The following is a 57,671-nucleotide window of genomic DNA, read 5'->3' as shown; positions in this document are numbered from 1 at the left end:
CTTTAAAATTAAAACCATATTCCTTTTGAATACCTTTATATCCATCTTCTCTCTCATAGAAATCAGGCTCTGCACCAAATTTTAAGCTATCGCTTTTGCTAGCTAAATCAGAATAAGTATTTATGTTTAGCTTGTCTGCAACTGATTTTTTGATTGCAAGAGCATAGGTGTCATTAAAACCATATAAGCCAAGCCATTTTATAGCGTATTTAGTAGAGTACTCTTTTTTCACTTCTTCATATAATTTAACAGGATCCCTAATTAAATCTTTTTTAAGTACAAACAGCCAACCCGTACCTGTATATTCCGGATATATGTCTATTTCGCCCTTAATCATCGCTGGTTGAATATTTGATGTTCCCCCTCCTATACCTAGTTTCTTTTCTACCTTTATATCAGTACTCGCTTCAATTAAAGCCGTTATCATTTCTGCTAATATATATTGCTCTGTCATTGGCTTTGATGCTACCACAACCTTTTTTGTTTTATTTCCACACCCAACTAGTGCTACAACCATAATAAGTGCTAAAGCACTTGCAAGTATTTTTTTATTCATTTATATTCCTCCAATTTTGGCCGTTCCAAAAACTCTTTTTCTTATTTTCTTTTCAAGAATACCTAAGAAAAAATCCGACACTACAGCTAAAGCCGCCACAAGTATGCTTCCTGCTGCTGTCATTTCAGGAAAGTTTGTAGTTATACCTCTCCATATTGCGGTGCCTAGCCCACCTGCTCCTATAAAGGAAGCTATTCCACCAAGGGCAATGGTCATTACCACCATAGTTCTAAATCCTGCAATTATTACTGGTAATGCTAACGGAAGCTGTATCTTAAAAAGTAGCTGACTATTCGTACTCCCCATAGCTACTGCAGATTCTATTATCTGTGAATCCACTTCACTTATCCCCACATAAGTATTTCTTATTATAGGCAAAACACCATAAACCGTAAGTGCAATTAGTGCACTTTTGTTTCCTATGCCAGATATTGCAACTAGAAAACCAAATAAGGCAATGGATGGTATAGTATATAAAAAATTTGCTATCCCAAGCACTATTCCTGCGGCCTTCTTATTTCTTGTTATATATACCCCAAGGAACAACCCAATTATTGTAATAAAAATAATTGCTGTTCCTGAGAGCAAAACGTGCTCTATAAATAATTCAGCAAAAAAATCAAATCTAGAGCTATATAGTTTAAAAATTTCTAAAATAAAATTCATTTTTCACCTGTTGTCCTTTCCTTAAATTACATTACTTGCACTACTTCTAACATATAAATTAGATAGTATTTTGTAATAGCAAGCTTTTCTTATATAAAAATAGAGATCAAAATTCCGAGAAATTTACATTGTTTTTGTTATATTTTCATTATATTTCCACAGACAAGCATTGTCAAGAAAAAGTAATTATTATATCCAGTGTTTTGTGTGTATTTAAATAGTGTCAATTTAGTATATGTTATCTTTCCTCAATTATATCTCTAACTTCTTTAATGACAAAAAAACTACCGAAATATAAATATATTTCGGTAGTTTTGACCTCTTACTTTAATCCATTGGATGGTTATATATCATACGGTCATATACATGATTAAATCCCATCTTGCGATAAAGATTTTTCGCACGTTTATTATCAAGATCTACATGAAGGGATAGATTACCGTCTGTAAGTTCTATTGCACGCCCAATCAGTTCTGATGCCACACCTCGTCCTTTATTTCCAGGCTTAACACCAATATAAGCTAAATGATAAGTAGAAATAAACGTCTCAAATCCCATATTGACAACAATGCAGATACCTTGTTCTTCTCCATTTCGTTTGGCAATTAGCAAAAACCCTTCTTTCATAGCTTTTTCTATAGCATCTACTGTCTCTCCCACTGAATCATTATAAGCTGCTAGCCAAGTTCTTGTCATATTCAGTAACTCATCTTTGTTTTTATCATCAAAACTAGTAATTTCACAAACTTCAACTTCACTTCTTGCATCGTTTAAAATAATTAAATGCTTACCACTTTTAAGTTGTCCCTGCTTCGTTTTTTTGATAAAGGCTGCCATTGCATATGCTTCTTTCCTTGAAACAATAACGCCCTCAGAATCACGTAGCATAGTAACTGCCAGCTTAAGATCCTCTTCTTCAATATCAATCATTTCTGCACCTGTCTCCAAAATAATTTTCTTAACACTTTCAACCATATCTGTATTTCTATCAGGTAAAACAAAAGATGTTTTTTTAGTGCTATTGCTTTCAATTTGGATAATATTCATTTTCCTAACGTATTGATTAAGGTGATCTTCCCATGATGGACCCGCACCACATAACAATTGAGGTATTTCGCTTAATTCTTCATGAACCCAACTTTTTATTAAGCCACTATAAATGCTTGATAGTGTATACCCGAATCCTAATTTTGTGGTTATTGTATCTACTTTAAAATCCATACGTTCCAAACATTCTTTAGTCATGTCTTCGAAGATAAGATGACTTACTATGGTATTTAAATCCCATTCACAGGTTAAGTACATATTGTTTTTCTCTGCTATATCTCTTAACTCCGGGCGTGTAAAGTTCTCTTTTTTATCTCGTAAATCTAATAAAATATCCTTATCTAATCGAGATAATTTCCATTTTTCATTTTTGAATAGTGGAGCTTTAACTTCAAGTTCCTTCAAATTTGCAAATAACATTACTGACTTTATATAACTTTCAGAGCCATCAACTAAAATTTTCTTAAAACCATTAGCAACAGCATCCTTTACTAAAACCTCTGAAATACGGTCATATTTATGCCCCGATGGATTAGCTCCTTCAAGCTTCAAATATATTTCTCCAACGTTTAATAACTTTTCTAATTTCTTCGCTCTCATTAACGGTGTTCTTCCACTTTTTCTCATAATCTCTCCTTCAACATTTAATTATTAATAAATACAAAAGCACTTTAACTTTTTGAGTTAAAGTGCTTAAACTTCAAACTTTGCCTCAAACTTTCCTATCTAACATAGTATGCCCGGTTCATAGTTCAGTTATAAAATATTTTCTCTTAATTATTTCACCTTATTTTAAAAATTCCAATACTCTATTCAATTTCAAACATATCGTCCTTGAATATCTAATTTACTCTAACTGTCTATTTTACTATGCTTTCCTATTATAAGTATAGCATTTTAAGTCGAATTCCGCAAATACAAAGAAATTTATGTTATTATTCCTTAATCATTGTTAGTTGATTTTATTAAATCATGGAATGAGCCTTCTATAATACCTATTAATAAATTTGGATTAATTTCTATTTGAAATCCTATTTTCCCAGCACTTACAATTATGGTTTCTATTTCAAGAGCACTATTATTTATAAATGTTTTATACTGTTTCTTCATACCTATAGGTGAACATCCCCCTCTAATATATCCTGTATATTGTTGAAGTTCACTTAAATCTAGCATTTCTATCGTCTTCTCGTTAGTTACTTTAGCTGCTTTTTTAAAATCTATTTCCTCTCTAACTGGAATCAGGAAAATATAAATATTTTTAGACATTCCCTTGGTAACTAAAGTTTTATAAACATATTTTTCATCTCTACCTATCTTTTTTGACACAGCTATTCCATCTATTTTATTATCTTTAACATCATAAGTTATAACCTCATATCCTAGCTTCATTTTATCTAAAATTCGCATAGCATTTGTTTTTATCATGGTTTTCCCCTTTATTCTTTTGAATTTATTTACGACATGAATTATCTTTAGACTTACTTTATTATACCTTCTTTGTTTACCTAATGCACTATTTTAGTAGTGGATCTTACAAAATATCCTATAAATTCAATTGATAAATTACTATAACTAAGTAATTAGTAACTACATTTAACCTTATTTATTTTAATTATGCAAGTTTTCAATCTATTTCCATTGTTATATTTTCACAAGATTCTATTTATCGACATTTTTCTTTCACATTCGCTAAAAAAGTATTGAACTTTTTATTTTTTTTATATATAATAGTAACAGTAATAGTAACAGTAATAGTAATAGTGAATGAATTTATTCATTTACATTTTAAGGAGGGAAAAAGCATGTCAGAAAAAATAATGAGCAAAAAACATTTAACATTGGTATCATTGGTCTTAATGATTTTTACTTCAGTTTATGGATTTAATAACATCCCACGATCATTTTATAAAATGGGATATGCCGCTATACCATGGTATATCTTATCTGGAATAACATTCTTTATTCCATTTGCTTTCATGATGGCTGAGTTTGGTGCAGCTTTCAAGAACGAAAAGGGTGGAATATACTCATGGATGGAAAAATCCGTAGGAGCAAAATTTGCTTTTATGGGAACCTTCATGTGGTATGCATCTTATGTAATTTGGATGGTTAATGTTGCATCAGGAGTTTGGGTTCCAATATCAAACGCAATATTTGGTTCAGATAAAACACAAACTTGGGTAATATTTGGACTGACTGGACCTAAACTTCTAGGAATACTTGGAATTCTTTGGATAATATTAGTTACATTTGTATCAACTAAGGGATTAGAAAAAATTAAGAAGGTAACTTCACTAGGTGGCAGCGCAGTTGCATTATTAAATATAGTTTTATTACTTGGAGCTATATTAGTACTTATCGGAAATCATGGTAAGCTAGCTCAGCCAATAGTAGGACTTAGTTCATTCACGGCTTCACCTAATCCTGCTTATACTGGTAATATGATTGCATCATTTGCATTTGTGGTATTTGCATTATTTGCTTATGGTGGTATAGAAGTTGTCGGAGGACTTGTTGATGAAACAGAAAATGCTGAAAAAACATTCCCTAAGGGTGTTGTTATTTCAGCAGTGATTATCTCAATTGGATATGCACTTGGAATATTCCTGGTTGGTATATTTACTAACTGGTCATCTGTTATGAATGACAAGACTGTTCACTTAGGTAATGCTGGTTATGTAGTTATGGGTAACCTAGGATATGCTCTAGGTCAAGCATTCGGAGCAAGCGAAGCCACTTCAATAGCTATGTCTCATGGAATAGCTAGATTCGTAGGACTTTCAATGTTCTTAGCTTTAGCAGGCGCTTTCTTCACATTAATGTTCTCTCCATTAAAACAATTAATTGAAGGTACTCCAGCTAAATTATGGCCTGGAAAACTTGCAGAAATGAAAGATGGAATGCCTCAAAGGGCTATGTGGGTTCAAGCAGGTATAGTTTGTGCTATGATTGCTCTTATATCCTTTGGTGGAGATAATATGTCAAAATTCTTCGATGTTTTAGTAGCGATGACTAACGTAGCTATGACCCTTCCCTACATGTTTATAGCTTATGCATTCGCACCATTTAAGAAAAATAGAGATATTATTAAACCTTTTGAAATATTCAAAACAGACAAAAGTGCTTTAATATGGACAGTAATAGTTATGTTCACTGTTGGATTTGCAAATTTCTTCTCAATAATACAACCAGCACTTGAAGGCAATTTGTCAATAACAATTTGGAGTGTAGCTGGCCCTATATTCTTTGCAGCAGTTGCATGGGTAATGTATAACAGCTATGAAAAGAAATATGTAAAATAATCTTTATAATATTTAATTTTGTTTTAAACAATTCATATTTTCACTTAAAAAGTCTACCCTAATGGGTAGGCTTTTCTCATGCATCTACTTTATGAAAGACCTTTTATTTAACTAATAATTTATAGATGTTATGCCAAGTCCTTTTGCATCTGTAAGCATTATTTTAGATTCATTAAATATTGCCCCTCCATTTACTGGGTCTTCACTGCATAGGACGGGACCATCTAGATCGATTTTAGTTATAATGCTCTTTGCACAAGCTAAATGCACAGCAGCAGTTACACTTACCTTTGCTTCAAGCATACATCCTATCATACATTCAACTCCATACATTTCTGCTAAGGAACATATTTTAAGAGCGTTATATATTCCACCTGTTTTCATAAGTTTTATATTTACAAAATCTGCTGCTCTCCTCTGCAGAATATTTAGCGCGTCCATAGGAGAAAATACGCTTTCATCTGCTAAAACAGGTATATATACATTATCTGTTACAAATTTTAGTCCCTCAATATCATGAGCTGACACTGGTTGTTCTACAAACTCAATTTGCAGTCCTGCATCCTCCATTTTTCTTAATATGTTTACAGCTTCCTTTGGCTTCCAACCTTGATTTGCATCAATCCTAAGATTAACATCATAACCTACAGCCTTTCTTATTGCTTTCATTCTTTCCATGTCTCTTGCAGAGTCTTTTCCTACCTTTATTTTTAAAGTACTGTACCCCCTATTTATAGCCTCTAAACTATCCTTTGCCATTTCTTCAGGGTCATTTACACTGATAGTTATGTCAGTTACAATTTCAGTTCTATATCCACCTAACAACTTGTATAGTGGTGCTCCATATAACTGACCATATAAATCATATAGTGCTATATCAATTGCAGCCTTTGCACTAGTGTTCTTTAAAACACTGTTTTGTAATTTTAACATTATATCCTCAAAATTTTCTAATTTCATACCTACTATAGTTTTCTTTATATGATCTTCTATAGCCCCTATTATAGCTCCTGTAGTATCCCCTGTTATGACTCCTGTTGGTGGTGCTTCGCCAAATCCTACATTACCTGTGTCAGTGTGGATTTCAACAATAACATCCTCCACACTATTTACGGTTCTTAACGCAGTTTTAAATGGTGTTCTAAGTGGAACAGATATTCGTCCTATTTTTATATCAGTTATTTTCATGAAAATCCCCCCTTAAATTTCCTCTATAATATACTGAAAACACAGAAAAGTCAATTTATAATGGAGTGTAGTTAGCGCAATACTATAATCCTATCTTTTATGGCATTTCATTTAGAAACTTTGTACAAATTTTAAATAATAGTAACATAAACTGTTTATTATCATAATATTATATTGTAGAAAATTTTTATAAGGAGTAATGTATGGAAAATTTTTCAACAAAGAACAAGAAATCTAAAGATATGAAGGCAATGGATCCAATGATGGGTATGAATCCTATGATGCACATGATGCCTATGAACCAAATGATGGAAATGAACCCTATGATGCATATGATGCATATGATGCATATGATGCATATGTGTATGTGCCAAATGATGCAAATGATGCCAATGATGCCAATGGATCAAATGATGGGTATGAATCCTATGATGCACATGATGCCTATGGATGAAAACATGAGTATGAAACCTATGATGCACATGATGCCAATGGATCAAAACATGGGTATGAACCCCATGATGCACATGATGCCAATGGATCAAAACATGGGTATGAATCCTATGATGCACATGTGTCATATGATGCCTATGGATCAAATGATGGGTATGAATCCTATGATGCCTATGACAGAGAGAGACGATATATAGGAAAATAGTTTATTACTTAGCTGGGACAAAGTTAAATAACCCAATGCTGTGATTAAACTACATTGGGTTATTTTTATATAGAACAGAATACCCCGCTAGCCATATAAGCATCCTTTCAAAGTTATTCCACCCCAAAATATTATTTAAATACATATAACTTATGCCTCTACACTATGATGGTCATTGAAAAAATGTTTAATATGGCATATTATAGTTGTAATAATAATCTAACATAGCACATTATAAAGGGGTGAATGCTAATGAACAGTCACAATGAAAGTTTGTGTATAAAATTAAGACATAACCTTCATGAAAATGCTGAAATTTCTGGAAATGAAAATAAAACCATGAGGATATTAATAGATTTTTTAAGAAACAATACTAGTTTTAATATAGTTATGAAAGATGGATATTTTGTTGCAGAAAAAATAATTTTAAAAAATGCAGTGAATCTTGCATTTAGAGCTGATATGGATGCAATCTCTATGCTAGAAACAACAGATATTCAATACAAATCCAATAATACAACAGCAGCTCATAAATGTGGACATGATGGACATTGTGCAATATTGGCGGGTCTAGCATTAGAAATAGAGGAAAATCCAATAGCTCATAAGAATATATTTTTACTATTTCAACCTTCTGAAGAGGTAGGTCTAGGTGCTAGACAAATAGTCCAGGATGGTTTGCTGCTGGAAAATAAAATAGATGAAATATATTCACTACATAATATTCCTGGATACGATGTAGGAAGTATTCTTTATAAAAGGGGAGTATTTGCTTGCGCTTCAAAAGGAGTTATAATTAACCTGAAGGGAAAGCCCTCTCATGCAGCTTACCCGGAGTATGGGATAAATCCCTCCTATGCCGCTGCTGATATTATTAATTTTTTAAATAGTAGTACTAAATCCAGTATTTATAGCGGAATGGTTCTTTGCACAATTGTAAATATCAATATTGGAGAAAGGTCTTTTGGAACAGCTGCAGCCTCTGGTGAAATTTTGTTGACATTACGTGGAGAGAATGAAGATGATTTAATGAAACTTCAAAACAGCATACTAAAATTTGTGCAGCAGTGTTGCACTGAAAATAAAATTGACTTCAGCATAAGTTTTTCTGATGAGTTCCCTGAGACAAGAAATCATGATACATGTATTAATAATATACTAGAAGCATGTGTAACCAATGATTTCAGCTATGAAGAACTTCAATATCCCTTCAGATGGTCTGAGGATTTCGGATATTATTTGAAAAATATAAAGGGCGCAATGTTCGGCCTGGGTGATGGCAAATTACAGCCCCAGCTTCATACTGCTGATTATGATTTTCCAGATAGTATTATTAAAACAGGTGTAGATATTTTTTATAGCATTGCAAATTTAAAATAAAAGCTTAGATTGTATAAAAATGGGCTTGCTACTTTCAAAAAGTTATTTCTAAAGGCGGTAAATAGTGATAGAATTATAAAGTAAGTTTAAACGAAAATTACTTTATATGGTTATTTTTAATATTTGATAAATTTTATTTTTCTTTGGGAGGAGCCAATATTGAATAATTCAACATTAGATAAAGAAAATTATGAAAAAATGGTAAACTTAACTCCACAAATTTTATGTATGGCTTTTTTTAATGGTAGAATTAAATATGCAAATCCAGCTTTTAATAATGTTTTTGGATATACCAACGATGAAGTAAAAGATCTAAATATATTTTCTATGATACATCCGATGGATAAAGCTAGCCTAGATAATGCATTATCCTTAGCTGGCAAAGAGCGACAAGATATTGTGAATTTGGAATTTAGATATATGTGCAAGAATGGCAATTACAAATGGATTTCATGGAATATAAAATTCGAGTGGGATGAAGGACTTATCTATGGAGCCGGCAGTGATGTAAGTAATAAAAGGGATCTAGAACAAACGGTATATGAGAGCAACAAAAAGTTAAACGCAATTATTGAAAATATATCTGAGGCATTATTCATTTTTGATAAGGATGGTAACTACACTACATTAAATAAATCAGCAAGGGATATCTTCCCTTCTATATCTGATAGCTTTAGTAGGCTAGGAGTAAGTCTTAGTGAAAATAATTATTATGATATTTCCGGAAATTTAATTAATCATGATGATATGCCAGGTTCTAGAATACTAAGAGGTGAGAAAATATCCGGGTATAGAATCATGAAAACTTATAATAATAGTATAGCCTTTTATGATATAAATGGTATTCCCATTTATGATGATAAGGGAAATTTCATTGCAGGAATACAATGTTTGAATAATATTACAGAAACTGTATTGCATGAAGAAATACTTCAAAGTCAATTTGACCTTCTACACAATACTATAGATACCCTTGATTTACCATTTATAAGATTATCATATCCAAATTTTAGTATCACGGACATTAATCAAAAGGCATTAAATATTATAGAAGGATTAAATCCTGAAATGAACTCTTTTGATATTATTAAAGGACAAAATTATACAGATATCATTACAGAGTTTGATAAAACTGATATTTTTTATCATTTTCAAATGATAAAAGAGAAGAAAGAAACATCCTATATTAAGTATAAAGAGTTAATTGTTTTTGGTGAAAAAATATTCGTAAATGTCTTATATCAGCCGATACTTGGCCTAGAGGGCGACATCCAACAAGTAATAGCAATTATAATTGATATTACTAAAGAAACTAGAGCTAAACTTCAACTGGAAAAAAACTTAAAAATGCAGGAAGAATTTTTCATAAACATTTCTCATGAGATTAAAACTCCTTTAAATGTTATCTTTAGTACCACTCAATTATTTGGATTGTATATGAAAAATAATTCCATAATAGAAAATCAAGATAAGCTTGAAAATTATATTAATGTTATAACACAAAACTGCAATAGGCAATCAAAACTAGTTAATAACTTAGTTGACTTATCTAAAATTGAATCTGGTTTTTTCAAGTTACATATGTCCAATGAAAACATAGTTAGTGTGGTGGAGGACATTGTTCAATCCGTATCGGAATATGTTGAGAATAAAGGATTAAAGCTTGTTTTTGATACTGATGTAGAAGAAAAAAATATTGCTTGTGACCCCACTAATATTGAAAGAGTTATGTTAAATCTTATTTCCAATGCAATTAAATTTTCTATGGCAGGAGACGAAATATTCGTAAATATACACGACAAAGTTGATAGTGTTGAAATATCTGTAAAAGATACAGGTATTGGAATTGAAAGTGATTACTTAGATGTTATATTTGAAAGATTCAAGCAGGTTGACAAGTCACTATCTCGAAATGCTGAGGGAAGTGGTATAGGTTTATGTCTTGTTAAATCAATTGTTGAACTACATGGTGGAAATATTAAACTGGAAAGTGAATTAGGTAAAGGTAGTAAATTTACAATAGAATTTCCAAACAGAATATTAGCTGCCTCTTATGACTCAATTGAAGATAAGAACATAAGAAGTGAACTTCAAACAATTAACATTGAGTTTTCAGATATTTATTCATAATATTTTTGCATGGCTTACTCCAACTTAAGATTACAAAAATAAGACCAATATCATTTGATATTGGTCTTATAGTTTTTAATTAAGAAACTTCACTACCTCTTAACCGTATTACTAATCTTTTTTAGTCTTGTCACTTATAGCTCCCCCGACGCTTCCACAGATTTTTGAGCTATAATCACCCCAGTATTCATCCTTAGGTATTTTCACACCCAAAATCCTAGCTTGCTCAGTTTTACTTTTAGCGTTTTCTACTTTCTTATCCATAAAAACACCATCCTTTTATCATCTATATTATAGGATAGCATTTGCCTTTCATTATTAAATTATGTAGATTATATCTCTATAACTGTGCCTATGTGCATTTTTAAAGCACAGTTGTATATATCATATGCAGTTACAACATCCATAACAGCTATACCTACTGTTTTATAAATGGTGATTTGATTATCATTTTTTCTTCCTTCAATCTTCCCTAGCAAAACTTCCCCAATTTCTCCGTCTATTCTGCTTTTATCGATAATACCTTTATCTATTGGTATTATAAGATCTCCTGATTCTGAAAGAACTGCTTCTTTAGAGTCAACAAATACTTTATCCGCATTTTTTATTGTATATTCATCTATTTCTTGCATAACCGGAGTGTATGAACCTACTGCATTTATGTGAGCACCCTTTTTTACATATTGATAATCAATAACAGGTGTTTTTGAAGTTGTTACAGTGGTTATGATATCTGCATTTTCAATAGCTTCCCTTGTTGTTTTTGCAAAACTTATTTCTGTGCCAAATTCAGCAAATTTTTCAGACATCTTTGTGCAAAACTCCTGAGCCCTCTGTAAATTCATATCAAATACTTTTACAGATTTAAGCTTTCGTACTGTTAACATTGCTTCTAATTGGCATTCAGCTTGTCCCCCAGTGCCTATTAGGGCTCCTTTTTCAGCATTTTCAACTGCAAGTATATCAGTGGCAGCACCGGAACCGGCTCCAGTTCTTAATTGAGTAAGATATGTTCCGTCCATTATGCAACAGACGTCACCAGTTTTTCCATCCATTAGTATCATTTTTGCTGGTACTGAGGGTATCCCCTTTTCAACATTCTTTGGGAATACAGAAACTATCTTTATCCCTATACTATCTATGTCCTCAACATAAGCGGGCATAAACAGGCTTTGACCTGAAAATTTTGGAATATCAATGTTTGTTCTAAGTGGCACCACACTTTTATTCTGTGAGAATAGTTTAAAGGCGGTTTTGTCTGAATCAATTGCATTTTTCATATTGAAAATATTTTCTATATCATGTTTTGTAAGTAATAACATTTTGTACCTCCTATGTTCTTTATTTTAACTAATCTTTAAAAATGTTTATTAATAAAAGACCTATATTATATTGGTAGAAGTTTTGGAAACCAGCTATATTTTCTCGAAAATATTTCTGATATTACCAACAGATTTTTTAAGTTCTTCATTATCGGAATTATTGACTGATTTTATAAGTTTAAGACAATAAGCATCATGTTTCACATATTCCTTTGCCATAAAAACCATAGAATAATTTTGTGTCCAAATAACTTCACATATCTTATTATTTTCTATGCAGCCAAATAATACTTCATTTGAATCAGACACTATAGTAACCCATCTTCCAGGAATGTCTTTAAGTTTTTCACTTTCAAATCCATGCTTATACAAAACGTTCAAATCAACATCGTATTTATGCTCAGCACTGTACAAAATCACCAGTGGATCAATTTTGTTTGATTCTAATAATTTTAATCCTTCAAAAACTTCATCTATATCATCCTGCCAAATTTGAATAAAAAGTTCTTTTTTTGTATTTTTTATAATTTCCCTGCACTTATCAAAAATATTATTATAACCTTTAATATGCCAAATAAAATCCATATTTATACTTTTATCATATTCTAAAAGTTCACCTTCTATCTCTTCAAGTAAGGAATTATAGTTATCTTTCTTTTTTGATATGAGTTCCTTTACAGGAATACAGGTGTAGTATTTAGGATTTTCGGATTTTGAGCAAATTAAAAAATTTTTCCGAACCAAGTTTTCAAGAACTGCATATACTTTCGACCGTGCTACCCCTGAGATTTTACTAATTTGATAACCCGTGGAGGGACCATTCTTTAGGAGCTCTACATAAACTTTTGCCTCAGAATCATTTAATTCAAGTGACTTTAAGAGTAAAATTATTTTATCCATAAATTAGTCTCTCCTTTAAATCAGTAGTTACCTATGGTGACTATCATATAATAGTGATGAAAATATGTCAATAAAAAATTGGAGGTTATATTAGCTTGTTTGATAGCAATTCTAGCTACTATAAAAACACTATATCGATGCAATTATAAGTACTTTTTTTACTATTATGAAATTTATTTCATTAGTACATAAAAATATATTATACTAATTAACAAGCATACTATGATATTACAAGAAAAAAATGTATTTTTTTTAAAATAGATAAGATTCTATGAAAATAAGTCACAAATAAACGATTTCATATGATATAATAATAACAAACCAAATAAAAATTAAACAATTAAATTATTTTCTTAATAAAGTACTTAATTTTAATTTTACATAAATGAAATAAATTATTGAAAAGTGAGAGGAATTATTATGAATTTAGACGTTGGTAAAAAAATAAAAGAATTAAGAACTAAAAACCAATTAACCTTAAAGGATTTAAGCGCAAAAACTAGTTTATCCATTGGCTATTTATCACAGCTCGAAAGAGGTTTAACAACTGTAGCCATTGATTCCCTAATGAATATTGCTAAAGCCTTGGAAGTTACCTTATCCTATTTTGTAGCTGAACCGAAACATAAAAAGGATTTTATTATTCGCAGTTATGAAAGAGAAGTGTTTCAAGTTGAAAATAACCAAATAATACAAATTCAATTGACTAATGATATTGAAAACAAGGATTTGCTTCCAAGAATTTTTGAAATACTTCCAACCAACAGTACTGAGGAAGTAACACTATATCCGCACATTGGTGAAGAATTTGTATATGTTCTAGAAGGAATTTTAACACTATTAATTAACAATGAAAGACATGAACTATTTCCTGGTGACAGTGCTCATTACAACTCGAATGTCCAACATAACTGGGCAAACAATACCAATAGAACTGTAAAAATACTAACAGTCCATACTCCAAATCTTTTCAAAAAATAAACGGGAGGCGAATTATTTGACATCATCCACTATTATCAATATCCAAAAGTATTCAATTCATGATGGTCCTGGAATTCGTACTACAGTTTTTTTTAAAGGCTGCCCACTAAATTGCTGGTGGTGCCATAACCCAGAAAGTCAAAATCTAAATCCTGAAATCATGTTCTTTAAGGAAAGATGTACCGGCTGCGGCACATGTGTCAAAAGGTGCCCGGAAAAAGCCATCCAATTCGTAAAAGGATTCCCTGTGTTTAATGAAAGCAAATGTACTCTTTGTGGAAAGTGCAGTGATTTTTGCCTAAGCAACGCCCGCGAACTTGTAGGAAAAGATATAACCGTTAAGAACCTTATGAAAGAAATAATTAAGGATGAGGTGTTTTATGAAGAATCAAATGGTGGAGTAACATTTTCTGGAGGGGAACCATTAATGCATGCAGATTATTTATACAATATCCTTAAAATTTGCAAAGATAAAGGTATCCATACAACAGTTGACACCAGCGGCTATGCATCTTGGAAACAATTTGAAAAAATAGTTGATAACGTAGACCTTTTTCTATTTGATATTAAACATATGAATAATGAAAAACATATTAAATATACGGGTGTGGAAAATGTTATCATTTTAGAAAATCTAAAAAAACTTTCGCAAAGAGGTAGTAACATTTATATACGAATGCCATTAATTGCTGGTATAAATGATGATGATGAAACTATTGATGCAGCAGTTGATTTTCTATCAAAGATAAATTTAATACATGTAGATTTGCTTCCCTATCACAAGATGGGAATGGATAAATATAGAAGACTTAATATTGAATATAAACTATCTGGTTTAGAAAAGCCATCAGATGAAGTTATGAATAAAATATCAGAAAAGTTTAAAAGTGCTGGAATAAAAATTAAGATAGGAGGCTAATATATTATGATAACTGAAAGAGTAAAAAAATTAAGGCAGCAAAGTGTATCTGCTATCCCTCACATTTCTATGGAAAGAGCAATAATAGTTGATGGTGTTTACAAGAAATATGAGGGCACAGTTTCAATTCCTGTTCTTCGCGCATTAGCTTTAAAAGAGATTATGTTAAAAAAGCAACTTTGCATTAATGATGGTGAATTAATTGTTGGTGAAAGAGGAGAAGCACCTGCTTCAACTTGCACCTATCCAGAGTTATGCTGCCATACCTTGCATGATTTTGATGTTATGGATGCTAGGGAGCGAATATCCTTTAAGGTTGACGCGCAAAGCAGAAAGATTCAAGAGGATTTAATCATACCCGCTTGGGAAAAGAAATCCATGAGATACAGAATACTTGAAAATATGACTGAGCAGTGGAAAGACTGCTATGAAGCAGGAATATTTACAGAATTTATGGAGCAAAGAGGACCAGGTCATACAAGTGGCGATGATAAAATATTTAAAAGGGGTTTTTTGGATTTTAAAGTTGATATAGCTGAAGCTATTTCGAAGCTAGACTTTTATGATGATGATGAAGCTCTTGATAAAAAAAACCAATTGGAAGCAATGGATATAGCTTGTGACTCAGTGATTATTTTAGGACAGCGTTACAGCGACTATGCAAGGGAGCTTGCACAAAAGGAAACAGATCAAATAAGAAAAAAAGAACTTTTGGAAATAGCTGAAATTTGCAGCCATGTTCCTGCACATGCACCAAGAAACTTTAGAGAAGCTCTTCAAATGTATTGGTTTGCTCACATCTGTGTTATATCTGAGCTAAACCCTTGGGATGCATACAACCCTGGAAGACTTGACCAACATTTAAACCCTTTTTATGAGGTGGAAATTGAAAATGGAGAATTAACTCGCGAAGAGGCTATAGAATTCTTAGAATGCTTTTGGGTGAAGTTTAACAATCAACCTGCACCCCCTAAAGTTGGTATAACATTAAAGGAAAGTGGAACCTATACTGACTTTGCAAATATAAATATTGGTGGAGTTAAAGCAGACGGCCTAGATGGAGTCAATGCTGTAAGTTACCTTCTACTTCATGTAGTAGATGAAATGCAGCTTTTGCAGCCAAGCTCAAATGTACAAATAAGCAAGAAAAGTCCGCAAAAGTTTGTAAAAGCAGCTTGCGCTATATCCCGAAAAGGCTTAGGTCAGCCCTCAATGTTTAATGCTGATGCAGTTATTCAAGAGCTTGTTAATGCAGGCAAGACCCTTGAGGATGCAAGATGTGGAGGTACTAGTGGATGCGTTGAAGCAGGTGCTTTTGGAAAAGAAGCTTATATTTTAACAGGCTACTTTAACCTACCTAAAGTAATGGAAATTACACTTAACAATGGAACTGATTTAATGACCGGAAAAAGATTAGGTATTGAAACTGGAGAAGCCTCAGAATTTGAAACATATGACGAATTATTTGAGGCGTATAAAAAACAATTGAAGCACTTTATAGATATAAAAATGAGAGGAAATAGAGTTATTGAAAGATTATATGCAACACTTATGCCAGAACCTTTCCTTTCAGTATTAACCAGTGATTGCATTTCAAAAGGAAAAGATTATAATGCAGGAGGTGCAAGATACAATACCAACTACATTCAAGGTGTTGGGATTGGCACAATTACTGATGCCTTTACAGCTATAAAAAAACATGTATTTGAAGATAAAAACATTACTATGAATGAATTAATGGAAGCAATGAAGACTGACTTTAAAGGGCATGAAGATATTTTAAAGCTTTTAAAAGGCAAAACTCCAAAATACGGTAATGATGATGATTATGCTGATGACGTTATGAGAGAAATATTTAATTCCTACTATAACGAAGTAACTGGAAGAAAGAATGGAAAAGGTGGAGAATATAGAATAGATATGCTTCCTACCACCTGTCACGTTTACTTTGGTTCAGTTATTGGAGCTACTCCTAATGGAAGAAAAGCTTTTATGCCTGTATCTGAAGGTATTTCTCCTGACAAAGGTGCTGATGTAAATGGACCAACTGCAGTTCTTAAATCTGCAGCAAAAATGGATCACTTAAAAACTGGAGGAACATTACTCAATCAAAAATTTACGCCAGCTGTTGTAGAAGGTGAAGATGGCTTAAATAATTTATCAAATTTGGTAAGATCATATTTTAGATTAGATGGTCATCATATTCAATTTAATATTGTAAGTAGTGATATTCTACTGGCTGCACAAAAAAATCCTGACGACTATAATGATTTAATAGTAAGAGTTGCAGGATACAGTGATTACTTTAATAACCTAGATAAGGTGCTTCAAGATGAGATAATCGGAAGAACAGATCAATCCTTTGGTGGATGTGACTGTTAAAAAATAGCGGAGGTATAAAATGAATAAAATAATAGGGTTTATTGGGTGCGGCAACATGGGTCTTGCAATGATTGGTGGAATACTAAATTCGAATTTAGTAGCACCTAGCAGTATTATTGTAGGTGACTTAAATGAAAAGAGTTTGGCTGAAACTACTCTAAAATATGGTATAAAGACCACTACAGATAATAATGAAGTAGCTAGAATATCTGACATTATTATATTATCAATAAAACCAAACTTATATCCGCTAGTAATAAAACAAATAAAAGACCAAATTAAAGAAGATGTAATAATTGTTACTATTGCAGCTGGTAAAGCTATTAAAGGCACAGAAGAGATGTTTGGTAGAAAACTTAAGATAGTTAGAGTAATGCCTAACACCCCAGCACTTGTTGGAGAAGGTATGGCTGCAATTTCTCCAAGCGGAATGGTAACAAAAGAAGAACTTTCTGAAATAGTTACCATATTTGAAAGCTTTGGAAAAGCAGAAATAGTTGATGAGAAATTAATGGATGTAGTAACTGCGGTGAGTGGTTCATCTCCAGCTTTTGTATACATGTTCATTGAATCAATGGCAGATGCAGCGGTACTAGATGGAATGCCTAGAGATAAGGCCTACAAGTTTGCAGCTCAAGCCGTTCTTGGTTCTGCCAAAATGGTACTAGAAACAGGAACACACCCTGGGGCTTTAAAGGATATGGTGTGTTCTCCTGGTGGAACTACTATAGAAGGTGTAGCTACTCTTGAAGAAAAAGGCTTTAGAAATGCTGTTATTTCTGCCCTTAGAAAAACAACTCAAAAATCTATTGAATTATCTAAATAAAAAAAATTCTAATATTGGGAGGTATTGTTATGTTTAAAACTAATGAATATTTTGACGGAGATGTAAAATCAATGAGTTTTAACACAGCTGAAGGTCCAGCGACAATCGGACTTATGGCTGTAGGAGAATTTGAATTTGGAACCTCATCAAAAGAAATAATGACAATTACAAGCGGAAACCTACAAGTAAAACTTCCTGAAAGTGATGAATGGAAAGAATATAAACAAAACGAAAGCTTTATAATTGAAGCAAATAAAAAATTTAGCGTAATCGCCAAAGAAGAAGTTTCATATCTTTGTTTGTATAAATAAAAATAAAATATAGACCAGTTGGATAAATTTTATATTTATCCAGCTGGTCTATATTATTTAACATTTTTATCTAAAATATATGCTGCAAAAGTTGTTTCTGTTTTTGGATTATAATACACAGATAACACTATTCCATCATATTTAAAATTACTGTATGCAAAAGTGACATGTTCCTCTACTGGTTTTCCGAATTCATCCTTGAAACTGCTTATTTTATCGCCAAGTTTTATCCCTTTAAAATCCACATCTTTGTTGTCAATGTATACCTGTTCTACTGGTCCATTTCCATAGTCTTTAAACCAAACTCTAATATCTGATTCTGAAAACTGGAGTCCTCCTTCATCAATAGAAGTTGGTTTCTGCCCAAGAGTGCTTATAAGTTCTGATTTGCTAAGTCCTATCAATTTAATATATTTTCTAAAACTGATATTTTTCTCAGGAACCTCTTTAGCACTTTCATCATTTGGTAGTGCATTTTGAACTGTTCCTTTTGTAAGTAAATCATTCCCTTTAGTCATTGCATTTGATGTGTATGCCACTGTGAATAATGTTAATAATACTACTAAGGCTAATGCAGCTACTTTTTTCATGAAAATCTCCCCTTCTAATAAACTTATCTAATAATACTTATTATATACTGCATTATCCAACCCTTTGTATCAAATCAATGTCAAAATTACTACAAATTGGTTACAAAAATAGTATATTGGAGTAAGTTGAATTTTGTGATTTAGATCATATTTAATGTATATTAACTGTGATATATTATATTTAACATTGAGAATCATTTTCATGATTTGATAATAATAAATTATTCTAAAAGTTAATATTGAAAGGAGTCTTTTATATGAAAAAAGATATTATATATATAACTATTGACGCAAGAGGAGAACATGAAACCTTTAAGGATTGTATCACAAAGGCTATTGAAAATTTAAAGCCTGGTGAGGGCATCCATGTTATTAAGGATTTTGAGCCATTTCCTATGTATAAAATGATGGAAAGCAAAGGCTTTGATAAATATGTAGAAAAAATTAATGATGAAGAATATCATGCTTATTTTTTTCCTTTCACAGAATTAAATAATATTGAAATGAACAATCATCTAAATATTGATAATACAAGAATTAAAAGGATGCTTGCTATAAAATTAGACTTTCTTAATAACAATATTTCTTTAAATGAAGCTAAAAAGAGAATGAGCGATTCTTTTGATAAAATCACTGCTCAGGAGTTTGCAATAGGTGAACAACACCTACAATTTTATGGCATTACAGACGATATGTTGGCAGAAAAAATGGAAGATCTTTTAAAAGTCTTCGAAGGTATTCTTGTTTCAACGGAGCTAAATCTACCAAAAGGACATCCCCTAAGAACCTATATAGATGAAACCGTAGAAATTGGTAAAGTTCTTTCTTCTATGGAACTATTATTAGATAAAAAATTCATTCAAAACCAATGGCTTGAACTATACGATAAGTTAAGCGAAATAAATATTCACCTTACTAGAAAACAAAATCAATTATTCCCTGCCCTAGAGAAAAAGGGATTTGATAAACCCTCCAAAGTAATGTGGACACTAGACAATAATATAAAAGATATCATTAGAAAATCTAAAACTCTTTTAAAAGAAGAAAATGATAAGGACTTTTTAGAACTTCAACTTGAAGTGATTGAAATGACACGGGATATGATAATTAAAGAAACTGAAATACTATTCCCTACTTCAATGGAATTATTGACTGCTGAAGACTTTATAGAAATGAGAATTGGTGATGATGAAATTGGATACTGTTTAATAGATAATCCACCCTCCTATAAAGCTGAAAACTCACCGGAAAGTAATGTTATAAATTTAGACCTACTTAAAGACCTTACAGCTGTTCTTCAAAAGCATGGAGTAGCTTCCCCTAAAAAAGAGGATGAGATACTAAATGTAAGTCAAGGTCTCCTTACTTTAAAGCAAATAAACTTAATATTTAAGCATCTACCTATGGATTTATCCTATGTAGATGAGAATGACCTGGTTAAATTCTATAGTGATACGAAACATAGAGTTTTCCCAAGAAGCGCAGGAGTAATCGGTAGAGAAGTCCAGAATTGTCATCCAAGAGAAAGTGTTCATACAGTCGAGGAAATTATCAAAGCCTTCAAAAGTGGGAAGCAGGATGAGGCTGAATTCTGGCTTGAGATGGGTGGTAAATTTATATATATAATTTACAATGCAGTAAGAGATGAAGAGGGTAAATTTAAAGGTGTCCTTGAAATGATGCAAGACGTGACTCATATTAGAAGTTTAACAGGAACTCAAAGGCTTGTAACCTGGAAAAATAAAGATAATGAGGCTTTAGATACTCTGAATAATACTTCTAATAACCAAAAATCTTCACCGATTGACAATAATAAATATAATATTACTAAAGAAACAAAAATCGGAAGCTTGGTTAAAGAACATCCCTTTTTAAAGGATTTTTTACTATCCACAAGTCCAAAATTTGAAAAACTAAAGTCGCCTATACTTTTTAAAACTATGGCTAGTCTCGCTACCATCGAAATGATTAGTGAAAGAGGTGGCTTTGAGCTTTCTGACTTTATTGATAAATTAGTTGCTGAGGTTGATAGAGTAAATAATATTCAATAACATTTTAGATAAGAGTGTGTAAATTACACACTCTTATCTTTTTTTAAAGATTTCTTTGATAAACTAAAACTAATTTTTCTTTCTATATAATACTTTATTTGGATTTATAACTATTAATATAACTGCTACTGCAAAATATAATATTGCATAATACATTATAATATCTATTAAATCTTCGTTTATGATGCCAATAAGAAAATTAAATAGTTGATGGATTATAATAGGAATTAATAAATTCTTGTTTAAGTTATAAAATGCTGTCATTATAATACTAATTGATATAACTGAAATCATAAAAAATACAATATACTTTATTAAATCAATGCCCCTAAACCCTGCGGTAAACCATATTGGCAGATGCCAAATCCCCCACCAAAACCCTACTATTAGAGCTGATATTAAAGGTGTGTATTTCTTTTGAAGTTCATTTAATGCAAACCCTCTCCAACCCAATTCTTCTCCGAGTGGTCCTGCAAATAAGTTTTTAAAGAAGAAATATATCAACATTTCAAATGATGAAATTGCAAAAACGGACTCTACTCCGCTATTTTTAGATGATACTATAGCCATAATCACTACAAATATTAAAACTTGAATACTAATAATTACAGTGATTACTGAAAACTTAAGTTTAGTCTTAAATTTTTCCTTTACATATTCTGTAAAATCCCGTCCTGGATAAATTCTTTTAAATAAAATTACAAATGCAAATGTTGATGACCAGGATGATATACATAGCATAATATCAAATACTACTGAAGGAAGTCCTAGTAGCCTTGTTGCTCCTACAAATAAAAATAGCGGTAAAAAAATTATATTACTTAATATAACAAAGCTTACTATTGGTCTTTTTAAAGTTTTTTCTTTTATCATAATAAACACCCCTTAAAACTAAATATACTAGTAAATATAATACAAATTACATTTACTAGTATCTTCAGTTTAAACCTATGGGTAAGCCACAGGTCAATACATTTTCGTACTATTTTATAGGAGCATAAATTTCTAAAAATATACGTTCAAGTCCTTCTTCATAAGTTGTAAGTAATATATTAATATATACTAATCCCAAAGGCTCATATCCATTTTCTATTGCTATTTTTCTTAAGCTATCTTCTACTTTATAATCAATATTTTCTCCACCAGTTAACCATCTACCATCTTCAATGATAGTGTAAATACACTTAGGATGAGTAAGAACTTCACCTTCTATATCTTTATCAAAATCATCTACTTTTCTTACAACTATAAATTTATCTCCGGTTATACCCGCACCATCAAAACTTACTACACGCCTTAAACTAGTTAATGTAACTGCTTGCTTTAAATTGTCTGTATTCTTTTGTAGAATTTTATATTCGTCATAAGCAGTAACGTCTGTTATTTCACCTTTCACCTCTAAGGGCTTCATATCTTTAATGGTATATTCTCCCAAGTGTTGTTTGATTTTCTTACAATCCTCTTTAACTAATTTAATATGCTTCAAAAGAAGTTTTTTATATTCTATTTCCTCTAGTAACTTTTGTTCTTTTCCCTCTAATACTAACTCTATATCCTCTACACTCTTACTTTTTCTTATCTCTTGAATTTTCTTAATCTCAATATCAATTTCTCTATAAAAATTTATTGTTATAATGGCATATATATCAAAATGATTATATTTTCTATAACCATTTTCATCATCTTGTTTGGGATTTACTAATCCTTTTTCCTCATAAAACTTTAATGTATCCCTAGATACCCCTAAAAACTTAGCTACTTGTCCAATTGTATACACTTACATTGCCCCTTATTTATTATAAATTCTTTAAACAATGCTGTCCTTGAAATAAATTACATACACCTCTAAAATATTACTCATCCTATTACTATAGTACGCTTCATCATACTATATTTTAAACTTAACTCATTGTTTAACTGCTTATCTCTAATTTTCTCGGATGCCCAGTTTAAGAATAGCACTAAACCGCTAGCGCGGTGGTAACCCAAAATAAAATCAAATAAAACTGATAATATAAGTATATCTTTGTTTATTGTATATAACTCCTTTAGATTGGAAAAATTCAACTTTAAAGGAGTTGTTTTATTTATGACAAAAGAACAAGTTTTAGAAAAATTAAAGTTTGATGTAGAACTCAGAGGTTTAAGCAAACATACTCAAGATGAGTACTATACCAAATGCAAAATCTTTCAAAACCACTTTGATAAACCCGCAACTGAACTTTATGAAAAAGATATTAGAGAATTTCTTCACTATCTCACAACAGAAAAAAAACTTACCTCTGGAAGTGTTAATTCCTATAATAGTGGACTTCGTTTTTTGTATGGTGTAACTTTGGATACTAATTTAAATTGTAAACAAATACCTCGCCACCGCAGAAATCGTAAGTTCCCAAATATTCTTACTAAAGATGAAATACAAAACCTCTTCAATGCCTGTGATAATTTAAGAGATAAATCCATCTTAATGACTCTTTACGGTGCAGGGTTAAGGCTTAGTGAAGTCGCCTGTCTAAAAGTTTCAGATATTGATAGTAAAAAAATGCAACTATTTATCCGCAATGGTAAAGGTTCCAAAGATAGATATGCATTACTTTCACAAGATAATCTAGAAATACTCAGAGATTACTGGAAAGAATACCACCCTAAAGAATGGCTTTTTTACAGCAGAAATAATACCGGCACCCATATTCACCCCAGATCAGTACAAAATATGTTTCACAAATACATAAAGAAAGCAAACATTACTAAAACAGTTACTGTACATTGTGTTCGCCATAGCTTTGCCACTCACCTACTTGAATCTGGAACAAGCATATTTCATATTAAACAGCTTCTTGGTCATTCAGATATCAGTTCAACCTGTTTTTATTTACATATGATAAACATTGAATCCTTAAATATAAAAAGTCCTCTCGACATGTTGAAAAAATCAATAAAAAAAATGCATAAGAATAATGATTGAAGTTCAAAATATTTTTCAACAATATGGTACAGAATATCGTGAAAAACATAAGCTTACACTTGCTCAACTAAAAGCTATGTCTGCAATTGAAAAATGTAGAACTTCCCAATTAGGCGGTCATATAGACAAATGTGAAAGCTGTGGCAGTACTCAAATTTCTTACAACTCTTGTCGCAATAGACACTGTCCTAAATGTCAAAATCTTGCTAAAGAACGTTGGGTTGACTCTCAGAAAAGCAATTTACTTAACGTTGGATACTTTCATGTTGTATTTACAATTCCAGACACCATAAATTTAATAGCATACCAAAATCAAAAGGAGCTATATACTCTTTTATTTAAAGCTGTCGCTGAAACTCTTACAGAATTAGCATCTGACAAAAAATATCTAGGTGCAACACTGGGATTTACCTCTATTTTACATACGTGGGGACAAAATCTTATGCACCATCCTCATATTCATTGTATTGTACCCGGTGGAGGATTATCTTCAATAGGAAAATGGGTAAGTAGTAGAAAAAAGTTTTTCATCCCAGTTAAAGTGCTTTCTCGCAAATTCAGAGGCAAATTTCTATATTACCTCAAACAACTATACAATAAAAATAAGCTTAATTTTTATGGTAGTCAGCAATATCTTTACAATGATAATGAATTTGAAAATTTACTTTCCTCTATATATTCAAAAGAGTGGGTCGTTTATTGCAAACCACCTTTTAAAAAAGCTGCATGTGTGGTTGAATATTTAGGTAGATATACTCATAAAGTTGCTATATCTAATAATCGTATCATTAATATTGAAAATGATAATGTTACATTCAGATGGCGTGATTACAAAGAAAGTAGCAAGTGTAAACTAATGACCATTTCTTCTGATGAGTTTATTCGTAGATTTCTGATTCATATACTACCAAGTGGATTTATGAAAATTAGGCACTATGGTTTGTTAGGAAATCGAAACAAAACTACCAAACTTAAACTTTGCAAACACCTTACTAATACACCTATTTTACTTAAAGAAAAAATGTCAACACTCCAATTAATCAAAAATATCACAGGAAGAGATTTATCCAAGTGTCCACACTGTGGTTCAGATAAACTTAGTCGGTGTACATTATTTCCCAGATCTCCTCCTACAACTATACAAACTGCATAATATTAAAATCGTCTACTAACGGGGAGGGGGAAACTATGTCCATATTTCTATAACTAATATTATTTTTGTATGTTTATCACTACGAATTTAAATATTCCTTCAACACATAAATTAAATGCGGGAAAAGTGGGTTATTGAATCCCCATAGATTCTAATTATAGCACCGCGGTTTCGTTCTATTTTAATTATCCAAAGTTAGGCGTAATTATTAATTTTTTTAACACTCAGACTCTTACCTAGGGTTTGAGTTTTTTTCGCGCCTAACTTCGTATAATTCGCTAAGAATAATGGGAAGTTGAAGAATATATAAAAAACTCAGAATTACTCCATTACTTTAGTAATTCTAACAGTTCTTTGTATCGTCCGTTAAGAATGTTGCGTATCGCACAATTACTTCGCTTAATGCTTATTTTGAACGTAGACGCACAATTTCATTTTTAATCTTTTCTATCAATTCTTTTCTCTGCTCCTCATTCGGTCTTGTAGATTCATCAAACAATTCCTCATTTGACAATTGATACACCGAACTAATTATAGGAGTATCACCTTTTACTCTCGGATATAAATGCCAATGAATATGAGGACATCCATTTCCAAGTAGTTCATAGTTCATCTTATCAGGCTTAAATATATTAGAAATAGCCTCCGCTACTATAGACATTTCTTCAAGATGTTTAATTTTAAAAGAATGTTCTAAGTTGTGTAATTCAGGACCATGCTCTTTACAATTGAAAACGGTATAGCCCTTGAACCTCTGAAACCATCCTAAAATTACATATCCTGTTTCAAGTTCCATAATAAAATATGGGTCATCCTTAATACTTTTTTGCTTTTCACACATTTTACAACTCATTCTATAACCTCCTACACATAATATTAATTATCTTCAGTTCTCACTTAAATACAGTTGTGACGTAAAATACGAAACATGCGACATAATTTTTGAAATGTTTTTACTTTTTATGAATTGTCTTTAAAGTATCAATAATTAATAGAAAACTAAAATAAATAATACATATAACACCTATAAGTGCTAATATAGTAAACAAAGAATCGGTAACATATCCTCTAAAACTCCCAAGACCTATAGATAGATTATTTAATAACGTAAGAAATAACCCTCCAATTATACCAAATAAAAGGCTTAATCTTCTTTCCAAAAGAACCCCTCCTCCATATTAATAAACATTTAATATTATACTGAATTTTACCTTCTTACTTACTTTACTTAGTGCATAAAGCCCCCTTATTAGTTTTTATATAACTTGTTAAATGTATTTCGTCATAAATTACTGAGACGCATTAAATTTCTGAGGTGGGCTACTATTCAGCAAATTAATCTCAAGTGTCAAAGATTCCTTAAATAGAAGTTTTTATAAGCATTTCTTTTTTACCTTATCATATTTCTATATTCAATCCATCATACGCAAATTCTATATTGTCATAATTCTTTGCTTTTTTCAAATAATCATCATATGATAATCCCCAGTCCTCGTCTAAATGAGTGATAATAACCTTATTGACATTATACTGTTTTTTTAGTTCAACAATTTCATTCATAACAAACAAATGTTTTCTCATTTCATTATAGTTATCAATAATAAAATTATCTTTTGCTACTTCTGAAGTTATTGTATTTCCAATTATCAATAAATTAGCATTATTAAATAAATCTTCATCTGGAAAAGGTTTTACATTACATGGTGCATAAATAACTTTTTTATCCTTTTGCTCAAATACAAACAACTACATGTTGCTCTAGGTATTGACGTACATCCTCCAGAACCTAATACTTTAAATTTCATGTAACTTCCCTCCAATAATTTCTTTTTTCATCAAGCATAAGCTTTTTCTTTATGTTCTCAATTTTTTTAACTGTTCTCTTTACATTACTAAAATACTTTTTATAGGTATTGGTATATCTTCAAGCGTAGGTTCGTTCTAGATTACAAGTTTGACATAACTCTTTAACTGAAAAATGACTTCAGATATCGCTCATATCCAATACACCTATAAAGTGTTTCACATTTTTTCAGATTCCCATTATTAGCCTAATGAGTATTACAATTATTAAAAATTATAACGTCTGGCTTGCTATTTAGTGAATCATATAAAAAGAATCTTAACTTATTAATAGACCATACAGTTAATGTTTTTTATACAAAAGATTTTTAATATAATGAGATTCCTCAGAAATAAATTCTTGTATATGGGAAAGCGCAACATATTTATTCAAAGATACATCTATAGATTCTCTGTCTAAATATTGACCATATAAAATGTCGTGTTTCATTTTATTAATTTCATCTACTGATACAATGCCTGGAATATCATATCCAATTGAGTCCTCAAGAATTTCCCATATCTCCTTTTGATGAGGGCTTGATAAGTATAGTTCATAATCTATGGCATAAGATTCTTCATGATATTTACTCCCCATCGCTTTTTTAAATTGTTCGATATTTTCCAAAAGAAATGGTGTCCAAATTTTTATATTGTTCTGTATATCTGCAAGTATATGGGAACAATATCCGTATATAAAATCCACGTTCTCTATATGTTTATTATCCTGTAAAAAAGTAAGTACACTTTTTTGCCATTCTTCATTATTTGTTGCTCTACCCCATTTTTCCTCCCCAACGCATAAATGACTTTTCTTTTTCATATCACTATTGTAGTTATCCCTAAGATGAACTGAATCAGGTGCAAGTGCTCCAAGCATAAAGTCACAAGGTTTCTTTATTTGTGGCGTATTAAGTAATATGTTATATGAAATACATAAATGTGTCATTGCAAAAGGCATTTTTTACTCCCCTTTCTTAGTTGAATCAAAACAATATCTGATTGTAATACATTCCCATTGTATATTAATTAACAAATTAATGCGGAACAAAACTTAATTAATATGCTATTTTCACTAACGGTATTTGTGAAACTCTTAAATCAAGCATTCATACTCACTTTTTCAAGTGCCCATTATTAGCCATAACTTGTCCAATTGTATAGATAATGGGAACTTCAATACACATAGTGTTTTTACTTATGATATGCTTCACCTTGCCGTAAATATTTTATATTTAAGCAACAACCTTTTCTTATGGTAAGTACTGTTTTAATTATTCAATTAGATTATTATACCTTCAAAATGATCCATTTCATGTTGAATTATTTGTGCTGTAAATCCAGTAAACACTTGCTTTTGCTTCTTAAAATTTCTATCAAGATACTCCACCTCTATCATTCCATATCTCTTTGTTTTTCTAAAGCCAATTAAAGATAAACAATTCTCTTCTGCTTCATAAAGCTTTTCTTTCTTTAATATAACTGGATTTATCATAGGTACAATAAGGTTGCCTACAGTAAATACCAATATACGCTCTTTTACTCCAATCATGTTCCCAGCCACTCCAACACAATACTCTAAGTTTGATCTTAATGTATCTACTAAATCATCAATTACTACTATATCATTTTTAGTTGCATCTTCTGATTTTTGTCCTAAAAACAATATATCTTTTACAATTGGTTTTATCATAATTTATACCTCTTTTTCAGTTATATTTTTTATATTATAAACATCAGCCATTTCTTTTACTTAATACACATTCTTAGCTCAAAAAAATTATAGTATAAACCAATGACACTTTTAATATCATTGGCTTAATTTTATTATTTCAAACGCTCCTATTTATTTTGGTTCTCCATAGCTACGCTTCAGCATATCATATTCTAAAAATAATAATAACTTAAATACTTTTAGCTAATCATCTCTTAACTTGCCATTTTAGACATAACCTGTCCAGTTTATTTGATTTGTTATGACGAACTTTATGAAGAAGACGAACTAATTAGATTTCTGTTTTCGTTAATTTTTGGAAATATCATTATCGATTTTCTCTGTCAAAAACGCTAAGATGAAATCCATTAAACAAGAATATACTAATAACAATCAATGCTCCTAAAATCAAAAATATAGTTAATCTATATGTTAAATTAGGAAGGAAAATTGTAAACAAGGATATAATAAAAATTAAAGGAAAACTCATGCGAACCCATCTTGTTGATGTTATTCGTATTATATCTCCTTCTTTAACTGCTATTTCATTGCTCTTTATTCCAAATTGTGTGACCTTTATGTGAGCTTTACCATCAGGAAGTTCAACGTCTACACTATTATTTTCCATGACACTGTCTGTCTTTTCTCCGTTTACTTCTATTTGGATTTTTGAGCTTATGCCCTGCCATCCAGTATTTCGTTTAATAGTAATTGACATATTATTATCTCCTTTCTTAGAACCGTTCTGCTCCATAATTGAAATTGGTTACTTCGCATTAAATTACCAATCCGTCATAACACAAAAATATTATTTGAACCAATCTTGAATAATAGTTACTTTTTTATTTGTAGCATCAAGTTCAATTTCACATCCTATTGGCAACGTCATCATTGGCTGTGTATGACAGCAATCAAAATCTGCAATGAATGGTAACTTTTTATCTCCCAATACTTCTATTAATATTTCATATGGCTTTCTGCTCGTCTTTGAGTCATCAAATAATTCATGTTTACCTAGTATTATTCCTGATATCTTATCTAAAATGCCATTTACTTTTAAAAAAGAAAAGCTTCTTTCTATTGTTGCGGAATCTTTTAAAGAATCTTCTATGAAAAGTATATCTCCATCCTTTATTTCAGGCATATAGTTGCTACCCCATATACCTTGCATGGTATTCAAATTCCCTCCTATTACTCTACCTCGAGCAGTACCTTCAAAGACTGTAACCCATTGATTCCCTCTTTTTTCTTTACTCCTGTCTTGTGTTTCCCAATTAATATGTTCATCTGACCAATATTCAGGTGTTTCAAAGACATAAGGAATTTTTGTTTCATCCATAGTGATTTCCTTAAAGTATTTATAAGTAGAATCAACAAAGGGTGGTAATTCGCCAAATGAAGCCACTAATGCAGGTCCATAGTAAGTGCTTATTCCTGTTTGTGCAAATATAGCAAGTAGAATTGCTGTAACATCAGAATATCCTATTATTATCTTAGGATTTCTTTTTAGTGCTTCATAATCTATATAAGGGAGAATTGAATTTGAGTTCATTCCACCAATTGTGGACATAATGCATTTTATTTCTGGATTTCTAATTAAAGCGTTTAGCTCCTCTGCTCTTTCCTTAATACTTCCAGACCTATAGAAGTCATATTTCCCTGTTAGACTTCCCTCTATTATTTTAAAACCCTTATTCTGTAAATATTTTTTAGCTCTTTCAAACCTATTAGGGCATGTATATGTTATAGGCGATGATGGTGAAAAAATACCAATAGAATCCCCAACCTTTAATTTTGTTATATTATTCATAATTTATGTGTCCCCCTTACGAATATCCTTTTACTGTTTAATAAACTATACTTCAAAAGTCATTCCATCATAAGCAAAAACAGTTCCATTGTATTGCTTTTGTAGTTCCAAATAATCATCATAAGATTTACCCCAGTCCTCTTCTAAGAGTAATTAGCTTATTTTTACATCAATGTAAAAACAAACACCCCTGAGGTGTTTGTGAATGCTTGCCTGAGCTTGCTAGTTTTTAAAACTTTGGCAGTTATCCCTTTACAATCTTGAAATCCGTAAGCCCATTTTACTAATGTTTCTAAAGCCTCTGTCATAAGCCTTTTTTCTCTATAATTGGGTGAAATACTGTATCCAACCACCTCCATTTTATCATTCTTTTTTATTGCAAAATATCTTACAAGTCTTAGAATATCCTTGATTACGGAATGAAAACTTTCTTAAGCATATTCTTTCAGCTAACTCAGCATTCACGACACTCATGAATTAAGTATTCATTTTTCAAAGTTCTATTATAGACATTATGAGAATCCCTCTATAAAAAACATCAGTTTCGTATAACTTTTTCAAGAATAATAATTGTATTACCAACCAGCTCTCGTCTATTTTTATTATACTACAAATTTTATCATTTTATCTTCATTTTACCTATAACGTTTCAATATTCACCAAATCTACCAATTGTTTCTACTTATAATATTTGCGCTGCATAGTTACTTATAACCTGAAAAGCAGATGATCCTATGTCTAAAACACTTGCAGTTTTTATTAAACTCCCCCCAACTCAGTTGACGAATCCCTTGCAAGTGGTCCTGCTGTAATAATAGGTATTGTATTGTTGATGGTAGTTATAACTAGAACACTTATAAAATCAAGTGATTTATTTTTTAAAATAAGTATTGACAATTGCCACTATTATGAATATACTAGTCATTAATAACTAAATACAACTTATCCAGAGTGGCAGAGGGACCGGCCCTATGAAGCCCGACAACCAGCATTTTTAACTAAATGCATTGGTGTCAATTCCAGCAGATTGTAAAATCTGAAAGATAAGGATGTTAGCAAATTTTATAAGACAATTTTATTGTTTATTAAAGTTAATCGTGCTACTTTCCTTATAGGAGAGTAGCTTTTTTTATTCTAGTTAAATGAGTCAAATGAGAAATATACTATATGATAATAATCGAATACAACTTATCCAGAGCGGCGGAGGGACTGGCCCCATGATGCCCGACAACCAGCATTTTCAATGAAATGCAATGGTGTCAATTCCATCAGATTGTAAAATCTGAAAGATAAGGACGATAGCAAATTTTATAAGACAATTTTATTGTTTATTAAAGTTATCCTGCTGCTTTCCTTATAGGAAAGCAGTTTTTTTATTCCCTTTCAAATCAAAATGGTTTTTATTATACAAAAATAAGTTTAAAAAGGAGATATTATTATGAGTGAAAGAAAATTGAGTTTTGAAACATTACAGGTACATGCAGGACAGGTTCCAGACCCTACTACAGGAGCAAGAGCCGTTCCAATTTATCAAACATCATCCTATGTTTTTAAGAATGCAGATCATGCAGCAAATCTATTCCAATTAAAGGAACCTGGAAATATCTATTCAAGAATAATGAACCCGACTACAGATGTCTTCGAGAAAAGAGTAGCAGAGCTAGAAGGTGGAGTTGCGGGGCTTGCTACAGCTTCAGGCATAGCTGCAACCTTCTATGCAATACTTAATTTAGCAAATTCAGGTGATGAAATAGTAGCTGCAAGTACCCTTTATGGTGGTACTTATGAATTATTTAATGTGACACTTAGAAAACTTGGAATTAACGTAACCTTCGTTGACCCAGATGATCCAGAAAACTTTAGAAAAGCTATCACAGATAAAACTAAGGCACTTTATGCTGAAACCTTAGGTAATCCAAAAATAAATGTACTGGATATAGAAGCAGTAGCAAATATTGCCCACGAGAATAAAATACCACTTATTATTGACAATACCTTTGCAACCCCTTACCTTTGTCGACCATTTGAGTATGGTGCAGACGTAATTATTCATTCAGCAACAAAGTTCATCGGGGGTCATGGAACTACTATTGGGGGAATTATAGTTGACGGCGGTAAATTTGATTGGGCGGCAAGCGGTAAATTTCCTGATTTTACAACTCCTGATAAAAGCTACAACGGAATAGTATATGCTAATTTAGGTGCTCCTGCCTTCGCACTAAAGGCTAGAGTTCAACTTTTAAGAAATACTGGCGCAACACTTAGCCCTCAGAATGCATTTTTATTCCTTCAGGGCTTAGAATCCTTGTCACTCCGAGTTGAGAGACATGTCTCAAATGCTAAAGCAGTAGTTAACTTCTTGAGTAACCATCCATTGGTTTCATGGGTAAGTTATCCTGAACTTGAAGGAAGTAAATATAAAGAATTAGCTAAAAAATACCTACCAAAGGGAGCAGGATCAATATTCACCTTTGGAATAAAAGGTGGCCTGGAGGCTGGAAAGAAATTTATTAACAGTGTAGAGTTATTCTCACTACTTGCTAATGTTGCAGATGCTAAATCACTAGTAATTCACCCCTCAAGCACGACTCATGCAGAGCTTAATGCAGAGGAGCAGAAAGCTGCTGGTGTTACTCCAGATTTGATAAGACTTTCAATTGGTGTAGAAGGTATTGATGACATTATATATGATTTAAAGCAAGCACTTGATAAAACAATTTAAATAATTTATTAGAAAGGAAACAAATATGAAAAAGGTAAAAATAGCTATTTTAGGTTTTGGAAATGTTGGCACAGGAGTATGGAAGATACTTCAGGAAAATAAAAGTGAAATAATGAAACGTTCAAATTACGAAATAGAGGTATCTAAAATACTTATTAAAGACATAAATAAAAAAAGAGATATTATTATATCTAAGAGCATTTTAACAGATAATATTAATGATATTATTAATGATAAAAGCATAAAAATTGTGGTTGAACTTATTGGTGGATGCCATGAGGCCAAGGACTACATGGCACGTGCAATGAAAGCTAAAAAACATATTGTAACTGCTAATAAATTAGTTGTTGCAAACTGGAGCGAAGAACTATTTAAAATAGCTGAAGAGGAAAATGTATTATTTTATTATGAAGCAAGTGTGGCTGGCGGAATTCCAATAATACGAGAAATCACCGAAAGTCTTACTGCCAATAGAATAAATCAGATAATTGGAATAATAAATGGAACAACTAACTATATATTAAGTAAAATGACCAATGATGAAATTAGTTTTGATGCAGCATTAAAGCAGGCTCAAGAAATGGGTTATGCTGAAGCAGATCCAACCTCAGATGTGGATGGCTATGATGCGGTGTATAAACTTGCCATTATGGCATCATTATCCTTTGGAACTAAAATTAATCATGATGCTATTTATAGAGAAGGAATAAGGAGTATTAGTCCACTCGATATAAAATATGCTAAAAAATTAGGTTATACAATAAAGCTACTAGCAATAGCAAAGGAAGAAAATAATAAATTAGAGCTAAGAGTACATCCAACCCTAGTACCCTCCAGTCACCCAATGGCAAATGTAAATGATGTTTTTAATTCCATTATGATAAAAGGAAATGCTGTGGGAGAATTAATGCTATACGGAAGAGGAGCGGGAGATATGCCAACCGGTAGTGCCGTTGTAGGTGATATAATATCCATACTAAGAAATAATGTAAGGCCCTTAGGCTTTAGTGATACAAGTCAGCAATTTGATTTTAAAAAAATAAAAAAATCAGAAGAAAATGAATCAGAATTCTATATCAGACTTAACATTAATGATAAAGTGGGAGTTTTAGGAGCTATAGCGAAAATATTTGGTGAAAACAATGTTAGCATTATATCTGTTACTGGAGATTTGAGGCAGGATGATTATGCCCCACTAGCATTTATTACCCATAAAAGCTCTGAAAAGAATATACACAATTCATTAGAAAAAATAAAAATTTTAGAAAATGTAAACGAAATAGAAAGTATAATAAGAATAGAATCATTTAATTAAACTGATTGGAGATAAGATGAAAATTGATAAAAGGGAAGTATTAAGGTATTTAGGCTATAAAAATCAAGAAATTGATAAGAGCCTAACTGATTTAATTGAGGCCTGCTGTAAAGAAGTTATTGATATATGTAAAGAGAGTTCTGTATATGAAATCTTTGATATTGAAAGAAAAAATGATGAGATTTTTCTCTTAGGCAGTACTTTAGTCTTAAAGGATAAAGACATACTAAACCATCTTTCAGATTCAAAAAAATGTTTGGTAATGGCAGCAACCTTAGGCATAGAAGTAGATCGTAGAATATCTTACTACTCAAGGACTAATATTACAAAGGGTTTAATTATGGATGCTTGTGCAACTACTGCAATTGAAAATCTCTGTGATGAAATACAAACTCTGATTATGGAAAAAGCATTAGCAGACAATTTGCATATCACGAATAGATATAGCCCAGGGTATGGAGATTTTTCAATTGCTAATCAAGCTAATATTTTAAATGTTTTAGAGGCCTATAAACAAATAGGCCTCTCTGTTACTGAAAGTAATATTATGATACCACGAAAATCCGTAACTGCACTTATAGGTCTTAGTGAAATTGTAAATTTAAAAAGCAATGATAAATGCATGAATTGCAATAATTCAGATTGTGATTTTAGAAAGGATGGTAGATTTTGTGTGTAAAAAAATAGATTTTAATGATTTTTTATTATTTGACGGAGCTATGGGAACAATGCTTCAAAAATATGGACTTAAAAGAGGCGAATTACCAGAAAGCTATAATATATTACATCCAGAAATCATCGAAAAAATACATAGGGAATACTTGAGTTCAGGTTGCGATGTTATAACTACAAATACATTTGGCGCAAATAGTTATAAGCTTAAAAATACGCAATATACTGTGGAAGAACTTGTTTCTAGTGCTGTTAAAATAGCACGAAAAGTGGCTAGTGATAATCTTGTTGCTCTTGATATTGGACCTATTGGTCAGTTAATGGAGCCCTATGGAATATTATCATTTGATAATGCTTACGCGACTTTTGCGGAGCAGATTAAAATTGGTGCTAGAGAAGGTGCCGATATAATACTTATTGAGACAATGACGGATATTTATGAAGCAAAGGCTGCTATTCTTGCCGCTAAAGAAAATAGTACGCTTCCAATAATATGTACAATGTCATATCAAAGTGATGGAAGAACATTAACAGGTACAGATCCAATTACTATGGTCAATGTACTTCAGGGCCTTGGCGTGGATGCAATTGGATTAAATTGCTCTCTAGGACCAAATGAAATGCTACCTATAGTTTCCGAAATTCTTAAATACTCAAGAGTTCCAGTTATCGTTCAGCCCAACGCTGGACTTCCTAGGCTTAAAAACAGGGAAACAGTTTTTGATGTTCATGGACATGAATTTGCGGAATATGCAAAACTTATGGCAAAAATGGGTGTTACAATTTTAGGTGGGTGCTGTGGAACCACCCCCGATCATATAAAAGCTATAAGAGATGAGCTTAAGAGCTTAAAGCCTACACACCGCGATGTTCAAAAAATAACAGCAGTAAGTTCCTCCTCCTTAACAGTAGTCCTTGGAGAAGAAATAAAAATTATTGGCGAGAGAATAAATCCTACGGGCAAAAAAAAGATAAAAGAGGCTTTAAAAAATAACAATATGGACTATATACTTGAAGAAGCTATTAACCAAAGGGATGCTGGTGCAGATATACTAGATGTGAATGTGGGACTCCCTGAAATTGACGAACTAGAAGTCATGAAAAAAACAATAAGAGAACTTCAAAGTGTTGTAAATCTTCCTCTTCAAATTGATAGCGTACGGCGTGACGTAATTGAGGCCGCAGTTAGAATATATAATGGGAAGCCACTAATAAATTCTGTTAATGGTAAAGAAGAAGTGATGGATTCCATATTCCCAATCGTTAAAAAATATGGTGCCTGTGTAATAGGCTTAACTCTTGATGATAGTGGCATTCCATCTAAGGCTGAAGACAGGCTTAAAATAGCAGAAAAAATTGTACAAAGGGCAGAAGAATATGGAATAGATAGAGCAGATATTATAATAGACTGTCTTGTTTTAACTGCCTCCGCTCAGCAAAGTGAGGTTACTCAGACTATTAGGGCAGTTGAACTTGTTAAAGCTACACTTGGTGTTAAAACTACTCTTGGAGTAAGCAATGTATCCTTTGGTTTGCCACAAAGAGAAATATTAAATAGAACGTTTTTGGCTGCTGCACTAACAGCTGGTCTTGATGCACCTATATTAAATCCTCTTTCAAAGGATATGATATCCACAATTAATGCTTTTAATGTTTTATGGAATACTGATAAAAACTCAAAAAAATATATAAATGTTTATTCCTCCTTTGAAGGAAAAACTACGACTAAAGAAATTGCTACAAATAAAGATTTAAATAAAATTATTATAGATGGCTTGAAAGAAGAAGCAACAGATCTAACAGTGGAACTTTTAAAAACCATGTCTGCAATGGAAATTGTTAATAAATATCTAATTCCCTCACTTGATATTGTGGGTAAAAAATATGAAAGTGGAGAAATATTTCTTCCTCAACTATTACAATCTGCAGAAACAGTGAAAAAAGCTTTTGTGGTAATTAAAGAAAGCATACTATCCACCACGGGCACGAAACTTAGTAAAGGTAAAATAGTGCTTGCAACTGTTAGAGGCGACATCCACGATATAGGCAAAAATATAGTGAAAATATTATTAGAAAACTATGGATTTGAAGTAATTGACTTAGGTAAGGATGTACACTCTGATGATGTGGTTAATGCAGTGAAAAGTGGCAACATTAAATTAGTTGGTTTAAGTGCTCTTATGACCACAACAGTAAGGAGCATGGAGGAAACAATAAAAGCACTTAGGGAGAATAATTTGGATTGCACTATTATGGTTGGAGGCGCTGTTTTAAATGAAGAGTATGCAAAAATGATAGGAGCCGATCACTATGCAAAGGATGCAACTCAATCTGTAAAAATCGCAAGAGAATTATTTCAGTGTGAATAAAGTAATTTTTCAATCATTTTGATAATCATTAGCCTCTTTTAATTCAAAACAAATCCCTCTATAGGCTAGCTATAGAGGGAGAATACCCTGTTTATTAGTTATAAACATTTTTACTAAAATATCTATCTCCCCGATCAGGTAGTATTACGACAATGTTTCCGCTTTCAATGGTTTCCGAAAGCTTTATAGCTCCTACTATTGCAGCTCCTGAAGAACTACCTACAATCAATCCCTCTTTTAATGCAATTAGCTTTACCATGTTCACAGCTTCAGAATCAGAAATCTTAATAACACTCTCGACTAAATCCATATCCATGGTGCTTGGCACAAAATTATTCCCTATTCCTTCGATATCATAACAATGCTCTTCACCACCACCAATGGTTGAACCGTAAGGATCCACTAAAACACCTTTTATATTCTCATTCATTTCCTTTAAATATTTCATAACCCCACTAAAAGTACCACCACTTCCTGCCCCTGCCACAAAATAATCAATTTCGCCTTCTAATGCCTCATATATTTCTGGTCCTGTAGTCTCATAATGAGCCCTTGGGTTAGCTTCATTTTCAAACTGCTTTAGTGAAATAGAATTAGGAATTTCATTCAATAGCTCTTTTGCTTTATTAATGGCACCGAGCATTCCCTCTGCCCTAGGTGTACTAATAATAGTTGCACCTAATGCTCTCATCAAGGTTTGCTTTTCTACAGAGAACTTTTCTGGAACCACAAATATTACATTGTATCCTTTATTTATGGCTGCAAGGGCCACTCCTATGCCAGTATTTCCTGCGGTAGCTTCAACGATGGTATATCCTACCTTAAGAATCCCCCTGTCCTCTGCATCTTTTATCATATAAATCCCAACTCTATCTTTTACACTACCCCCAGGGTTCTCCCCCTCTAGTTTTGCGAAAATATTTACACCATCTTTGACGCCTAAATTATTTAGTTTAATAATTGGTGTATTTCCTATAATATCTAATATACTATTTATATATTTCACTGCTTATATAACCTCCTCTAAAATTTTTTAACTGAAAAGTTCTGGTTCATATGGATACTTACCATATTTTATTGCTGCTCCGCGAAGTGCATGTATATTTTCAGGAGGAGTATCAATTGGAAATCCACATCCTAAAGCAAGTACATAACCTTTAGGATTATCATATGCTTTTTTAAGACATTCTTTCGCATCTCTTTCCACGTCAATTGGTTTACCTAAATACATAGTTGCTGTAGGTTTTACATTGCCAATTAGAATTACCCTGTCACCTACAGTTTTTTTTGCATCTTCCAAATCTATTGCATCATCAAGACTTAATGCTCCTGCACCCGTATCAGCCATTAATGTCCAAATTTTTTTCGTATTTCCACAAATGTGAAGGTATGGCGAACCCTTGCCTAAAGCTTTAATAGTATCAACTATTTCTATTAAATATGGGAGCGCAAACGTTTCAAACATACTATGGCTTATTAAGGTACCAGAAGCAGATGGTTCTGCTATACCTATACTTACATCAAGTTTTGCAGCTTCTTTTATAAATGCAATTGTAGTATCAGTTACAAGGCGAAGAATTCTATGAACAAATTCCGGATTTTTTCTTGTATCACGTAGAATTTTCCCTATATTCATAAGGTTCCCAGCAGATGTGAATGGTCCAGGCACTTCTACTGAAACTGGTATTTCACGTCCAAATTCATCTACAAGTTTTTCTGCAGTCTCTAGTACAAAGGCGAACCTACCTGCTTTTACAGGGCCCGGTACACTTAATCTTTCTAAATCTAAAATATCCTTTATTCCATACTCTCTAACATAAGGAGCACCATGATCTGGAAAAACAAGTTTACTGCCTAATGCTTCAGCAATACCCGCAAGTCCTGGGGAAACTCCTGTTGATTCTATACCATATTTTTTATTTGCTGCTACTTGTCCGTAAAGAAACTTTTCTGAAGAAAAGTTTAAATCAGATACTTTTGCACCTATTATCGTTGCAGCATGATCACCTATAAATATATTACATGGCACTCTGTCAAAAGGTCTACCATGAGTCATAGCTTCAATTCTCTCTTTAGGAGTCATATCATCCTTTAACAAAAAATCACTCATCTTTTCATCCCTCCTCCATTTTTAAAAAGATAAACATTTTACAAAAATTTTATCAAAATTCTCACCATTTGATAATTCGACAACTTCAATTTCCTTAACAAGGTTCTCCATTTCTGATCTATATTTTTTATTTAATAATAGTGCATGACCTCCAGATTTGGATGTATTGCCAACAAAATCTATCTTGCCTTCAAACTCTTTTGGTAATAAGCCTATATTTATAAGGCTTTTTGCCCTTAGGTGATAACCAAATGATCCCGCTATTTGTATTTTATCTACTTCATCTGCCTCTACCTTTTTACTATTCATAAGGAATTCGATGCCTGCTCTTACTGCACCTTTTGCCAGTTGGACTTGTCTTATATCCTTTTGAGTGAGAAAGATACCTTCTGCTATTTCAAAGGCATTTCTTCCATCTAATTTTACTAGTCTTTTCCTAAGCACTTCTGGTAGATCAGAATTTTCTATGGATGCAAATCTACCACTTTTACCAATGACTTTATTTGCAATAAGCTCTCCGACAATATCCAAAAGACCACTACCGCAAATTCCGATAGCAACTCCATTCTCAATGGTCTTAATTTCTATAGATCCATCTTCTTCTATATTAAAATATTCTATAGCACCTTTTTCAGCTCTCATACCATACGTAATATTCATGCCTTCAAAAGCAGGCCCTGCTGCAGTTGATGTTGATGATAATTTACCATCTCTTGCTATTACCATCTCCCCATTTGTTCCTATATCAACAAACAACGTAGTGCCTTTTCTATCTTGAAGCCTTGTGGCTAATATACCAGAAGTTATATCTGGACCTACATATGATGAAATAATAGGCGGTAAATATATTAACCCACTACTGGCGATATTTAATTTATGCTCTTTTGCACTTAAATTAGTTCCTCCCCTTAACAATGGTGTATATGGGTATTTCCCTAAAGAATATGGATTTACATTAGCTGCAAGATGAATCATACATGTATTACCACTAAAAATCACTTCATAAATATTTTTTTTATCTATTCCTGTTGCTTCTATATTTTTTTGGATCATACTATTTAATTCCTTGGTGATTTCAGAATACATTGTGTTAAGTCCACTTTCATCAGATGCAAATTTTATTCTGGATAAAACATCTTGAGCATATATACTTTGTGGATTCAATGCGGAAATAGAATTAAGCTCCTGGCCTGTATTAATGTTAACTAAGGTTGCTACTAAGGTTGTAGTTCCAATATCCACAACTATGCCATAATTTAACTCTGTAGTATCGCCTACTTCTTCTCCTATTATTTTTTCTCCAGCATATACATAAGTCTTTCCATCATCTTTATATTTTTTATTAATATAACTATCTAATTCTATATCAAAGCTTTCACCATGATTTAATATTTGTAGAGTCTCATTCAAATGCTTTGATGCTACTTCTATATTTACATCTGCCATTACCTTTGCCCCGCATGCTAGTACAAAACCTTGGGCCCTCTCCCTCTCTGACAAATGATGTTTTCCATTTTGAATTACATCTTCCAAGTTGCCGCTTGTAACTTTTACCTTACACTTACCACATACACCTACTGCATTACAAGGAGATTCTATTATAATTCCTAGCAGCCTTGCAGCCTCTAAAATTGTAGTTCCTTCTTCCACAGTAACTGACTTATCAAATGTACCAAAATTTACTTTTACCATGAATTACAACTCCTTTACTATTTTTGTCATTGATTCTATATTTTTTAATGGAGTTGATGTACTTAGTCCACAAGCTGGTGAAATAATATTAATACCATCATTTACAAGCTTAGCTGTTTGGTCTGCAATTTTATCTGCAACCCCAAACTCTAAAAGGAATGTGCTAACATTTCCCATTGTAATAAGCTGAGGATACTCGGCTTTTAGCATTTTTAAGCTAATAGACGAATCTGTACTTATAGCGTCAGACTTGATTTCTGGAATATATTTTTTTACTGCACTCATTTTTCCACATATATGAACAATCACAGGTGTATTCATAGCATGTATTGCAGTAATAATTTTATTTAAATATCTAACTGCGTATTCATTAAACATCTTTGGGCCTAATATCTCTCCAGTTGCAGTAGGATCAGCAATGGAAATTACATTTGCTCCGTTTTCTATCATTAATTTTGCAAGTTCTATAATATGATTACTTACATAATCTATTACAGCATGAGCATTTCGGGGATTTTTTCTTAATTCCTTCAGAAATGAAATTGGATCTACAAGGGACGCTGCGGTACTAATAGGTCCAGTAAGGCTTCCGATTACAGGCACATCAGGATATTTTTTTGACAATGTATAGGTAGCCTCTATTATTGAATTAACCCTGTGGTTTTTCTCCATTACACCTAATTCTTTAAATATTACATCTGATGCGCAGGTGTATAACTCCTTCTGTATTTTGGGTTCGCAGGCAAGGGTTCCATAATTTATTTCACTTCCTAGCACCTCTGCTTCCACCGTCATGCAAAATGGTATACCGAAATTCTCAAAACCAGTATTTTCATGCACATCTTTTGCAAGCTCCGCCATTATTCTGCTATCATGATGACCCTGCGGAAGTATATGCCCAGTTTTATTCATAACATCTACAATAGCTGCATTCATCATTCCTCCTGGACAAATTATGGATGGCCTGTCTATTGTTTGCCTTTTGAATGTACGAAGTATACGTTCTTTTGGGGTTAAATCATTCATAAAAACATCTCTCCTTCTGTTTTATATATTAGCAATCATTTTTTAATGTATACAAAAGTCTTCTTCAATAAGAATTTCCAAGGTAAACCTATGCTTGAACTAATATTTTTGCAAGTTTTACAGCCTCTGCAGCATTTACAGAATATCCATCAGCTCCAATTTTATTTGCATAGCCTTGAGATATTGGTCCTCCACCTATCATAACTTTAAAGTCATCTCTTATATTTTCCTTAATAAGAATTTCAATAACCTCATTCATACCTTCCATGGTAGTAGTCATTAGTGTAGAAATTACTATTATCTTAGCTTTTTCCTCTTTTGCCTTTTCTACAAAAGTTGACGGAGCAACATCTCGCCCCAGATCAACAATATCAAAACCTGCAGTTTCAAGCATAATTTTTACAAGATTTTTCCCTATGTCATGAGTATCACCTTCAACTACACCAATAATTACCTTTTGTTTTATCTTATTATCTTTAGCTTTTATATGTGGCTTTAAAACATCTAAGCCTGCATACATTGCATCAGAACATAACAAAAGTTCTGGAACAAAATACTCCTCTTCATCAAAGAGTTTTCCTGCTCTATCCATACCTACAGACAACCCATTATCTATGGCCTCATATGCATCAAATTTTTCACTAACGACCTGATTACAAATATTTACCGTTTCCTCCTCATCCATATCCACTATAGTATCGGCTAATTTTTTATACAATTCCTGTTTTTTAATCGACATTTTTTTAACCTCCATTTTTTTATTTATATTTTTTCACTAAATTTTTGACGTCAAAAAAGCCCCGTCTCTTTTATAGAGACGAAGCTATTTAAACTCCGCGGTCCCACCCTAATTAGATATAGAATCCCACTTAAATCCAAGCACAAAATGCTTTATCGCTTTAACGGGCGAACCCGTAGTCCCCTACTATAATTTCGGGTCCATACTCCAAAGGGCACTTCATATATTCTTAGGTAAAAGCTTCTCAGCAGCGCTTCCTCTCTGTACCCCTTCAACATACTACTTTCCTTTTTCATTGTATATATTAGTATTCATATAGGAATGGTTTATATTTTTATTATATGCCTTATTTAATTTTTGTCAACCAAATTAAAAATATTTTTTTAACTTTATAGTAAAAAAAAACCATTGATTTTAATCAATAGCCTTTTGTGCATTCTTTTCATTTTCGCTAAGTACCTCATTCATACTTCCAGTTCTATATCCTAATAAATCAAGGGTTATATATTTAAAACCAATACTTTTTAATTCATTCCCAACCTTATCCATAATTTTGATATCAAAAAATTTATCTCTTTCTTCAGCGTTAACCTCAACCCTTGCTATATCTTCATGATGTCTTACCCTTATCTGCTTGAAGCCTAAATCCAATAAAAACTGTTCTGCTCTTTCAACCATACTTAATTTTTCCACTGTTATCTCATTACCATATGGAAATCTTGAGGATAGACATGCAAAGGCAGGCTTGTTCCAAGTTGGTACGCCCAATTTCTTTGACAATTCTCTTATATCATTTTTTGTAAACCCAGCATCTTTTAGTGGACTAATAACTTTCAATTCCTTAGCCGCCTTCATTCCCGGTCTAAAGTCAGAAATATCATCAGCATTTGAACCATCCAAAACTGCGTTAATATTATTATCATCAGCAACCTTTCTAATCTTTGAGAAAAGCTCCTTTTTACAAAAATAACACCTATTAACAGGATTTTTAGCAAATCCTTCAATCTCTAATTCTTCGGAAATTATTACTATGTGTTTTGCTCCTATGCCTTCAATATATTTAACAGCTTCTTTAAATTCCCTTTCTGGATATGTTGATGACTTTGCAGTAATAGCTATAACACTATTACCCAAAACATCAGCAGCTACCTTTAAAAGAAATGTACTATCAACACCCCCTGAATAAGCTATTGCTACACTGCCTAATTCTCGAAGACTGTCCTTTAACTTTTGAAACTTCAAATCTAATTCCATATTTTATCCTCCTAGTATCGAAGATAATGCTAACACTATCTTTGTTTTACTTTCTGTTTTATTTTATTACATTAAGCACTTATTAGCAAATTAAAAACTACAAGTATCTAGCAGATAAAATATTAACCAATAGCTTCTGAATCGTTAACTAATGTACTTCTGATATTTGAAATATTAGAAAATATTTTTAGAGCTACCTCTGGTTTATTCATAGTGTACAGGTGAATCCCATCTATTCCAAATGAGAATAAATCTATAATTTGTTCAGTTGCATAGATTATACCAGCTTCCTTCAAAGCCTCGGGATTATGTTCATATTTCCCAATGATTCTTTGAAATTTTTGTGTTAGCTTACTCCCGCACATTTGAGTGATTCGTTCAATTTGTTTTTTGTTTATCACAGGCATAATACCAGCTGAAATAGGAATCTTTATTCCTAATATATCTAATCTTTCTAAGAAATCGTACAACATCTCATTATCAAAGAAAATTTGAGTTATTAAAAAATCTAGTCCATTGTCAACTTTAGCCTTTAGATATTTCAAATCATGAATTTTACTTGAGCATTCCATATGACCTTCTGGATAACAAGCTCCAGCTATACAAAAATTATCAATGCTTTTAATGTACTTTACTAGATCACTTGCATGTTTAAATTGTGAATTACTAAAAGTATTGTCATCTGGAATGTCTCCTCTTAGGGCTAAAACATTTTCCACGTTATGTGCTTTTAATTCACCTAAAATATTTTCAATTTCAATACTTGTTGAATTATAACAAGTGAGATGAGCAAGTGTTTCAACCTTATATTTATTTTTTAGGATATTAGCTATTTCCACAGTATGAGCTCTACTACTTCCACCAGCACCATAGGTTACACTAATAAAGTCAGGTTTTAAATCTTTAAGACTCTCTATTGTATTATATATGGTGTCGATTGGAGTTGTTTGCTTTGGTGGGAATATCTCTAAAGATATAACAGGTTTTTTATTATTATACAAATCCTTAATGTGCATATTAATCTCCTTACATTTAACTTTATTAAACTATTGTTATTATTAATATATAAATAAAAAAACTACTTTCTAATAAGAAAGCAGTTTTTTTATGCAATACGCAAAAAAACTAACACTCTTATTTTTCAGAACTAAGTTCTGCAGGAATTAACACCATTACATTCGAATTGGAATGTCGGTTGTCGGGTTTCATAGGGCCAGTCCCTCCACCTCTCTAAATAAGGATTTTATTCAATTATTATTAATTTACTAAAGTTTCAAAAAAAATAAAAAACTCCTTTTCAATAAGAAAAGCAGCTACATTGCATTACAATATAATTAAATACTACCTACTTATCTTTCAGAACAATGTTCTGTTGGAATTAACACCTTTGCATTCAAATTTCAATGCCGGTTGTTGGGTTTCATAGGGCCAGTCCCTCCACCTCTCTTGATAAGGAATTATTAAGTTTTATTTGTATTTAATCTTAACTTATATATGTATAAATGTCAATATAAATATAGGTTTATTTTTTTATATAAAAATATTGACAATTACTTTTATAAGCAATATACTAGTCACTAATAACTAAATACAACTTATCCAGAGTGGCAGAGGGACTGGCCCGTTGAAGCCCGACAACCAGCATTCTTATTAGAATGCATTGGTGTCAATTCCATCAGATTATAAAATCTGAAAGATAAGGATGTTAGCAAATTTTATTATACAATTTTATTGTTTATTAAAGTTAATTATTGCTACTTTCCTTATAGGGAAGTAGTTTTTTTTTTCAAAAATCGAATTTATTTTCTTTAAAATCAAAAGGTCTTTTTTGTTATATAAATTATAAACTTTAAAAAGCAATTCATTACAAGGAGAGATTTAAATGCCAATAAAAATACCAGATAATCTTCCAGCCTTTAAAATTTTGAATGAGGAAAATATTTTTACTATTACAGAGGACCGTGCATTTCATCAGGACATTCGCCCTTTAAAAATAGTAATTTTAAACCTGATGCCCACAAAAATTGAAACTGAAACGCAAATTTTAAGACTTCTTGGGAATTCTCCATTACAAATTGACATAGTACTTCTTCACCCAGAAAGCCATGCCTGTAAAAATATATCCCAGGAACATTTAATTAAGTTTTATAATACTTTTGAAGAAATAAAAGATTGTAAATTTGATGGAATGATAATAACAGGAGCCCCAATTGAAAGTATTCCTTTTGAGGAAGTAGATTATTGGGAAGAACTCAAAAAAATCATGGAATGGAGTGTGCACAATGTATTCTCTACCTTGCATATTTGTTGGGGTGCGCAGGCAGGTCTTTATTTTCATTACGGAGTGAAAAAACATAAGCTGGATAGTAAAATGTTTGGAGTATTCAAACATGAAATAACAAAACAGAATATTAAACTTTTCAATGGATTTGATGATGAATTTTATGTTCCACATTCAAGGTATACTGAAATAAGAAAAGATGATATTGATAATATAGATGAGCTTGAAACCCTATCACAATCTGATAAATCAGGTATCTACATTGTGTCAGCAAAAAATGGACGCCAAATTTTTATAACTGGGCATTCAGAATATGACCCATTAACCTTAAAAAAAGAATATGACAGGGATATAGCAAAGGGTTTAAATATAAATGTTCCGGAAAATTATTATCCAAAAGATGATCCATTAAAATCACCCGTGGTAAGATGGAGAGGCCATTCAAATCTACTTTTTGCGAATTGGTTAAATTATTATGTTTACCAGGAAACACCTTACAATTTGGTATATTTAGAATAGCACGTGTATAAAAGCTACTGACATTAATGTCAGTAGCTTTTATACAGAAGCCTATTAATAAATTTTTTTTTAATTTCCATATTGACACTGCTAACGTTCTAGTGTACTATTAATATAGGTCACTAGTACGTTAATGTATTTTCTTAGAGGAGATGAAATAATGGATACAGCATTTAATGACAAAACACCTATATATCTGCAAATTATGGATTTTATCAAAATGGACATCGTTACAGGAAAGCTAAAATCAATGGATAAATTGCCTTCAGTACGGGAAATGGCAATCAATTTAAGGGTAAATCCAAATACCCTTCAAAGATCCTATCAAGAACTTGAAAGACTTGGAATTGTTTATACACAAAGGGGCACTGGAACATTCGTTGGGGAGGGGGAAAATATGGTGGATGATTTAAAAAAAGAAATGGCAAAGGAAGTTATAGACTCCTTTATACTTAGAATGAAAAGCTTAGGCTTTACTACTAATGAAATAATTGAATCTGTATCAAATGAAACTCTGGAGGCAAAACAAAATGAATAATATATTAAAATCGGAAAATATATGCAAGTCATATTTAAATAAAAAAGCCTTACGTGGATTAACCCTAGATATAATGCCAGGAAAAATCCTAGGACTTCTTGGTCCTAATGGTAGCGGCAAAACTACTTTTTTAAAAATAGCAGCTGGAATACTGCATGCGTCAAGTGGAGAAATTCTGATAGATGGTCAAAAACCTGGTGTTTATACAAAGTCTATTGTTTCCTATTTACCAGATAATGAATACCTTCTAAAGTGGATGAAAGTAAAAGATGCCGTGAGGTATTTCAAAGACTTTTATTCTGATTTTGATGAAAAAAAGGCAAAAGAATTGCTTTTGTTTATGAATCTTGATGAAAATATCCCTGTTAAAAACCTCTCAAAAGGAATGAAGGAAAAGTTAAAGCTTACCTTGGTACTTTCAAGAACTGCAAAGCTTTATATACTTGATGAACCACTTGGAGGAGTAGACCCTACTGCTAGAGAAAAAATACTAAATGCTATAATCAATAACTTTAGTGAAAATAGTTCCATGATAATTACTACACATCTTGTAAATGATATAGAGCGAATTTTCGATGACGTAGCATTTATATCTGATGGTGAGATCGTACTTCAAGGTAATGCAGAAGAATTAAGAATGAAAAGGAAAAAGTCAATTGATGAATTGTATAGGGAGGTATTTCAATAATGTTTAAGCTTATAAAATATGAATTAAGATCTACTGCTTTAACCATACTTGGTATTTGTATAACTGTCATAGTTGCTAATCTACTGCTAATGACAAAAAAAGGTTCCTGGGACGTTGCAGTTCCTGGATTATCTGTATGCTTAACTATTGGTGCCATAATAGTAATTTTTATATCTTCACTAAAAATTATGAGCAAATATTTACATGGAGATGAAGGCTATCTATTATTTACTCTTCCACAATCTGGTACATCAATCTTAACCTCAAGACTGATAACCGCTTTAATTCAAACAACCATTGTGGTTTTTGTATGCGTTTTGATGTTTAATTTGATTGTACCAGAAGAAATAAATTATAGTTTCTTAAAAACTCTTACGTTTAGTCAAATTTTATTTTCTATAATTGTATATATATGGAGCATTATTTCTTCCCTAACTTTTATATACTTCTGTATGGTTATTGGCAAAGTAGCCTTAAAAGGTAAAAAATTAGGCAAAATTGGTTCTTTCATAATTTTTATAATACTAACAGTTGCAATCAGCTGGCTAACATTTAAAATTGCAGCCCTATTTCCACAAACACTGAATTTGGGCGGTTCTTCAATATCTAATAATTTCAAAACATCTAATTCTAGTTTCTCTATTTCAGGTGGAGGCTTTAATATTAATATTGCTAGTACCATATTTGATATTATTACTTTTGTTGGCTTCTTCATTACCACTACTTATCTAATAGATAAAAAATTAGATCTCTCATAAGCTTTAATAATTAAAAAAATATGTTGAGTTATAGTAAACAAATGTTATATAAATAATTTAAAATTCATATCAGGAGGTTGAACATGGAAATGAAAACTATAGTACAAATCAAGAATGTTACAAAGAAAATCGGAAAAAAAGTAATAATAGACGACCTTACTTTTGATGTACGCTCAGGTGAGGTGTTTGGATTCCTTGGACCAAATGGCGCTGGTAAAACTACTACTATTAAAATGCTTTTAGGACTTATGTCTATTACTAAAGGTGAAATGTATATTGATGGATTTAATGTTGAGAAGGATTTTGAAAAAGCTATTGCTAAAGTAGGTGGAATCGTTGAAAATCCAGATTTATATAAATACCTAACCGGATATCAAAATCTTCTTCATTTTTGGAGAATGTACCCAGATGTAAAGAGGGAACGTATTGATGAGGTTATAAAAATTGTAGGTCTTGAAAAAAGAATTCATGATAAAATAAAGAAATATTCACTAGGTATGCGCCAAAGACTAGGTGTTGCACAAGCACTCCTTAATTCTCCAAAGCTATTGGTACTAGATGAACCTACTAATGGACTAGATCCTGCTGGAATTCATGAATTGCGTAATCATTTGAGGACACTTGCAAGAGAAGAAAATATTGCAATAATAGTATCAAGTCATTTGCTTTCAGAAATGGAGCTTATGTGTGATAGGGTAGGAATAATACAAAATGGAAAATTGGTTAAAATTCAGGATATGAAAGAAATGCTTGAAGATGAGGTGGATTCAGTTATTGCTCTAACCCTTACTCCAATTGAAAGTGCAAAAACATATTTAGAAAGTCTTAACAGCAAATATAAACCAAAAATAAATGATAAGGAAATTGAAATTATAGAAAATATAGAAAACATTCCTATGTTAGTTGAAAAACTTGTTAGCCAGGGAATTAAAATTTACGGCGTTCGTAAAATGCAACAAAGCTTAGAGGAAAGATTCTTAGAAATGACAGGGGGTAACGAAATTGCGTAAGATGATAAATTTAGTTCGTAATGAAAATATGAAGCTTTCTCATAGCATTAGCACTTGGATAATGATGGGAATATTAATTCTTATTATAGTAATAGCTGGACTATTGACTAGATTTACAGGTACACAGGCACCTAAGAGTGATTGGAAAGCAGATATAAGAATTGAAAATCAAGAGATTAAGAAAAATTTAGCAAGTCCAGAACTACCTCAAGGTTTAAAAGATTCATTTAAAAAGAATTTACAAACTAATGAATATCGACTTGAACATGATATACAACCTATACAAAATAGATCCTTATGGGGATTTGTAGAAGGATTGGCAGGTGTAATATCTTTAATTGCTCTTTTTGCAATTGTAATGGGTGGTAAAATAGTCGCAAATGAGTTCTCAGAAGGCACAATTAAACTATTACTAATTAGACCTTCAAAGCGATGGAAAATTTTGTTATCAAAATATATTTCTGTTATAGGATATACTGTTTTAATGCTTTTGGTCCTTCTAATAGTGTCATTCCTTCTTGGGGGAACATTGTTTAGCTTTAGAGGTGCAGGTACACCGTTCCTTACAAATTCCAGTGGAATAATTACTGAGGTTAATATGATAACACATATTTTGCAACTTTACGGACTTCAGTGTATAAACCTGATAATGATGGTTACTTTAGCCTTTATGATTTCTACTGTTTTCCGTAATAGTGCAATGGCTACAGGAATTGGAGTTTTTCTTTTAACTGTAGGGAATGTAATAACAATGCTACTTGCTAGATATAATTGGTCAAAATATATTTTATTTGCAAATACGGATTTCAATCAATATATTAGTGGGGAGCCATTTGTTAAAGGAATGACAATGAAATTTTCAATTATTGTACTAATAGTTTATTTTATAATTTTTAATGTTATTTCATATATAGGGTTTACCAAAAGAGATATAGTAGCATAAGAAATTAACTCTGTATTAATTTTACAATAGTTTAAAACTCCCGGTTATTTACCGGGAGTTTTGTATTTATAACCTAATTAATCAACTTCATTAAACAGAACTATTATTTATATGTTCTTGCTATATAGTAATAATTAGTGATAAAATCAACATGGATGAATTAATATAATTTTCAAATTATTAGCAATGAAATGGGGGCCTTTTAGAAATGAACAAATTATTTCCAAATAGAAGAAAAACTATAGGTGTTTTAATTAACTCCTTTGATGGTTTCTATCAGTCGCCTGTTTGTAGAGGAATAAGAAAAGTTGCGCAGGAAAGAAATTTTGATGTGCTTTTTTTTGCAGGTGGGGCCCTTGATTCACCTCTTAGGGATGAGGCTAAGCAGAATGTTATATACAATTTAGTTAATAAAGGTAAACTGGATGGATTAATTATATGCCCTGGATTACTGCTTAATTATATTGGTTTAAATAAGTTTATTCAATTTCTAGAACCTTATAGGAACATACCCATGGTTAGTATAGGAATAGATATTGAAGATATTCCTAGCGTAGTATTTGATAACAGGGAATGTATGCATTTAATGGTTAACCACTTAATTGAGCATCATAATTATTCTAAAATAGCCTTTATAACAGGGACTTCTTTAAATGCTGAAGCAGTTATGCGGTTTCAAGGATACAAAGATGCTTTGAAGGAACATAACATACCCTTTGATGCGGATTTAACGGTTGAAGGCGATTTTCATGAATTATCAGCAGCCAAAGCTATAAATGAGCTTATGGTTCATAGAAATAAGAAACCAGAAGTTATTGTGGCCTCTAACGATGAAATGGCAATTGAGGCATTTTATACTTTGAAGCGTATTGGAATTGAAGTAGGTAGGGATATAGCCTTAACTGGGTTTGATAATGTTGAAGCAGCAAGGTCTTTCACACCTGCTTTCACGACTATTGAGCAACCTATTTTTGAAATGGCTTCACAAGCTGCTAAATTTATAGACACAATTTTAGATGGACAATCTGTTCCACAATGTACTTATTTAAAGGGGAAATTGATAGTACGAGAGTCTTGTGGTTGTTTCGCTATTTTAAAAAATAAGGCATCCCTAACATTAAAACCGATTTCCAGAAAAGATACTGTATATTTTAAGGAATGTAAAAAACTTGAAGAGTACTTAACTGTGCAGCAAAACCCTATAGTTGACTTGGTTCTAAGGGAGCTTGGAATACCTGTGGTTGATATATTAGAATACAAGGCAATAATCATTAATTTATTAAATGCATTTATAAGAGACATAAAAGGCAAAATAATAGAGGGAGAATTTATAGCAGCCTTTAAAAAACTTTTATTTAATTCAATTTTTGTAAAAAAACTTGATTATCCTTGGAATGAAGCACTTTACGCTACTCGGAACTTTGTGCTTTCTGATATAAATAATTTCGAAGTTTTAAGGATAGCAGATGAAATATCTTATCTGGCTAGTATTTTAATAGGTAATACTATTAATAAAGGACAATCCATACAGCAGTTTACTTTTAAAAGAATGTACATAGGAACAAGGGATATAATGAGGGAATTTAATACTATACCCAACCTTCAAGAATTAACTAAGGTTATTATAACTGCAATGTCCTGGTATGAAATTAAGCAATGTTATTTATGCGTATATGACACTCCAGTAACTAGTTCCTTCCATGAAAATTTCAATTTACCTACTAAGGCAAAATTAATTTTAGGATATAATGAAGGCAAATTAGCTGATATGCAGTATTTAGATACACAAGATATATTGCCAGAGGAATTTATTTATCAAGAAAAAAGGAATGACCTCATCTTCTTTCCCCTAGTTTCAGGTGAAGATTATTTTGGATATATTGCCTTTGATATGAATGCAGTAGATGAATTTGTTTATGAAACCTTTAGAGAACAGATTAGTAATACCTTGAAAATTCAAATGTTGTTTGATGAACGCATCAAAGCAGAAGATCAGTTAAATCTAGCTGTCATTGAGCTTGAAAAACGTAATGGTGAATTAAAAAATAGTTATGTAATTGATGAATTAACAGGTATTTTCAATAGAAGAGGATTTTATATGCACGGAGGCAGCCTATACAAGGCGGCTACTATAACTGGTGGTAAGGCTATTATGTGCTTTGGAGATATGGATGGATTAAAGAAAATTAATGATACTTATGGTCACCGTGAAGGTGATGAAGCTATTTTAACTACAGCACTCTTAATTAAGGAATCCTTTGGAACTGATGATATAGTAGCTCGCATTGGTGGAGATGAATTTATCATAATTGCAGCAAATAAATCCACTAAAAATGAAATCAATACCATTATTGAAGTTATTAATTTGAATTTTGAGAAATATAATTCTATTTCTAATAAGCCATATAATTTAAGTATTAGTTTTGGATTTTCAGTTTATTCCCCAGACGTGTCGCTTACTTTTGAACAGTTAATTCAAGATGCAGACAAGGAACTTTATAAACAAAAGAAAAAAACTAAATTTTCTACATAGAGGTTAATTTTTACATTGAATAAAATAAGAATAGATAATGCTGCAAACTGGCATTATCTATTTCTTGTTTTTGAAGAACTTATTATCCTTCCATGGGAAATGATGGCACAGTTACCTTAGCTTTAAAAAGGTCTCCATCAATTTCAATACTAAGATCTCCACCTTGGAGCTCTAGTATGCTTTTTGCAATTGAAAGACCTAGTCCTGAACCTTCAGTATTTCTAGACTTGTCTCCCCTAATAAATCTTTCAAATATTTCTTCTTTGTCAAAATCCATTTCATATGAGGAGATATTTTTCATAGTTATAATTACTTTATACTCCTCCGATATTAACTCAATATATACCCTAGTTTTAGGCTGCGAGTATTTTAATATATTATTTATTAGATTTTCAAATACTCTCCAAGTTTTCTTTCCATCTAAATCAGCATAAACCTTTTGTTTAGGCACTTTCAACTTAAATATTAGCGATGAATTGTTTATCTTCTCATCAAGCTCTGCTAATGCTTGCTGCAGCAGTGCGGTTACATCTACCTTTTCCATATTAAGCTCCACCGCGCCACTGGCCATCTTAGAAGCTTCAAATAAGTCATCTATAAGTATTTTAAGTCTCTGAGATTTTCTATCTAATACTTCTATATACCCTTGTGCTTCCTCTTTAGATAACCCTTCTTTTTTTAGCAAATCCACATAATTTATAATAGAAGTCAGTGGAGTTTTTAAATCATGAGAAACATTAGTTATGAGTTCGGACTTAAGCCTTTCACTTTTTATCTCATTTTCAAGCGCTTTTTTAAACCCAGCTTTCATATTGTTTATGTTGTGGGCTAGCTTAAAAAAGTCACCTTTCCCTTTTTCTTCTATAATATAATTAAGATTTCCTGAAACTATTTCTTCTGTACCTATTAGAATACTCCCAAAAACTCTTATCCCCTTAAAGGCATATATTGATATAAATACCAGATAGCAAAGTACATATGCTATTGGGATTATTATTAGCATTGATCCAGACATTAATGCGATAAACGCTGCTAGTATTGCCACTCCTACTAACAAAGTAAGTATAATAATACCTCTTACTTTAAACTTAGTACTTTGAGTAAGGGAGCTCTCTTTCATAAAATTAGATATTTTATTGAAGAGACAATTTTTTACTTCTGCTCTAAATTTCTCTTTATCTCTTACTAAATTGTGGGCTACTATTACACTAGAAATAAAGAAGCAAATATAAAATGCTACTAGAGTAAGCGTATAAATTTGACGAAAGTTGTATGGTTTATAGAAAAATCCCACCCTATTTATGTAGCTATTTATTACGAGTGAAAATATCACAAAAATAAATATCCATAAATCTAAAGGTACATTATAGTACTTCTTGTTTGGATTTTGTATAAAATATATTTTCCCATGATTTTTCTTTAATATATATATAAGCATTATGAATCCTATAATAAATGACACAGATCCTATTATTGCCTCTTTAATAATTCTTTGTCCTACAGAATTACAATAAATATAATTGGCGTATATATAACTATTTTGATCTATGTCCTTTGGAATGATAAAATATGCTACACCGCCAGTACCTAACCACTGATTTATTGATGCCATTCCATCATTATTGTTTATTGATTGTTTTGGAAATTTGATACTGTACAAGGCATTATTTTTTACATACAACTCTATATCTGAGATATTTGCTATATTAGTATCTATAACATTATTTTTTGATCTCGATATATAGTATTTTATTGAACTCTTTTCTTTTACAGCGCTTTTAATATTCTCATAGTCTTTAGTTTTATATGTAGCTATTTCCTTTTTCAAATCCTCTAAAGTCTTTGTATTTTCCTTTTTTAATTCATCAAGCTCTTTATCTTTCGCCTCTGTTAACCTTTTTACGGCTTCCGTATTCCCTTCTTTTACTGCTACTAATAAATCATTATTATACTTGTTTTTTATTTCCTCTTCTTTATTTCTGAGATTAGAATCATACACTGTTTTAGATGATATAAGCTCTTCATTTGTAACCTTTTCATCATCTGATTTTTGTGAATAATCTTTATATATTCCATTAAGTGATTGTATATTATTAAAATAGACAACCAATTCATTTTTAAACTGAGCGCTATTAAAATAAGGCTCCGCCCCTAGATAATTTCTATTATTTATAAAGTCTCCTACTGACAAGGCTGAAAACGCAAAAGTATATACACATATAATATAAGCTATAATATAACCATATTTATTTTTCGATTTTATATCCAATACCCCACACCACCTTTAAATATTTAGGCTCCTTTGGGTTTATCTCTATCTTCTCTCTTATTCTCCTTATATGTACTGAAACAGTATTTTCTCCATTATAAAAGGTCTCTTCCCAAACCCTTTCATATATTTCTTCAATTGAAAATACCCTTCCCTTGTTTGCCATTAAGAGTTCTAATATTCCATATTCAATGGCTGTAAGGCTCAGTTCCTTTTCCTCCACTGTTACCATTTTTGTGTCTTTATTTAATATTAGTCCACGTACATTTATCTCATTATCCTTGTCTTTATAATTGCCTAGGTTTGTATACCTTCTCAGCCCAGATTTTACTCTAGCTATGAGCTCCATTGGATTAAAAGGCTTTGTAATATAATCATCCGCGCCTATATTAAGACCTAATATTTTATCCGTATCTTCTGATTTAGCTGATAGCATTATTATTGGAATGTTTTTACTTTCTCTTATTTTAAAGGTAGCTTTAATTCCATCCATCCTGGGCATCATTATATCCATTAATATAAGGTGAATTTCTTCTGTTTTCAAAATCTCTAAAGCTTCTATACCATCTACAGCTTGAATTACTCTTATTCCTTCATTTTTTAAATATATTTCAATGGCTTCCCTTATTTCATATTCATCATCTACGATTAAAACATTGTGCTTTGTCATGAAAATCACCCCTTACTTATATTATACATGCAAATTGGGAAACCTCACAATCAATTCCTTTTCATGAAGAATGCAAAAGCATCTTTATTAAAACCATTGGATTTAGTTACAACATTTATATTCCGAATATGATAGATTTTGCCTTTATAATCCTTTGCTTGATTATCACATATGTATGCATAATCGTAGTTACCTTCCTTTACCCATTTCATGAATATATATGTATGAGTTGGAAAGCCGCCATTGTCATCTGTAGTAAAACATATATCACCAGGCTTTAAATTTTCATAATCACTTCGTTTTTTAAAGCCCTTCTCCTTAAGTAGAGATATAATTTGTGATGTATTGCTTGTTTGCGCAGGCACATCAAAATTGTTCCTCCTTAGCACTTCAGATATAAAATAAACACAGGTATTTTCTGAACTACCCTGATTTAATTTTATGGCTGAATTATAGGCATCTATTCGATTTCCTTTATCCTCTAGAAAACTATATACATTTTCATTTAAGGATAGATTTTCGGCTTGTACCTTCGCCTTGATATTTTTCGAAAATATTATTGCTACACTTGTTACTACTATAACTATTACAATTAGAACCCCTTTTTTCATTTGGTATTCGCCCCCCTAAATAACTAACTATAGATAATTATACAGAGTACTTTTTACAAAATACTTATCATAATTCTTACAAATTTATTAAGAAATAAAAAACGCTACTATAAATAGTAGCAAAATAAAAAACACTAAGCAAATGCGAGGCCACTGAAAAAATGGTTGTTTTTTCAACTGGGTTCCTAATTTGAACAAAAAAAGCATGAGATATCCATATTTTTGGATATCTCATGCTTTATATTTTTATAATTAA

At 31.6% G+C, this 57,671-nt stretch carries 52 protein-coding genes, 5 riboswitches and 1 other annotated feature (1 of these 58 running past the window's edge); of the genes, 23 read left to right on the top strand and 29 right to left on the bottom strand.

Annotation, left to right across the window (positions count from 1 at the left end; all coding sequences use genetic code 11):
* From KPL50_RS16250 to ybaK, 4 genes are all read right to left on the bottom strand, one after another.
* Positions 1 to 556, bottom strand: partial view of a glycine betaine ABC transporter substrate-binding protein gene (locus KPL50_RS16250; protein ID WP_216299591.1) — the 5' portion only. 335 nt of this gene lie to the left of the window's left edge; only the first 556 of its 891 coding nucleotides appear in the window; it begins with the start codon at positions 554 to 556; its stop codon lies beyond the left edge, outside the window.
* On the bottom strand, positions 557 to 1,222 hold the full coding sequence (locus KPL50_RS16245; protein WP_216299590.1) for an ABC transporter permease: 666 nt from the start codon (positions 1,220 to 1,222) through the stop codon (positions 557 to 559).
* Between the two features lie 327 nt (positions 1,223 to 1,549).
* The gene (locus KPL50_RS16240; RefSeq protein WP_216299589.1) at positions 1,550 to 2,896 is read right to left on the bottom strand and encodes a pyridoxal-phosphate dependent enzyme; all 1,347 of its coding nucleotides are present in this window, start codon (positions 2,894 to 2,896) and stop codon (positions 1,550 to 1,552) included.
* Between the two features lie 315 nt (positions 2,897 to 3,211).
* Positions 3,212 to 3,697, bottom strand: coding sequence for a Cys-tRNA(Pro) deacylase (gene ybaK / locus KPL50_RS16235; RefSeq protein ID WP_216299588.1), 486 nt, complete (start codon positions 3,695 to 3,697; stop codon positions 3,212 to 3,214).
* 377 nt (positions 3,698 to 4,074) lie between these two features.
* Here ybaK and yjeM point away from each other — a divergent pair, with 377 nt between their 5' ends.
* On the top strand, positions 4,075 to 5,574 hold the full coding sequence (yjeM, locus tag KPL50_RS16230) for a glutamate/gamma-aminobutyrate family transporter YjeM (protein ID WP_253200663.1): 1,500 nt from the start codon (positions 4,075 to 4,077) through the stop codon (positions 5,572 to 5,574).
* 111 nt (positions 5,575 to 5,685) lie between these two features.
* Here yjeM and KPL50_RS16225 read toward each other — a convergent pair whose 3' ends face one another.
* Positions 5,686 to 6,762, bottom strand: coding sequence for a dipeptide epimerase (locus KPL50_RS16225; protein ID WP_216299587.1), 1,077 nt, complete (start codon positions 6,760 to 6,762; stop codon positions 5,686 to 5,688).
* Between the two features lie 203 nt (positions 6,763 to 6,965).
* Here KPL50_RS16225 and KPL50_RS16220 point away from each other — a divergent pair, with 203 nt between their 5' ends.
* The 3 genes from KPL50_RS16220 to KPL50_RS16210 all read left to right on the top strand — a co-directional run bounded on the left by KPL50_RS16220 (position 6,966) and on the right by KPL50_RS16210 (position 10,930).
* On the top strand, positions 6,966 to 7,412 hold the full coding sequence (locus tag KPL50_RS16220) for a hypothetical protein (RefSeq protein WP_216299586.1): 447 nt from the start codon (positions 6,966 to 6,968) through the stop codon (positions 7,410 to 7,412).
* Between the two features lie 260 nt (positions 7,413 to 7,672).
* Positions 7,673 to 8,800 carry an amidohydrolase gene (locus tag KPL50_RS16215; protein ID WP_216299585.1) on the top strand — a complete coding sequence of 376 codons (1,128 nt, stop codon included), beginning with the start codon at positions 7,673 to 7,675 and terminating at the stop codon, positions 8,798 to 8,800.
* Between the two features lie 159 nt (positions 8,801 to 8,959).
* Positions 8,960 to 10,930 (top strand): PAS domain-containing sensor histidine kinase, encoded by a 1,971-nt coding sequence (locus KPL50_RS16210; protein ID WP_216299584.1) that lies wholly within the window; start codon positions 8,960 to 8,962, stop codon positions 10,928 to 10,930.
* Between the two features lie 111 nt (positions 10,931 to 11,041).
* Here KPL50_RS16210 and KPL50_RS16205 read toward each other — a convergent pair whose 3' ends face one another.
* The 3 genes from KPL50_RS16205 to KPL50_RS16195 all read right to left on the bottom strand — a co-directional run bounded on the left by KPL50_RS16205 (position 11,042) and on the right by KPL50_RS16195 (position 13,152).
* Entirely contained in the window at positions 11,042 to 11,194 is a 153-nt protein-coding gene (locus tag KPL50_RS16205) for a small, acid-soluble spore protein, alpha/beta type (protein ID WP_216299583.1), read from the bottom strand.
* A gap of 68 nt (positions 11,195 to 11,262) precedes the next feature.
* Complete coding sequence (locus KPL50_RS16200) at positions 11,263 to 12,252, bottom strand: ornithine cyclodeaminase family protein (RefSeq protein ID WP_216299582.1); 990 nt, start codon at positions 12,250 to 12,252, stop codon at positions 11,263 to 11,265.
* A gap of 93 nt (positions 12,253 to 12,345) precedes the next feature.
* The gene (locus tag KPL50_RS16195) at positions 12,346 to 13,152 is read right to left on the bottom strand and encodes a TrmB family transcriptional regulator (RefSeq protein WP_216299581.1); all 807 of its coding nucleotides are present in this window, start codon (positions 13,150 to 13,152) and stop codon (positions 12,346 to 12,348) included.
* A gap of 420 nt (positions 13,153 to 13,572) precedes the next feature.
* Here KPL50_RS16195 and KPL50_RS16190 point away from each other — a divergent pair, with 420 nt between their 5' ends.
* Genes KPL50_RS16190 through KPL50_RS16170 form a run of 5 tightly spaced genes read left to right on the top strand, consistent with a single transcriptional unit; the run spans position 13,573 to position 18,571 of the window.
* Positions 13,573 to 14,133, top strand: a complete 561-nt coding sequence (locus tag KPL50_RS16190; RefSeq protein ID WP_216299580.1) for a helix-turn-helix domain-containing protein — start codon at positions 13,573 to 13,575, stop codon at positions 14,131 to 14,133.
* Positions 14,134 to 14,149: 16 nt separating this feature from the next.
* A complete protein-coding gene (locus tag KPL50_RS16185) occupies positions 14,150 to 15,052 on the top strand; it encodes a trans-4-hydroxy-L-proline dehydratase activase (RefSeq protein WP_216299579.1) in 903 nt (300 codons plus the stop codon).
* A 6-nt stretch (positions 15,053 to 15,058) separates the two neighbouring features.
* Positions 15,059 to 17,434, top strand: coding sequence for a trans-4-hydroxy-L-proline dehydratase (hypD, locus tag KPL50_RS16180; protein WP_216299578.1), 2,376 nt, complete (start codon positions 15,059 to 15,061; stop codon positions 17,432 to 17,434).
* A 19-nt stretch (positions 17,435 to 17,453) separates the two neighbouring features.
* Positions 17,454 to 18,260, top strand: coding sequence for a pyrroline-5-carboxylate reductase (gene proC / locus KPL50_RS16175; RefSeq protein WP_216299577.1), 807 nt, complete (start codon positions 17,454 to 17,456; stop codon positions 18,258 to 18,260).
* Between the two features lie 29 nt (positions 18,261 to 18,289).
* Positions 18,290 to 18,571 carry a pyrimidine/purine nucleoside phosphorylase gene (locus KPL50_RS16170; RefSeq protein ID WP_216299576.1) on the top strand — a complete coding sequence of 94 codons (282 nt, stop codon included), beginning with the start codon at positions 18,290 to 18,292 and terminating at the stop codon, positions 18,569 to 18,571.
* Positions 18,572 to 18,624: 53 nt separating this feature from the next.
* Here KPL50_RS16170 and KPL50_RS16165 read toward each other — a convergent pair whose 3' ends face one another.
* The gene (locus KPL50_RS16165) at positions 18,625 to 19,161 is read right to left on the bottom strand and encodes a hypothetical protein (protein ID WP_216299575.1); all 537 of its coding nucleotides are present in this window, start codon (positions 19,159 to 19,161) and stop codon (positions 18,625 to 18,627) included.
* 257 nt (positions 19,162 to 19,418) lie between these two features.
* Between KPL50_RS16165 and KPL50_RS16160 the strand changes: the two genes are divergently transcribed.
* Positions 19,419 to 21,212, top strand: coding sequence for a PAS domain-containing protein (locus KPL50_RS16160; protein ID WP_216299574.1), 1,794 nt, complete (start codon positions 19,419 to 19,421; stop codon positions 21,210 to 21,212).
* A gap of 69 nt (positions 21,213 to 21,281) precedes the next feature.
* Here KPL50_RS16160 and KPL50_RS16155 read toward each other — a convergent pair whose 3' ends face one another.
* Entirely contained in the window at positions 21,282 to 22,085 is an 804-nt protein-coding gene (locus KPL50_RS16155; protein WP_216299573.1) for a CPBP family intramembrane glutamic endopeptidase, read from the bottom strand.
* A gap of 109 nt (positions 22,086 to 22,194) precedes the next feature.
* The gene (locus KPL50_RS16150; RefSeq protein WP_216299572.1) at positions 22,195 to 22,989 is read right to left on the bottom strand and encodes a MerR family transcriptional regulator; all 795 of its coding nucleotides are present in this window, start codon (positions 22,987 to 22,989) and stop codon (positions 22,195 to 22,197) included.
* 312 nt (positions 22,990 to 23,301) lie between these two features.
* Between KPL50_RS16150 and KPL50_RS16145 the strand changes: the two genes are divergently transcribed.
* Positions 23,302 to 24,177: a tyrosine-type recombinase/integrase gene (locus KPL50_RS16145; RefSeq protein WP_216299571.1), complete on the top strand. Its 876-nt coding sequence runs from the start codon at positions 23,302 to 23,304 to the stop codon at positions 24,175 to 24,177.
* The gene (locus KPL50_RS16140) at positions 24,170 to 25,330 is read left to right on the top strand and encodes an IS91 family transposase (protein WP_216299570.1); all 1,161 of its coding nucleotides are present in this window, start codon (positions 24,170 to 24,172) and stop codon (positions 25,328 to 25,330) included. The genes KPL50_RS16145 and KPL50_RS16140 overlap by 8 nt, the downstream gene beginning before the upstream one ends.
* A 406-nt stretch (positions 25,331 to 25,736) precedes the next feature.
* Here the strand turns inward: KPL50_RS16140 and KPL50_RS16135 are convergent, their stop codons facing one another.
* The 8 genes from KPL50_RS16135 to KPL50_RS16100 form a co-directional block, all read right to left on the bottom strand.
* A complete protein-coding gene (locus tag KPL50_RS16135; protein WP_216299569.1) occupies positions 25,737 to 26,183 on the bottom strand; it encodes an HIT family protein in 447 nt (148 codons plus the stop codon).
* A 100-nt stretch (positions 26,184 to 26,283) separates the two neighbouring features.
* Positions 26,284 to 26,490 carry a hypothetical protein gene (locus KPL50_RS16130; protein WP_216299568.1) on the bottom strand — a complete coding sequence of 69 codons (207 nt, stop codon included), beginning with the start codon at positions 26,488 to 26,490 and terminating at the stop codon, positions 26,284 to 26,286.
* A gap of 238 nt (positions 26,491 to 26,728) precedes the next feature.
* Positions 26,729 to 27,076: a hypothetical protein gene (locus KPL50_RS16125; protein ID WP_216299567.1), complete on the bottom strand. Its 348-nt coding sequence runs from the start codon at positions 27,074 to 27,076 to the stop codon at positions 26,729 to 26,731.
* Between the two features lie 400 nt (positions 27,077 to 27,476).
* Positions 27,477 to 28,133, bottom strand: a complete 657-nt coding sequence (locus tag KPL50_RS16120) for a hypothetical protein (protein WP_216299566.1) — start codon at positions 28,131 to 28,133, stop codon at positions 27,477 to 27,479.
* 321 nt (positions 28,134 to 28,454) lie between these two features.
* The gene (locus tag KPL50_RS16115; RefSeq protein WP_216299565.1) at positions 28,455 to 28,865 is read right to left on the bottom strand and encodes a peptide deformylase; all 411 of its coding nucleotides are present in this window, start codon (positions 28,863 to 28,865) and stop codon (positions 28,455 to 28,457) included.
* A 349-nt stretch (positions 28,866 to 29,214) separates the two neighbouring features.
* Entirely contained in the window at positions 29,215 to 29,604 is a 390-nt protein-coding gene (locus KPL50_RS16110; RefSeq protein ID WP_216299564.1) for a hypothetical protein, read from the bottom strand.
* A gap of 90 nt (positions 29,605 to 29,694) precedes the next feature.
* Positions 29,695 to 30,696, bottom strand: a complete 1,002-nt coding sequence (locus tag KPL50_RS16105) for a S66 peptidase family protein (RefSeq protein WP_216299563.1) — start codon at positions 30,694 to 30,696, stop codon at positions 29,695 to 29,697.
* Positions 30,697 to 30,860: 164 nt separating this feature from the next.
* The gene (locus KPL50_RS16100) at positions 30,861 to 31,073 is read right to left on the bottom strand and encodes a GNAT family N-acetyltransferase (RefSeq protein WP_375372934.1); all 213 of its coding nucleotides are present in this window, start codon (positions 31,071 to 31,073) and stop codon (positions 30,861 to 30,863) included.
* Positions 31,074 to 31,635: 562 nt separating this feature from the next.
* Positions 31,636 to 31,746, top strand: a riboswitch (SAM riboswitch).
* 135 nt (positions 31,747 to 31,881) lie between these two features.
* A riboswitch (SAM riboswitch) is annotated at positions 31,882 to 31,992 on the top strand.
* 139 nt (positions 31,993 to 32,131) lie between these two features.
* Here KPL50_RS16100 and KPL50_RS16095 point away from each other — a divergent pair.
* Genes KPL50_RS16095 through KPL50_RS16080 form a run of 4 tightly spaced genes read left to right on the top strand, consistent with a single transcriptional unit; the run spans position 32,132 to position 37,774 of the window.
* Positions 32,132 to 33,418, top strand: coding sequence for a homocysteine synthase (locus tag KPL50_RS16095; RefSeq protein WP_216299618.1), 1,287 nt, complete (start codon positions 32,132 to 32,134; stop codon positions 33,416 to 33,418).
* Between the two features lie 25 nt (positions 33,419 to 33,443).
* Positions 33,444 to 34,733, top strand: coding sequence for a homoserine dehydrogenase (locus KPL50_RS16090; RefSeq protein ID WP_216299561.1), 1,290 nt, complete (start codon positions 33,444 to 33,446; stop codon positions 34,731 to 34,733).
* Between the two features lie 16 nt (positions 34,734 to 34,749).
* A complete protein-coding gene (locus tag KPL50_RS16085; RefSeq protein WP_216299560.1) occupies positions 34,750 to 35,412 on the top strand; it encodes a vitamin B12 dependent-methionine synthase activation domain-containing protein in 663 nt (220 codons plus the stop codon).
* The gene (locus KPL50_RS16080; protein ID WP_216299617.1) at positions 35,393 to 37,774 is read left to right on the top strand and encodes a homocysteine S-methyltransferase family protein; all 2,382 of its coding nucleotides are present in this window, start codon (positions 35,393 to 35,395) and stop codon (positions 37,772 to 37,774) included. The genes KPL50_RS16085 and KPL50_RS16080 overlap by 20 nt, the downstream gene beginning before the upstream one ends.
* A gap of 94 nt (positions 37,775 to 37,868) precedes the next feature.
* On the opposite strand, the gene KPL50_RS16075 is transcribed toward KPL50_RS16080, so the two are convergent.
* The 7 genes from KPL50_RS16075 to metF all read right to left on the bottom strand — a co-directional run bounded on the left by KPL50_RS16075 (position 37,869) and on the right by metF (position 45,611).
* Positions 37,869 to 38,780: a PLP-dependent cysteine synthase family protein gene (locus KPL50_RS16075; RefSeq protein WP_216299559.1), complete on the bottom strand. Its 912-nt coding sequence runs from the start codon at positions 38,778 to 38,780 to the stop codon at positions 37,869 to 37,871.
* 27 nt (positions 38,781 to 38,807) lie between these two features.
* Positions 38,808 to 39,884, bottom strand: coding sequence for a uroporphyrinogen decarboxylase family protein (locus tag KPL50_RS16070; protein WP_216299558.1), 1,077 nt, complete (start codon positions 39,882 to 39,884; stop codon positions 38,808 to 38,810).
* Between the two features lie 21 nt (positions 39,885 to 39,905).
* Positions 39,906 to 41,576 carry an ASKHA domain-containing protein gene (locus tag KPL50_RS16065; protein ID WP_216299557.1) on the bottom strand — a complete coding sequence of 557 codons (1,671 nt, stop codon included), beginning with the start codon at positions 41,574 to 41,576 and terminating at the stop codon, positions 39,906 to 39,908.
* A gap of 3 nt (positions 41,577 to 41,579) precedes the next feature.
* Positions 41,580 to 42,602 carry an MtaA/CmuA family methyltransferase gene (locus KPL50_RS16060; protein WP_216299556.1) on the bottom strand — a complete coding sequence of 341 codons (1,023 nt, stop codon included), beginning with the start codon at positions 42,600 to 42,602 and terminating at the stop codon, positions 41,580 to 41,582.
* An 88-nt stretch (positions 42,603 to 42,690) separates the two neighbouring features.
* Entirely contained in the window at positions 42,691 to 43,341 is a 651-nt protein-coding gene (locus KPL50_RS16055; protein WP_216299555.1) for a corrinoid protein, read from the bottom strand.
* A 71-nt stretch (positions 43,342 to 43,412) separates the two neighbouring features.
* Positions 43,413 to 43,646 (bottom strand) — a binding site (T-box leader).
* A gap of 109 nt (positions 43,647 to 43,755) precedes the next feature.
* Positions 43,756 to 44,595 (bottom strand): ATP-dependent sacrificial sulfur transferase LarE, encoded by an 840-nt coding sequence (gene larE / locus KPL50_RS16050; protein WP_216299554.1) that lies wholly within the window; start codon positions 44,593 to 44,595, stop codon positions 43,756 to 43,758.
* A 122-nt stretch (positions 44,596 to 44,717) separates the two neighbouring features.
* Positions 44,718 to 45,611 carry a methylenetetrahydrofolate reductase [NAD(P)H] gene (metF, locus tag KPL50_RS16045; protein ID WP_216299553.1) on the bottom strand — a complete coding sequence of 298 codons (894 nt, stop codon included), beginning with the start codon at positions 45,609 to 45,611 and terminating at the stop codon, positions 44,718 to 44,720.
* Positions 45,612 to 45,726: 115 nt separating this feature from the next.
* Positions 45,727 to 45,836: riboswitch (SAM riboswitch) on the bottom strand.
* Positions 45,837 to 45,941: 105 nt separating this feature from the next.
* A riboswitch (SAM riboswitch) is annotated at positions 45,942 to 46,051 on the bottom strand.
* Between the two features lie 136 nt (positions 46,052 to 46,187).
* A riboswitch (SAM riboswitch) is annotated at positions 46,188 to 46,298 on the top strand.
* A gap of 179 nt (positions 46,299 to 46,477) precedes the next feature.
* Here metF and metA point away from each other — a divergent pair.
* The 7 genes from metA (at position 46,478) to KPL50_RS16010 (ending at position 53,865) form a co-directional block, all read left to right on the top strand.
* Positions 46,478 to 47,395, top strand: coding sequence for a homoserine O-succinyltransferase (metA, locus tag KPL50_RS16040; protein ID WP_216299552.1), 918 nt, complete (start codon positions 46,478 to 46,480; stop codon positions 47,393 to 47,395).
* Positions 47,396 to 47,555: 160 nt separating this feature from the next.
* On the top strand, positions 47,556 to 47,933 hold the full coding sequence (locus tag KPL50_RS16035) for a GntR family transcriptional regulator (RefSeq protein ID WP_216299551.1): 378 nt from the start codon (positions 47,556 to 47,558) through the stop codon (positions 47,931 to 47,933).
* Positions 47,926 to 48,621, top strand: coding sequence for an ABC transporter ATP-binding protein (locus KPL50_RS16030; protein ID WP_216299550.1), 696 nt, complete (start codon positions 47,926 to 47,928; stop codon positions 48,619 to 48,621). The genes KPL50_RS16035 and KPL50_RS16030 overlap by 8 nt, the downstream gene beginning before the upstream one ends.
* Complete coding sequence (locus tag KPL50_RS16025) at positions 48,621 to 49,379, top strand: hypothetical protein (protein ID WP_216299549.1); 759 nt, start codon at positions 48,621 to 48,623, stop codon at positions 49,377 to 49,379. The genes KPL50_RS16030 and KPL50_RS16025 overlap by 1 nt, the downstream gene beginning before the upstream one ends.
* Before the next feature lie 83 nt (positions 49,380 to 49,462).
* Positions 49,463 to 50,389 carry an ABC transporter ATP-binding protein gene (locus KPL50_RS16020; RefSeq protein ID WP_253200661.1) on the top strand — a complete coding sequence of 309 codons (927 nt, stop codon included), beginning with the start codon at positions 49,463 to 49,465 and terminating at the stop codon, positions 50,387 to 50,389.
* Position 50,390: 1 nt separating this feature from the next.
* A complete protein-coding gene (locus KPL50_RS16015; RefSeq protein ID WP_253200664.1) occupies positions 50,391 to 51,332 on the top strand; it encodes an ABC transporter permease in 942 nt (313 codons plus the stop codon).
* A gap of 208 nt (positions 51,333 to 51,540) precedes the next feature.
* Complete coding sequence (locus tag KPL50_RS16010; RefSeq protein WP_216299547.1) at positions 51,541 to 53,865, top strand: GGDEF domain-containing protein; 2,325 nt, start codon at positions 51,541 to 51,543, stop codon at positions 53,863 to 53,865.
* 82 nt (positions 53,866 to 53,947) lie between these two features.
* Here KPL50_RS16010 and KPL50_RS16005 read toward each other — a convergent pair whose 3' ends face one another.
* Genes KPL50_RS16005 through KPL50_RS15995 form a run of 3 tightly spaced genes read right to left on the bottom strand, consistent with a single transcriptional unit; the run spans position 53,948 to position 57,415 of the window.
* Positions 53,948 to 56,134 (bottom strand): sensor histidine kinase KdpD, encoded by a 2,187-nt coding sequence (locus KPL50_RS16005; protein ID WP_216299546.1) that lies wholly within the window; start codon positions 56,132 to 56,134, stop codon positions 53,948 to 53,950.
* Entirely contained in the window at positions 56,112 to 56,804 is a 693-nt protein-coding gene (locus tag KPL50_RS16000) for a response regulator transcription factor (RefSeq protein WP_216299545.1), read from the bottom strand. Before KPL50_RS16000 ends, KPL50_RS16005 begins: the two co-directional genes overlap by 23 nt.
* 50 nt (positions 56,805 to 56,854) lie before the next feature.
* A complete protein-coding gene (locus KPL50_RS15995; protein WP_216299544.1) occupies positions 56,855 to 57,415 on the bottom strand; it encodes a hypothetical protein in 561 nt (186 codons plus the stop codon).
* Positions 57,416 to 57,671: the final 256 nt, after the last annotated feature.

It is taken from the genome of Clostridium sp. CF012 (assembly GCF_018861755.1).
Lineage (GTDB): Bacteria > Bacillota > Clostridia > Clostridiales > Clostridiaceae > Clostridium_AD.
This window is presented reverse-complemented; position numbering and strand designations above follow the sequence as displayed.

Bases quoted from the DNA above. Each gene is read 5' to 3' on its own strand.
- KPL50_RS16030 (WP_216299550.1), top strand. From the start codon at position 47,926: ATGAATAATATATTAAAATCGGAAAATATATGCAAGTCATATTTAAAT.
- KPL50_RS16025 (WP_216299549.1), top strand. From the start codon at position 48,621: ATGTTTAAGCTTATAAAATATGAATTAAGATCTACTGCTTTAACCATA.
- KPL50_RS16085 (WP_216299560.1), top strand. From the start codon at position 34,750: ATGAAAATTGATAAAAGGGAAGTATTAAGGTATTTAGGCTATAAAAAT.
- larE (WP_216299554.1), bottom strand. From the start codon at position 44,595: ATGGAATTAGATTTGAAGTTTCAAAAGTTAAAGGACAGTCTTCGAGAA.
- KPL50_RS16065 (WP_216299557.1), bottom strand. From the start codon at position 41,576: ATGGTAAAAGTAAATTTTGGTACATTTGATAAGTCAGTTACTGTGGAA.
- KPL50_RS16060 (WP_216299556.1), bottom strand. From the start codon at position 42,602: ATGAATGATTTAACCCCAAAAGAACGTATACTTCGTACATTCAAAAGG.
- KPL50_RS16145 (WP_216299571.1), top strand. From the start codon at position 23,302: ATGACAAAAGAACAAGTTTTAGAAAAATTAAAGTTTGATGTAGAACTC.
- KPL50_RS16080 (WP_216299617.1), top strand. From the start codon at position 35,393: ATGGTAGATTTTGTGTGTAAAAAAATAGATTTTAATGATTTTTTATTA.
- KPL50_RS16010 (WP_216299547.1), top strand. From the start codon at position 51,541: ATGAACAAATTATTTCCAAATAGAAGAAAAACTATAGGTGTTTTAATT.
- metF (WP_216299553.1), bottom strand. From the start codon at position 45,611: ATGCACATTAAGGATTTGTATAATAATAAAAAACCTGTTATATCTTTA.
- KPL50_RS16170 (WP_216299576.1), top strand. From the start codon at position 18,290: ATGTTTAAAACTAATGAATATTTTGACGGAGATGTAAAATCAATGAGT.
- KPL50_RS16020 (WP_253200661.1), top strand. From the start codon at position 49,463: ATGGAAATGAAAACTATAGTACAAATCAAGAATGTTACAAAGAAAATC.
- KPL50_RS15995 (WP_216299544.1), bottom strand. From the start codon at position 57,415: ATGAAAAAAGGGGTTCTAATTGTAATAGTTATAGTAGTAACAAGTGTA.
- KPL50_RS16035 (WP_216299551.1), top strand. From the start codon at position 47,556: ATGGATACAGCATTTAATGACAAAACACCTATATATCTGCAAATTATG.
- KPL50_RS16105 (WP_216299563.1), bottom strand. From the start codon at position 30,696: ATGAATAATATAACAAAATTAAAGGTTGGGGATTCTATTGGTATTTTT.
- KPL50_RS16135 (WP_216299569.1), bottom strand. From the start codon at position 26,183: ATGAGTTGTAAAATGTGTGAAAAGCAAAAAAGTATTAAGGATGACCCA.
- KPL50_RS16115 (WP_216299565.1), bottom strand. From the start codon at position 28,865: ATGATAAAACCAATTGTAAAAGATATATTGTTTTTAGGACAAAAATCA.
- KPL50_RS16110 (WP_216299564.1), bottom strand. From the start codon at position 29,604: ATGTCAATTACTATTAAACGAAATACTGGATGGCAGGGCATAAGCTCA.
- metA (WP_216299552.1), top strand. From the start codon at position 46,478: ATGCCAATAAAAATACCAGATAATCTTCCAGCCTTTAAAATTTTGAAT.
- yjeM (WP_253200663.1), top strand. From the start codon at position 4,075: ATGTCAGAAAAAATAATGAGCAAAAAACATTTAACATTGGTATCATTG.
- proC (WP_216299577.1), top strand. From the start codon at position 17,454: ATGAATAAAATAATAGGGTTTATTGGGTGCGGCAACATGGGTCTTGCA.
- KPL50_RS16240 (WP_216299589.1), bottom strand. From the start codon at position 2,896: ATGAGAAAAAGTGGAAGAACACCGTTAATGAGAGCGAAGAAATTAGAA.
- KPL50_RS16155 (WP_216299573.1), bottom strand. From the start codon at position 22,085: ATGATAAAAGAAAAAACTTTAAAAAGACCAATAGTAAGCTTTGTTATA.
- ybaK (WP_216299588.1), bottom strand. From the start codon at position 3,697: ATGATAAAAACAAATGCTATGCGAATTTTAGATAAAATGAAGCTAGGA.
- KPL50_RS16055 (WP_216299555.1), bottom strand. From the start codon at position 43,341: ATGTCGATTAAAAAACAGGAATTGTATAAAAAATTAGCCGATACTATA.
- KPL50_RS16205 (WP_216299583.1), bottom strand. From the start codon at position 11,194: ATGGATAAGAAAGTAGAAAACGCTAAAAGTAAAACTGAGCAAGCTAGG.
- KPL50_RS16090 (WP_216299561.1), top strand. From the start codon at position 33,444: ATGAAAAAGGTAAAAATAGCTATTTTAGGTTTTGGAAATGTTGGCACA.
- KPL50_RS16190 (WP_216299580.1), top strand. From the start codon at position 13,573: ATGAATTTAGACGTTGGTAAAAAAATAAAAGAATTAAGAACTAAAAAC.
- KPL50_RS16225 (WP_216299587.1), bottom strand. From the start codon at position 6,762: ATGAAAATAACTGATATAAAAATAGGACGAATATCTGTTCCACTTAGA.
- hypD (WP_216299578.1), top strand. From the start codon at position 15,059: ATGATAACTGAAAGAGTAAAAAAATTAAGGCAGCAAAGTGTATCTGCT.
- KPL50_RS16195 (WP_216299581.1), bottom strand. From the start codon at position 13,152: ATGGATAAAATAATTTTACTCTTAAAGTCACTTGAATTAAATGATTCT.
- KPL50_RS16245 (WP_216299590.1), bottom strand. From the start codon at position 1,222: ATGAATTTTATTTTAGAAATTTTTAAACTATATAGCTCTAGATTTGAT.
- KPL50_RS16215 (WP_216299585.1), top strand. From the start codon at position 7,673: ATGAACAGTCACAATGAAAGTTTGTGTATAAAATTAAGACATAACCTT.
- KPL50_RS16220 (WP_216299586.1), top strand. From the start codon at position 6,966: ATGGAAAATTTTTCAACAAAGAACAAGAAATCTAAAGATATGAAGGCA.
- KPL50_RS16200 (WP_216299582.1), bottom strand. From the start codon at position 12,252: ATGTTATTACTTACAAAACATGATATAGAAAATATTTTCAATATGAAA.
- KPL50_RS16140 (WP_216299570.1), top strand. From the start codon at position 24,170: ATGATTGAAGTTCAAAATATTTTTCAACAATATGGTACAGAATATCGT.
- KPL50_RS16070 (WP_216299558.1), bottom strand. From the start codon at position 39,884: ATGAGTGATTTTTTGTTAAAGGATGATATGACTCCTAAAGAGAGAATT.
- KPL50_RS16120 (WP_216299566.1), bottom strand. From the start codon at position 28,133: ATGCCTTTTGCAATGACACATTTATGTATTTCATATAACATATTACTT.
- KPL50_RS16000 (WP_216299545.1), bottom strand. From the start codon at position 56,804: ATGACAAAGCACAATGTTTTAATCGTAGATGATGAATATGAAATAAGG.
- KPL50_RS16015 (WP_253200664.1), top strand. From the start codon at position 50,391: ATGATAAATTTAGTTCGTAATGAAAATATGAAGCTTTCTCATAGCATT.
- KPL50_RS16165 (WP_216299575.1), bottom strand. From the start codon at position 19,161: ATGAAAAAAGTAGCTGCATTAGCCTTAGTAGTATTATTAACATTATTC.
- KPL50_RS16160 (WP_216299574.1), top strand. From the start codon at position 19,419: ATGAAAAAAGATATTATATATATAACTATTGACGCAAGAGGAGAACAT.